The following is a 52,470-nucleotide window of genomic DNA, read 5'->3' as shown; positions in this document are numbered from 1 at the left end:
CTCAGACACGACGAGACCTCCGATCCCGGGTTCCCTAGACAAGAACCGGCATATCAGAGGTCTCGTTCACTCTATAAAGCCACAGCTCACAGCCCTATTTGACAACACCACCAAAACCCTAACTACGCGGCATTGCGGACCGGACTGGTTCCGTTTACGGCGACGACGCGGCGAGGGACCCAGAACCCTGGTGACCACAAGCAGCGACTGCCACCGGCCAGCGCGGCGCAGGCAACAGCGTGAAGTGGAGCCGAACAGTCGCGGGCCGCCGCCTGTAGGAGGTCGCGCGGGTCGCCCCCTCGCTGTAGAGCGCCCGCCGGAGGCCTCGAGGCGCCCACCAAACGCGGCAGGCGGCCGCCAGACCAAACGCGTGCGCAGTGACTCGGACCTGTGCGTGGTCGTGCACGCGGAAACCGCCAGCCGCCAAAGCGCCACGCTCAAACTCGACCGGCGCGTAGTCTTGCCCACGAAAACCGCCAGCCGCCAACCCACCGCGCTCAAGCTCGACCGCCGCGCGCTCTTGCCCACGAAAACCGCCGCCTGCCAGCGCACCGCAGCGCGAGTCGGACCGCCGCTCGATCGTGTCCACGAACACCGCCCGGCAGCCAGCGCTAGCTGGTGGTGCGAGTCGGACGTGGCGGCATTTTGTTAGGGCATTATCGCCCCTTATAAATAGATATAGCATGCGCCACCGACATCACCGCCTGCCGCCCGCCGGCCACCCGCCGCCGCCGACCGCCAGCCGATTGCCGATTGCCGATTGCCGCAGAGCCCTGAACCACCGCGCGGTCGTGCCCGCGAAAACCGGCGGCCGCCAGCGCGAAACGAGTCGCTCAACCGAACTGCGTCCCCCAGCGAGGTCACCAAACCTTAGGCGAAGCCGTAAAAATCGCCTGTAAACCACACCCCAACCGCACCCCACCCCCCACCGCCCCCACCCCACAAAGCATGCGCGCAAATCCCGACTGGACATGACTTCGAGCTTTGATTCTCTTCATCCTGGGAAGGGGCCCTAAAACCCCTTACGCCGGATTCGAGAGGATCAGCCATGGCGAAGATGCGCACGTTCACCGCTGCCGCCGCCGCCGTCGCGGCGCTGGCCTGCACGGCACTCACGCTGGCGGGATGCAGTTCCGGTGGCGGTGGCGGGGGGACGCCGACGAGTGGGCCGATCAAGGTCTGGTACTCCAACAACGCCCAGGAAGTTTCGTGGGGTAAGGCGACCGTCGCGTTGTGGAACAAGGCGCATCCGGACCAGCAGGTCAGTGGTGAGGAGATACCTGCCGGCACCAGCTCCGAGGAGGTCATCACCGCCGCTATCGCCGCCGGGAACGCGCCGTGCCTGGTGTTCAACGGGTCGCCGTCGGCGATCTCGGGGTGGGTGAAGCAGGGCGGCCTGGTTCCGTTGAACGACTTCGCTGACGGCGTTTCGTACATCGAGGGGCGGAGTGGCGCGGCTGTCGCGTCCGAGTACAAGAGCTCTGATGGCAAGTACTACCAGCTGCCGTGGAAGAGCAATCCGGTCATGATCTTCTACAACAAGGACATGTTCAAGGCCGCCGGCCTGGATCCGGACCATCCGGCCCTCGCCACCTACGCCGACTTCGAGGCCGCCGCGCAGAAGCTGGTGAGTTCGAAGGTCGCGCAGTACGCCATCGCGCCGGCGCCGACCAACGAGTTCTTCCAGAACTGGTTCGACTACTACCCGCTCTACATCGCCGAGAGTGGGGGGCAGCCGTTGGTGGCGAACGGCAAGGCCACCTTTGACGACGCCGCGGGGCAGGCCGTCGCCGACTTCTGGGCCGGCGTGTACGCCAAGAGCCAGGCCCCGAAGGAGAAGTACAACGGGGACGCGTTCGCGGACAAGAAGGCGGCGATGGCGATCGTCGGCCCGTGGGCCATCGCGACCTACCAGGGCAAGGTGAACTGGGGCGCGGTGCCGGTGCCGACCTCGGCGGGCATGCCGGCCGACCAGATCCACACCTTCGCCGACTCCAAGACCGTCTCGGTGTTCACCGCGTGCAAGAACCGGCAGACCGCGTGGGACTTCCTGAAGTTCGCCACGGACCAGGACAACGACGGCGCGCTCCTGAGCACCACCGGCCAGATGCCGCTGCGCACCGACCTGCCGAGCGTCTACGCGTCCTACTTCACCGCGCACCCGGAGTACACGCTGTTCGCGCAGCAGGCGAGCCGCACCGTCGAGGTGCCGAACGTCGCCAACGGCGTGACCATGTGGCAGGACTTCCGCAACGGCTACCTGAAGTCCGTGGTCTTCGGCCAGCAGTCGACCAGCCAGTGGCTGCACGACGCGGCCGGCACCGTCGTGTCCGACATCGCCAAGTAGGCCGCGGCAATGTCCCGCGTGAAGCCAGCCGCAGCAATGTCCCGCGTGAAGCCAGCCGCGCCGACCTCCCGCGCGAAGCAAGGCGGCCCGACGTCCCGCGCGAAGCGAGGAGGACCGCGATCGAAGACCCTCATCGGACTGTGGCTGGCCGCACCGTACGGCGTGTACCTGGTCATCGTCTACGCGGTGCCGATCATCCAGGGCATCCGCATATCAGTCCTCGACTACGTCTACGCAGCGCCCGGCGCGTCCGTGCCACAGCCGTTCGTGGGCCTGAAGAACTACCGCGAAGCGCTCTCGGACCCGCTGCTGCGCCGGTCGTTCCTGAACATCGGCGAGTTCCTGGTGATCAACGTCCCGCTGACCGTGATCCTGGGCATGACGCTGGCCGCGGTGCTGGCGAAGCTCACCCGGATGAAGGCCTTCTTCCGCTCGGCCTTCTTCGTGCCCTACGTCACCGCCAGCATCGCCGTCATCGGCGTCTGGTACTTCCTGTTCAGCCAGAGCGGCCTGGTCAACCACGTGCTGGGCTCCGCGGCGCCGAATCCGTCGTGGCTGGTCAACTCGCACCTGGCGATGGTCGTGATCGCGCTGGAGGTGACGTGGAAACAGCTCGGCTTCTACGTCCTGCTCTACCTGGCCGGAGTGTTGTTGATCCCTGATTCGCTCTACGAGGCGGCGAGCATCGACGGCGCCGGAGCGGTGCGGCAGTTCCGAGCGATCACCGTGCCCGCGCTGCGCAACATCACCATCCTGGTGACCACCCTGGCCCTGATCGTCGGCGCCAACCTGTTCACCGAGCCCTATCTGCTCACCGGTGGCGGCGGCCCGAACGGCGCGACCATGTCGCCGGCGCTGCTGATCTACCAGGACGGCGTCGAGCAGGGCAAGCCGGGGGTCGGCGCGGCCATCGGGATTCTGTTGACGTTGTTCGTTCTGCTGGTCGCCGGTCTCGGCGCCGGCGCGCGCCGGCTGGCCCAGGCCCGGGAAGGAGTGTGAGGACCGTGAGTAACGTTCGGCACGGATCGACAGGCAGGGTCCTGCGACGCCTGGCCACCTACGGCTTCGTCACCCTCGGAGCACTGGCCAGCATCTTCCCGCTGTACTACATGGTGGTCGGCTCGTTGCAGCTGCGTGCCGACAGCGCATTCAGTGGCCTGATACCGAAGGCCGGCAACCTCGGCCTGCAGAACTACCGGGACGTCAACCGGGCGATCTCGCTACTGCCGTCGCTGGCGAACTCCGCGATCTTCACACTCGGCACGGTGGTGCTGACCATAGTCATCGGGCTGCCCGCCGGCTACGCGCTGGCGCGGCTGCGCTTCCCGGGCAAGCCGGCGGTCACCGGGATGCTGATCCTGGTGCTGGTGCTGCCGTTCCAGGTGATGATGATCCCGTTGTACATCCTCGTGGTGCGGGACTACGGCCTGGCGGACAACTACCTCGGGATGATCCTGCCGTTCGCGGTCAACGCCACGGCAGTGCTGATCTTCCGCCAGTTCTTCATTTCCCTGCCGGACGAGTTGTTCGACGCCGCGCACATCGACGGCGCCGGCGAGGTGCGCACGCTGCTGCTCGTCGCGGCGCCGCTGACCAAGCCGGCCATCCTCACGGCCTCGGTGATCACGTTCATCGGGCCGTGGAACGAGTTCCTGTGGCCGTTCCTGATCACGAAGAAGCACGCGATGCAGCCGCTGGCGGTGTCGCTCGGCGAGTACGTGTCGACGAACGCGGCCACCGCGACGAACCCCTACGGCGTGATCCTGGCCGGCGCGTGCGTGCTGGCCGTGCCGGTGATCGTGTTGTTCCTGGTGGCGCAGCGGCACTTCACGTCGGCGGCTTTGGGGAGCGGGGTGAAGGAGTAGTGAAGGAGTAGAGACCTGGGCGTTCAATCCGGGCCGGCGGAATCAGTGCCCTGAAGCAGGTGCGCCAGCGCCGTCCGAGACGAAACGTTCAACTTCCGATAGATCCGCGCCAGGTGGGTCTCCACCGTTCGATGGCTCAGGTACAGCTCGTCGGCGATGGCGCGGCTGCGACGACCCGTTGCGACCAGGGCGGCGATCTCGCGCTCGCGTTCCGTCAGCAGGGCCCGGACGTCGTCCGATTGCAGTGGTCCCGGTATCGGGGCACCGCCCTTGCCCGACGACGGCGACGGGCTCGGTATCCCCGGCAGACCGGCCACACCTGTGCCACCCGCGCCGCCCGCGACACCCGCCACGCCGGCCACGCCCGCCACCGCCACCCCGGCCGCGGCCCCGGCCGCCGAAGCCGTCGCCGTCGCGGTGGCGCCGGTCGTGCCGGCCACCTCAGCAACACCGGTCACCACGGCCCCCGCTGGCGCCGCAGGACGCGCCGCGCCGCCGGAGAGCAGGCGCGTCCGGATGTCGGCGACCTCCTCCTCGATGCGCACCGCACCGTGGATGCGCGCGACCTCCTCGGCGGAGTCGAGCCAGCCGCCGGCCACCGTCGGGCCGAGGGCGAGCGCCGCCGAGGCGCTGCCCGCGACCAGGGTCCAGGCGTGCTGGATCGGCCGGTTGGCGCGGCGGAAGCCGAGCGCGGCCTGTTCGAACAGCTTCGCCGCGGTTTCGTGGTCGCCTTCGGCGGCGTGGAGTGCGGCCTGGGCCCGGACTACGTACGAGCGCTGAACCGACAGCCCCGAGGCCTCCGCCGCGTCTTGGGCGTCGCGCGCGGCCTGCCGGGCCAGTTCCGGGCGGCCGGAGCGCAGCGCGGCCGAGGACAGCATCGCCAGCAGCATCGGACGGTAGGCCGGTTGCAGCCTGCGCAGTTCGGGACCGCCGCCGCCTTCCAGCAGCGCGTCCACGCAGCCCGCGGCGTCGCCGTTGACCATCCGGACCAGGGCCAGCTGCATCGCGGCCGAGCCGGACCACCAGCCGTTGCCGGGCCGGGCGATGCGGACGGCGTGCTCGGCGGCGGCGGTCACCGCCGCGGCCTCGGCCCGCGGGCGGGTCCAGACCATCGCGCCGACGCGCAGCGCCTCGCTCATGCTGGCCCCGTCGCCGGCGCCGGTGGTGAGCGCCACGCGGCCGGCTTCCTCCGCACGCTCCTCGGCGCGCTGGAGGTTGCCGGTCTGCTGGTCGATGAAGGCCAGGCCGAGCAGGACGTTGAGCTTCATCTGCTGCGGGCCGCCCTTGCGGGCGATGGTCAGGCAGCGGCGCAGGTGCCGCGCGGCGGCGGTGTAGCCCTCCATGAACATCTCGCCGCAGCCGAGCATGGCCAGCAGTTCGGGGTTGCGGGCGGCGGTGGCGTCGGGCAGGCCGTCGACCAGCCGCGCGCTCTCGACCAGGGCCGGGATCGCGTCGGCGGTCTCGCCGAGGAAGGCGTCGCCGAAGGCGGCCAGGACGCGGACCGCCGCCGCCGCGCGGGCTTCGGGCGCCGACGGTATATCGATCAAATACGTGTCAATGTCATGGGAAGCATCGAACGGTCCCGGTGCCGTGGGGGCGCCGGGAGTGTGCGTGGCCGGACCCGAGCCGTCGGCCGGGAGCCCGGCGGCAGCGGCGTCGGAGGCGGCCTTCACCGCCGCGGCGACCTCGTGCACGACCGGCCGCGCCAGCGCGAACGTGCCGCGGTACAGGTGCAGCACCCCGTACTCGAACGCGAGCTCGGCGGCGCCGGCGGTCAGCGGCCGGGGCAGCGCCTCGATCGCCGCGCTGGCCACCGCCGAGGCCTCGTCGTAGCGGCCGAGCTGCCGCTCGGCGGCGACCCGCATCGCGTACGCGCGCTGCCGCAGCGGCCCGGTGAGCCAGGTGTCGTCGCGCAGCACGTCGTGCGCCAGCGCCCGGGCCTCCTCGAACCGCCCGGCGGCGGACAGCGCGCGGCAGCACTCGAGCATCAGCGCGTCGCGCTCGGCGCTGGGCCGCTCCCCGACCGGGGTCTGCAACGCCAGGCGCAGCCAGCGCACCGCGGTCTCCGGCGCGTCCGGCAGGATCTCGCTCGCGCCGCGGGCCAGCAGTGGGGCTGCTGCCGTGGCGTCGGTGCCGACCAGGTGCTCGGCGTGCCGGGCGAGGTCGACGGCGGAGGCCCCGCGGGACCGGAGCAGGTCCAGCGCGCGCTGATGAGCGGCCAGCAGGGTCGGCAACGGCGCGCGTTCGTGCGCGACGTGGCCGAGCAGCGGATGCCGGAAGGCGAAGCGCGCGCCGGGGGCGATGTGCCGGACCACGTCGGCGCGGACCAGGTCGTCCAGCGCGTCCAGGATGCCGGCGAGCCCGACGCCGGGGGTGAAAGCGGTACAGATGGCGGCGACGTCCTCGGGCCGGAACGGACCGCCGAGCACCGCGGCCGCGCTGACCACCGCGGTCTCCTCGGGGGTCAGCGAATCGAGTTCGGCGGACATCGACGCGCCCTCGCGCAGCAGCGCGCCGGTGTCCTCGCCGGGGCTGTCCGGCCACAGCTCCGGACGCCAGCCGGCGGCGGTGAGCACCCGCAGGTTGCGCGGGTTGCCGTCGGCCGCGGCGCGGATCTGCTCCAGGTAGGCGGGGTCGATCTCCTTGCCGCCGGACCAGGCGGTGAGCAGCTGGTTGACGGCCCCGAGGTCGAGGGCGTCCAGCTCGACCCGGACCACCGTACCGGTGCGGGTGCCGTCGTCGAGCGCCTCCAGCAGCACCGAGCCGGTGCGGCGCGGGCAGTGGCCGATGGCCATCAGCAGCGGGCCGGGCACCGGGGTGCGGATCAGCCGGGCCAGCAGCCGGGTGGAGGCCTCGTCGGCCAGGTGGACGTCGTCGAAGACCACCGCGCCGCCGACGCCGACCGGGTCCGAGGCCCAGTCGGACAGGCTCGCGCGGATGCGGCGGAACGCCTCGTCGTCGTCGGAGTCGGACGTCTCCGGGGCCGGGACGTCGGCCCAGGCGTCCCGGAAGAGCTGGCGCGGGATGGTGTTCCCGCGCAGCGCGGTGGACCGGGCGACGCGGGCGCCGTGCCCGGAGGCGAGCTGGGCCAGCCGGCCGAGCAGCCGGGTCTTGCCCATCCCCGGGTCCCCGGCGATCTCCAGCACGGCGCCCCGGCCCGAGGCCAAGGCCGTGACGGCTTCGGCCATCCGCTGGGCCTGGGCTTCCCGCCCGACCAGAGCCTGCCAGGCTTGTGGCGAACCGATGGCAAGCACGCGCACCTCCCCCAAGGTTGTCGACCCCTGACGCTCCGAGGGAACAACAGAGAAGTTTTTACTTCACACAGGTATGGGTGTGACTGTACCCAGCCCCGGTGACCGAGACCTTTCATTCTGTTTATTTGTCGCTTACGACGCCAGTCGGTTGCCCGTTGCAGGTCGGCCATATAGGTAGGGCAGCGCGGCGGGGTAGGTACCGCGACTCAGCGGCGGTAGGTAGCCCGCTGTGTAAGAGGTAGTAGCGGGTTACGTAGTTTTACCGACGACGCGTCGACTAAGGGTGATGACACTGGGTGCTGCGTCGGCGTCGGCGTGGTCCTCACAGCGGGTCGACGCCGGCGACGACCCCACGCCACCTGTGGTCCGGTCCACCCGCCGGCCCGCTACCGCCCCCGAGCACCATGAGAGGCGAGCCATGGAAGCCACCCGCGTCCGCCCCGAGCTGGAGTCTTCCCGTATCCCCGTCAGCGTCGTGGAGGATCACCCCCTCTACCGCGACGCCCTCACCCGGCTCTTCGAAGAGGCCGGGGACATGGACGTGGACGTGGTCGCCGGAAGCGTGGGCAAGTTCGTCGCCTGCCGGCCGCGCCGCGACGGGATCGTCGTGCTGGACCTGACGCTGCCGGGGGTCAAGGGCTCCGCGGCGGTGCTGCAGATCAACGGCATGGGCAACCGCGTGCTGGTGGTCTCCGGCGAGGCCGCGAAGTCCGACGTGCTCGGCGCGATCTCGGCCGGGGCCCGCGGGTTCCTGTCGAAGGAGTCCGAGGGGACCGAGATCCTGCGCGCGGTGCGTGAGATAGCGGCCGGCAACAGCTACGTCTCGCCGACGCTGGCCTCGATCGTGCTGACCACCGAGCAGAACCGGCAGGCCGGGCCGCGCCTGGAGCTGTCCGGGCAGGAGAAGCAGGTGCTGCGGCTGGTGGCCGCCGGCGAGCGGGATCGGGACATCGCGATGGCGATGGGGATCAGCGTGCGGACCGTGCGCTCCTACCTGGACCGGATCCGCGACAAGATCGGCGCGCGCCGCCGGGCGGACATGACGCGGGCCGCGATCGAGCTCGGCGTGCTGGCCGAGTCGGCGGCGTGCTGAGGGCGGCGCAGGCGGCGGGGCGGTTCGCGGGACGTGCACGGACGGTGGGGACGGTGTCGGCGCGGGCGGCGGAGCGTGCCGGGCGGCCGGGGGCGCTGGGCGCTCCGGGGGTGCCCGGGGTTCCGGCCGGCCGCACCCGGATCCGGGATCTGGCGGCCCGGGACTGGTCGGGCGCGGATGGGGCCGAGTACGTCGTCTTCCTTCCGCTCGCGTTCCAGATCGGGGTACTGCCCGCCGCGGCGCTGGTCTACGTAGGCGGCTTCGGGGCTTCCGGGAGCGTGTCGATCCTGGCGCTGTGCGCGGCGCTGGTGGTCGCCACCGCCGGGCTCGGGTTCGGCGCGCTGCACGGGGTCCCGGTGCGATTGGTGCTGCTCCTGGACGCGCTGCTGGCGGTGGCCGGGAATCTGGCGATGGGCGCGATCTCCACTCCGTCGGTGCGCGCGGTCGAGGTGTCGTGGCAGTACTTCGCGGGCTGCGTCGCGTTGTGGACGCTGGTACGCGGGGTCGCGGCCGGACTGGGCGCGGCCGCGCTGGGGATGGTCGTGCGGCTGGCGATGGTCGCCGATTCCGACGCGGTCCGCTCGCGCGGGATCGCGGTGGTGACCGCCTCGTTCCTCGGCGACGTCGCGGTGCTGCTGGTCGCGGTGCTGGTGTCGGCCGGGGTGCTGGCGGTGCTGGAGCGGGACGCCGAGCGGCTGCGGACCGGGATGCGGCGCTCGCTGCACGACACGGTCCTGCAGACCCTCGAAGCGATCGCACTGACGCTGCCGGGCGACGCGGACAACGCGGCGCGGCGGCTGCGCGAGGTGCGCGCAGTCGCGCACGCCGAGGCGGTCGCGCTGCGCCGGGAGCTGTCCCGGCGCACCGAGGCGCGCAGCACCCCGAGCGTGGTCGAGGGCCTGGTCGAGGGCCTGGTCGGACTGAGCACGGAGCTGGCGCGGGACGGCCTGCGGATGCGCCTGGACGCGGCCGAGGGCGTGGACGGCCCGGACGGCGACGACGGGCTGACCCCGCAGCGCCGGGCCGCACTGCTGGCGGCGGCGCGCGAGGCGCTTCGCAACGTCCTGAAGCACTCCGGGGTCGCCGAGGCGCTGGTCCGGGTCTGGGACGAGCCGGACGGGCTGACCGTGGTGGTGCGCGACTTCGGAGCCGGATTCGACCCGGCGGCGCACCAGCCGGGGTTCGGCCTCAGCGAGTCGATCGCGGCGCGGCTGGCCGAGGTCGGCGGGACCGCGGGGGTCGGGTCGCGGGTGGGCAACGGGACGTCGGTGACGTTGTGGGTGCCTGTCGACGGGGATGAAATAACCTAAAAAACGACAGCTGAGATGAAAATTCCACCCTGGATTATTCATCAGAGCTGATATATGATCGCCCTCATGGGGGAAGTGACACTGCGGCCGGTCGCAAGCCTGACGGCCCTGAAGGCCATCATCGTGGTCTGGGACCTGGCGTTCATCGCGTACCCGATCTGGCTCGCCACGGCCCACTTCAGCGCGGTTCTGGTCGCGGTGTTCGCCGTCGTCAGCCTCGTCGTCATCGCGGCGGGCACGTTCTTCGGCTGGCTCGGCCTGCAGATGCGGGTCGAAGTCGCACCCGACGCGGTACGCGTCTACTACTTCAAGCCCGGGCCGATCGTCATCCCGCGCGACGGGATCGCCGAGGTACGGGTCGGGCCGATGAGCCGGGGCGGCAACTACTCCCCGTACGTGGTCATGATCGACGGCGGGGCCCGTATGGTGCTGCCGCTCACTTCCCGCACCAAGGACCAGGCGCAGCAGCAGGTCGAGCGGCTGCAGGAGGCGCTGGCCGAGGTCGCGCCCGCCGCTCGCTGAGGACGACGCCGCAGTGAGCGTCGTCGAGCACGAGCTGTCGGAACCCTGGGAAGCCGTGCTCTGCGAACCTGCCGGGGGCAGCGAGGTCGGCGGTAGAGGACCGCGCCTCCCCAACTCAACCCATCCGCGGGCTGTACGAACTCAGCGAGCAGACATTCGCCGACCAGGTGGCCAAGGCGGTGATCCCGGTCGAGCTGGCGCCAGCGGCTGCGGATCGCCGAACGGCGGCGCGCCGCGGGCCGTACGGTCCGGCTGATCAGCCACGGCGATGCCGGGCACCGGGTGCTGTTCCCCGGGGAGTCAGGGCATGCGGCCTCGGAGGCGTTCGACTACGGCGGGACCGAGGATGCCGACCGGCGGCTGGGCCGGCTGGCGTGGCCCTCGGTGCTCGCCGCGCTGTGCGGCGCGTGACGCGGGAGGTCCCGCGCCTCTCAGTTCCCCACCACCACGGCCTTCTGCGCGTCGGCCTCGTCCAGGTTCGGGCCGGTGGGCAGCATCGCCAGTGCGTTCTTGGGCAGTGTCGCGGGGGCGGAGTTGCCGTAGCCGAGGGCGGGGCGGGCTTGGTCGTCGGTGAGCTGGTACTTCGTGCCGGCGTCGGTGATGAGGTAGATCGGGGGTGCCGGGGGCGGGGTCTGGGAGTTCGGCGGGGGCGGGTCGGCGTGGGTGGTCGCCAGGGCGGCGGTGCCCGGGGGGAGGTAGACCTCGTCGGCGACGGTGCCGCCCTGCGGGGCGCCGGTCGGGACGGTGCGGGCGCCGGGCGGGAGGGGGAAGGCCGCGCCGAGGGCTATCTGGGACGGGGTGGTGTCGTCGCCGGTGGCGCAGACCACGGTGCCGGCGCCGAGGGCTCCGACCGGGGCCGGGACGCCGGCCGGGTAGCCCTTGGCGTCGTCGCCGGGCGGGCTCGCGGAGACCGCGGTGGCGTCGGAGACCGAGACCGGGCGGGGCGCCTGCGGGCCGTCGGTGTAGGCGGCGGCGTTGGCGTTGTCCGCCACGATCAGCGCCGCCTCGATCTGCGGGATCGGCTCCAGGCCGTCGGCGCGGACCAGGTAGTACAGGGTCTTGCCGGCCACCGCGTTGTCGACGGTGAGGACCTCGCCGACCTTGCGCTTGACGCTGCCGACGTGCGGTCCGGAGGCGCCGACGCCGGGGACCGCCATCAGCGCCAGGTCGCGGCCCGAGGGCACGGCGTTGAGCCAGGCGGCCGCGACCGGGACGATCGACGCGGCCTGATAGCCCAGGGCGGTCATCACGTTGTCGTCGGCGATCCGGTACTTCAGGCCGCCGGTGATCAGGTAGCGGTCGCCCTTCGGGGTCTGCACCAGCAGGCCGCGGCCGTCGGGGAGGGACACCATGGTGCTCAGCGTCGCGGTGCCGTCGCCGGCGTGGGCCAGCAGCAGGGCGGCGACCGGGCCGGTCTCCTTCGGGATGTCCGAGGTGGCCCGCGAGCACGCCACCGGGTCCGCGTCGCCGATCAGGTTGGTCGCGTCCGGGAGCATGTCAGGGGCGTTCGCTATGCCGAGCGTGGCGCCGCGCGGGGCGTTGCGGAGCAGCTTGGACTGCACCGAGACGGTCTTGACGCCGTTGGCCAGCAGGCGCGCCGAGGCCAGGTTCGTCACCGGGTGCAGGATGCCGCTGTTGTCCATGACGTAGCGGCCGCCGCCGTCCTGGTCCAGGATCACCAGCCCGGTGTGCTGCCAGTCCGGGGGCGGGCTGGGCGCCATCATCCCGGACACCCCGAAGCCGGCCGCGGTCAGCATCGTCGCCACGGCGCCCAGGACGGTGCCCATCACCAGCCGCCGGTGCGGCGGGGTCGGGTGGTTCGGGTCGGAGGTGACCAAGGCGGAGACCAGCCGCCGTCGGAGGAACTGGTACGCCTGGATCTGGTCCCGCTCAGTCCACACTGCGCGCCCCGGTATTTCTCGTGATCGGAAAATCGAGCGGCCCGTCGCGACCTTTTCCGCCATTGAAGGATGGCTGGAGCGCTGTACGAACCAGAGCCAGTATACGTATGATAAGCGAGCGCCAAAAGCATATGCGGGGACCGGTTCGCGTCGAATTCTCGACTGCGTGTCCGGTGGGCGTCGACAGGCGTTTAACGTCCGTTTTCCCGCCGGCTCGAAGAAATATGGTGTCCGCGATGAGCAGTCACGCCGCGCCGGCGGCCGAGATCATGGCTTCCGCTCCCCCGATCCCGACCGCCGCCGTCTCCCCCGCGGCCGTGCCCGACCCGGCCGCGGTGCCGCGCGGCGCGGCGGCGCTGGACTGGATCGCCCCGGTCCGCGGCTGGCAGACCGTGGCCTGGGAGGCCGCCGCGCTGGCCGCCGTCGCCGGGTACGGCCACTCCACCGCGACCGAGGCCACGGCTTACGCCGGCGCGGGCGCGCTGGTCGGCCTGACCTCCGTGCGCTTCCGCGGCCGGCATCTGGCGCAGTGGGCCGATACCCAGGGCCGCTACCGCTACCGCCGGGTCAACACGCGCCGCAGGAAGGACGGGCCGGGCACCGGTGCCGCCGAACCGCTGGCCGCCCTGCTGCCCGATCTGGGCCTGGGCGAGTACGTGGACCGCGCGGGCAACCGGGTCGGCCTGGCCGCCACCGACGGCGGCTGGGTCTCCGCGGTACGGCTGCGCACGACCGAGGACCCGCATGTCGGGACCCTGATAGAGGTGCTGAAGGCGGCCTACGCGGGGACCACGATCCCGCTGGCCAGCGCGCAGCTGGTGGTCTGGACGGCGGCGCCGCCCGAGGCCCCGCTCCAGCAGCAGTCCCAGCAGGCGCAACAAGGTCAGAACAGCCAGCAGGGCCAGCTCCACCAGAACGGCCAGAACGGTCAGAACAGCCAGCAGGCACTCTCCCCGGACCTGGTCGAGACCCAGAGCCTGGCGACCATGCCGTCGCCGGACCTCTCCGAGACGCAGAGCCTGACCGCCATGCCGTCGCCGGACCTGTCCGAGACCATGACCCTGCAGGCCATCACCGACACCATGCAGCCGCCGGGACAGCAGCCAGCGAAGCAGTCCGGGAAGCAGCCGGCGCAACAGTCCGGATCAGCGTCATCAGCGCCGGCATCGCAGGGCTCGCAGAGCTCGCAGTCCCCGCAGTCCGGGCAGCAGCAACAGCCGCAGCAACTCGCCCCGATGCGCGTGACCTGGCTCGCCCTGCGCTACCGGCCGCGTCAGGCCCCGGCCGCGGCCCTGGCCCGCGGCGGCGGCGAACTCGGCTCGGCGCGCGCCGTGGCCAGCGCCGCGCTGGGCCTGGTGGCCCGGCTGGACGAGGCCGGCTACGGCGCGGACGCGCTGGACCAGGCCGAGCTCGGCCAGGAGCTGATGGTGGCGCTGCACGGCGCGGACCCGGCCCCGCCGACCGTCCTGGAGACCTGGCGCGACTGGTCGGCCGGCGCCCTGCGGCAGATCTGCTACGAGCCGCACCGCGCGCTGGACCCGGCCGCGCTGCTCGGCCGCTGGACCCCGGGCGCGGCGTTCACCTGCGCCTCGTACACGCTGAGCCGGACCGCGCGCGGCCGGGTGCGCAGCGAGGCCGCGCTGCGGATCGCCGGGGTCGACGCCGAGAGCCTGGAGCCGCCGTTCCCGGCGATCCGGGCCAACGGCCGGCAGCAGGAGTTCGTGCTGCGGACCATGCCGCTGGCGATCCACCACTGAGCCGCTGGCGATCCACCACTGAGAACGAAAACAGTCGGGCCCTGATCAGGACGCTGTCCCGATCAGGGCCCGACTGCCGGCAACTGCCGGAAAACCGGCGGCCGCGCCGCCCGAAAGGCGCGGCCGCCGTGCCCCGTCAATCAGAGCTTTCGTAGCGGCGGATCAGTGCTGCTTGATGTGCCCGAGGTGCTGGTACACCCCGAGCGCGACCCCGGCGATCGGCAGCAGGGCCACCACGCTGAGGAACTCCGCGACGTCCATGAACCGGGTCCAGTACGGCGAGTGCCGCCCCTGCCCGGCGTGCCGGGCGTAGACGAAGCAGCCCAGGCCCGCCAGCGCCAGCACCGAGACCCCGGCCAGCAGCAGCGACTCCTCGTGCCGCACCACCAGCGAGCCGGCCAGCCAGGTCAGCGAGGCCAGGCCGCTGCCGACCAGCAGCACCCGCTGCACGGTGTCGGTGTAGGACCGCGACCGCAGCATCCAGACCACGCTCAGCAGGCTGACGAACACCACCGGCCAGGTCCCCGGGGCCTTCAGCCCCGCGACGGACCCGGCGACCGCGGACAGGCCGAGCGCGGCCAGCAGGCCGGTGAGCATCCGCTGCGCGGTCGTGGTCTGGTTCAGCACGTCCGGGCCGAGCGTCGGCTCCTCGTTCTCGCGGAACGCGGTGATGTCCGAGGGCACCCGCGGCAGCGGCAGCCGCCCCAAGCGCATCGAGAGCATCGGCGCCCCGGCGGCCAGCGCCGTGGACAGCACGGCCAGCACCACGCCGGCGTGCGCCGCGGTGACGTCGGCCAGCCCGACCACCGCGGCCGTGGCGCCGCCGAGCGCGGCCGCGCCGGCCAGGGCGCCGAACCACGCCGAGTAGTGCTTCACGGTGACGATCGCCGCGGCGCCGTAGACGGCCAGGACGGCCAGCCCCAGCGCCGCCGAACCGCCGTGCAACGGCAGCAGCCGGTGCGGCGGGGGCGCGGACAGACCGGCCAGCACCGCGCCGGGCAGGCCCGCGGCCACGCACGCGATCGCGGCCCGCCGGTCGTGCACGACCCGCGCCAGCAGACCGCCGACCGCCAGCAGCACGACCAGCGCGCCGCCGACCGCGGCGGGCGCCGCGACCTTGCCGGAGAGCAGGGCGAACAGCAGCGCCGTGGCGCCGGCCAGCGCCACCGCGCCGCCGGCCACGCCGACCCGGTGCGCGGTGCTCGGCCGCCAGGCCCCGTCGGAGTTCTCCGAGGCGCTGGCGATCGCGTCGATGACGTCGTCGAACAGCAGCGGCGCGCCCTGGCGCTCGCGCGGGACCAGGTAGAGCACGTCGCCGTCGCGCAGCCCGGAGGCCGCGACGGTGAGCTCCGGCGGCAGCGGCGAGCCGCCGAGCCGGGTCAGCACCCAGCCGGTGTGGCCGGGGCCGGTGTGCCGCTGCGCGTCGGAGAGCCGGACCAGCTCCGGGACCAGCTCGGCGAACGTGGCCTGCACCGGCAGCGCGACGTCGACCCGGGCCCGCGGGCTCACCACGGTGGCGCGCCGGGCCCAGGTCATCCGGTTCGGCCCGGCCTCGCCGGCGGGCGCCGACGAGGTCATCGTCAGCGCGCCGCCGGCCGAGTGACTTCCCGCCACGCCGCTCAGCTCCCCGGTGCGGACTGGGCCGCGTCGATCATCGGCTTGAACTTCTGGCTGCCGGCCTCGGCGACCCGCCCCAGGCCGTCGTTGACCGCCTCCTTGACCAGCTGGCCGAGCTCGTAGGCGTCGCTCTCGCGCATCGCCCGCTCGTCGATGTCGACCGAGACGACCTGGCCGTTGCCTCGCACGGTCACCCGGACCTCGTCCTCCCGGCTGGCGCCGACGACCTCCATCACCTCCAGCTCACGCTGAATGCGCTCGATATCCGCCTGCTGGTCGCGAATCCGCTCCATGAGTGCATTCACATTGGTCGAGAAGTCGATGCTTTCCATTGACTTTTACTCCGCCTTCGCCACGGCCTGTTCTGTGAATTGTCAGGAAACGCCGGCCGAGATGTGCTCGTGCACCTGGCTGCCATTCGTCGGGTCCACCAGAGTGACATCCGTCTGCGTTCCGACCGGCATTGTCACGGTGGTGCTGACACCGTCGTACGTGGTGGTGACGGTGATGTCGCCGGCCGGGGTGGCCGGGGTGCTCGGGGTCGTCGGCGTGGTCGGCGTGGTCGGGGTCGTGGGGTGCGCGACCACCGGGGTGTCGGAGTTGGCCGGCGGGTTGACCGCGTTCCAGCCGCTGTTCTGGCCGTTGCCCACCGACTGCTGCGGCGGGTACTGGTACTGGGCGTTGGTCGGGTACTGGCCCTGCGGGAACTGGTTCAGGTTCGGGATCTGCGTGTTCGGGATCTGGGTGTTCGGGAACTGGCCGTTCTGGGTCTGGTTCTGGCCCGGGATCGTCGCACCGTTGCCGACCGGCACCTGCGGCGGGGTGTACGGGACGCCGCCCCCGCTGGGCATGCCGTTCTGCCCGCTGCCGTTCTGCGAGCCGCCGTTCTGGAACTGCGTGCCGATGCCGCTGTTCAGCTTCTGCTGGTACTGGCTCATGGTCTGCGCCAGCGCCGGGTCCTGCCCGCCGCTGTTGGCCACGTTCTGCCCGGTGGTGCTGGCGATCTGCGGCGGGGCCTTGAGCTGGTTGGTGGAGCCGGTGCTGGACGGACCGGACAGGGCCCCCGACGGCGGGACCTGGTTGCCGTGCGAGCCGGAGCTGATCAGCTTCTCGATGTCACCGATGATCTTGATGACCGTGGTGACCTCCTGCATCAGCTGGCCGCCGCCGAGCGCGGAGAGCATGGCCTCGATGCCGTTGATGAAGGCGCGCAGCGCGGCGCTGACCGAGGTGGACAGCGAGACCGCGGCCCAGTAGGTCCACCAGTTCGAGGCCAGCGACTGGACCGCCGGGTTCACCGCGTTGACCACGCTGGTGTACCCGGTCTGGGCGGCCTTGATCAGGGTGCTGGAGGTGGTCAGCAGGTCCGAGGAGACCTGGATGACCTTGACGATCTGCTCGAAGGAGTTCAGGGTGTCCGTGAACTTCTTGACCGCGGTCTGCGAGGCCTGCCCGCCCCAGGCCTTCTCCAGGTTCTGGGTCGCGGTCCGCGCCTGGTTGATCAGCGAGAGGAACTGCTCAGCCTGCTTGAGACGCTGGGCAACGAGCTTCTCGATGCTCTCCGGGGAGCCGGTCGCTATCTGGGCCACGAAGGTGCCGGGGCCGCCGCCCATCGCGGTGGCGTCCATAGCGCTGGAGTTCGGTATCACGAACATGTCGCACCGCCTGCCTGGTAGTCGGGGGTGGAAGTCACAAGGGTCGTCGATGATCGAGCTTCAGGCTAGAACGGCGGCCCGGAGCTGGTGGACGGCAAAAGTACCCACCTGTCCTTAGCCCCCGTGCCCGTACATTGAGCGCGCATCTTGAGAAGACCAAGGATTGCGGGAGTGACCTAGCGGTGATGCCGACGACCCTGACCCCGCCCGCGCGAACCGACCGCCGGGGTGCGGGTTCGCCGAACGGGGAGATCCAGCTGCAGGCTCCGCCGGTCCTGGCCAAGGGCTCGGGCTCGGGACTCAACCAGCTGATGTTCATGCTGCCGATGATGCTCGGGATGGGCGTCATGTCGTTCTCCTCGATGGGCGGCAAGGGCGGTGCGATGACATATGTCTTCGGCGCCCTCTACGGCAGCACCATGATCGGCATGATCCTGATGTCGCTCACCCGCGGCAGCGCCCAGAAGAAGGCACAGATCAACAACGAGCGCCGGGACTACCACCGGTACCTGGCGTCCCTGCGCGGCCAGGTGCGGGACGTGGCGGCCGCGCAGCGCGCGACGCTGACCGTCACCCGCCCGGAGCCGGCCGACCTGTGGCTGCGGGTGGCGCAGGGCCGGGCCTGGGAGCGGCGCCGGACCGACGACGACTTCGGGCACGCCCGGGTCGGCCGCGGCCCGCAGCGCCTGGCGACCCCGCTGCGCGCGCCGCAGACCGCCCCGCTGGAGGATCTGGACCCGGTGTCCTCGGCCTCGCTGCGGCAGTTCATCCGCACCTACATGACGGTGCCGGACCTGCCGGTGGCGCTGTCGCTGCGGGCGTTCGCCTCGGTCTCGGTCAGCGGCGACCGCGACAGCACCGTGCCGCTGGTCCGGGCCCTGATCGCGCAGCTGACCACGTTCCACTCGCCGGAGGACCTCAAGATCGCGCTGTGCCTGGCCGACAACAGCCGCGCCACCTGGGACTGGACCAAGTGGCTGCCGCACGCGCAGGCGCCGGCGGCGAACTCCGACGCGGTCGGCCCGGCCCGGCTGGCCGCCGGCGACCTGGGGACGCTGGCCGAGCTGCTGGGCAGCGACCTGGGGACGCGGCCGTCCTTCGGCTCCGGGCGCGGCGCGGGCACCGAGAACCCGCACCTGCTGGTGATCGTGGACGGCGGCCGGACCTTCGGCGACACCACGCTGGCGCCGCTGTCCGGGCTGCAGGGCGTGACGATCATCGACCTGGCGGGCCCCGAGCCCTCCCCGATCCCCCGGCCGTTCCAGGGCCGGCTGCACGTCGGCGGCGAGCGCATGGGCATGGTCGTCGGCGAGGGCAAGGACCGGCACCTGGAGTTCCTGGGGCACCCGGACGGGCTGGACGCCGCCACCGCCGAGGCGCTGGCGCGCCGGCTGGCCGGGACGTACCAGGGTGCGCCGACCGCCGCGGCCTCTCCGATGTCGGCGAACTTCGGCCTGCCGGAGCTGCTGGGCATCGGCGACCCCGAAGAGCTGGACGTGGCCCGCAGCTGGCTGCCGCGCTCGGCGCGGGACCGGCTGCGGGTGCCGATCGGCCTGGACCCGGAGGGCCGGCCGCTGGAGATGGACCTGAAGGAGGCGGCCGAGGACGGGATGGGGCCGCACGGCCTGGTGATCGGCGCGACCGGCTCCGGCAAGAGCGAGCTGCTGCGCACCCTGGTGGCCGGTCTGGTGGCCACCCACTCCTCCGAGACGCTGAACCTGGCGCTGGTCGACTTCAAGGGCGGCGCGACGTTCGCCGGCATGGCCGGGCTGCCGCACGTGTGCGCGGTCATCACCAACCTGTCCGAGGAGCTGACCCTGGTCGACCGCATGGCCGACGCCATCAACGGCGAGGTGCTGCGGCGCCAGGAGCTGCTGCGGGAGAAGGGCAACTACGCCTCGGTCCGCGACTACGAGCGGGCCCGGGCCAAGGGCGCGGACCTGGAGCCGCTGCCGGCGCTGCTGGTCATCATCGACGAGTTCAGCGAGCTGCTGTCGAACCGGCCGGAGATGATCGACCTGTTCGTGATGATCGGCCGGCTGGGCCGGTCGCTGGCGATCCACCTGCTGCTGGCCTCGCAGCGTCTTGAGGAGGGCCGGCTGCGCGGACTGGACGCGCACCTGTCGTACCGGGTCGGTCTGCGCACGTTCTCGGCGGCCGAGAGCCGCGCGGTGCTCGGCGTCCCGGACGCCTACCACCTGCCGTCGGTCCCGGGGTCGGCGTACCTGAAGACCGACACCGAGACGCTGCTGCGGTTCAAGGCGGCCTACGTCTCCGGGCCCATGCCGGCCCGCCGCCGCGGCTCCTCCGGCAGCGCGCACCGCCGGATCCTGCCGTTCACTCTGGAGCGGGTGGTCGACAACGCGGCCCCGCCGCCGACCGCCGAACCGGACCCGGCCGAGCTGCTGACCCCGGCGGCCGGCGGCGGCGGGCCCAGCATCATGGACGCGATGGTGGCCGCTCTGGTGGGCAAGGGCCCGGCGGCGCACCAGATCTGGCTGCCGCCGCTGGACGAGCCGGTGTCGCTGGACGCCATCTTGACCAACCTGGCCGTCGATCCGGCGCGCGGGCTGTGCCCGGCCGGCTGGGGCGGCCTGGGCCGGCTCACGGTGCCGCTGGCGCTCGTGGACAAGCCGTTCGAGCAGCGCCGGGACCTGCTGTGGGTGGACCTGTCCGGGGCCGCCGGGCACGCGATGATCGTCGGCGGCCCGCAGAGCGGCAAGAGCACGATGGTCCGGACCCTGATCAGCTCGCTGGCGCTGACGCACACGCCGGAGGAGGTCCAGTTCTTCATCCTGGACACCGGCGGCGGCGCGCTGTCCACGGTCAGCGGCCTGCCGCACGTCGGCGGGTACGCCACCCGGCGCGACGGGGAACGCGTGCGCCGCATCGTCGGCGAGCTGACCGCGCTGCTGGCCGAGCGCGAGCAGCTGTTCGCGCAGGCCGCGGTGGACTCGGCGGCGGCGTTCCGGGCCCGGCGCGCGGAACTGGCCGCCCACGCCCTGGACGGCCGGGCCTTCGGCGACGTCTTCCTGGTCATCGACGACTGGACCACGCTGCGCGCGGACTACGAGGCGCTGGAGGAGCCGATCACCGCGATCGCCCAGCGCGGTCTGGGCTTCGGCATCCACGTGATCATCACCAACGGCCGCGCGATGACCGTGCGCCCGGCCATGCGCGACATCATCGGCACCCGGCTGGAGCTGCGCCTGGGCGACCCCGGCGAGTCGCTGATCGACCGCCGGGCGGCGAACAACGTCCCGGCCGGGCGGCCGGGGCGCGGGCTGACGCCGGACAAGCTGCACTTCCTGGCCGCGCTGCCCCGGATCGACGGCGGGACCTCCGCTGAGACCGTCGGCGCCGGCACCGCGGACCTGGTCCAGCGGATCGCCGCGGCCTGGACCGGACCGGCCGCGCCGCAGGTCCGGATGCTCCCGGCGGAGATCGCGCCGGCCGAGGTCAGGGCGCTGCTGCCGACGCCGCGCAAGGGCCGCGCGGTCCCGTTCGGGATCTCCGAGGCCGACCTGCAGCCGGTGTACGCGGACTTCGACGCCGACCCGCACTTCATCGCCTTCGGCGACGTGGAGAGCGGCAAGAGCGGCCTGATGCGCACCATCGCGGCCGGCATCATGGCCGACTACACCCCCGAGCAGGCCGCGATCGCGGTCATCGACTACCGGCGCGGGATGTTGGACGCCGTCACCGGCGAGCACCTGCTCGGCTACGCCGCCGCCGAACCGGCCGCCGTGGACTTGGTCGGCAACCTCGCCGAGGCCATGCGCCGCCGGCTGCCGGGCCCGGAGGTCACCCCCGAGCAGCTGCGCGACCGCAGCTGGTGGAAGGGCCCGCACCTGTTCGTGCTCGTCGACGACTACGAGCTGGTCGCCATCCCGGGCCGCAACCCGCTGCAGCCGCTGCTGGAGTACCTGGCGCAGGCCCGCGACATCGGCCTGCACCTGGTGGTCGCGCGCGGCGCCGGCGGTGCCGGACGCGGTCTGTTCGAGCCGGTGCTGCAGCGGATGCGCGAGCTCGGCTCCCCGGGCCTGGTGATGTCCGGGAGCAAGGACGAGGGGCCGCTGCTGGGCACCACCAAGGCCGGGCCGCAGCCGCCCGGGCGCGGGATCCTGGTGCACCGGCGCTCGGCGCCGGGGCAGGCCCAGGTGGCCTGGACGCCGCCGGCCAAGTAACGGCACTGAGCAGAACTGAACAGAAGGCGAATGAGCGGCGTGGTTCCGGCAGCGGATAAGAGTGCTGACGGTCCCGCCCCCGCCCGTCTCCCACCACCACCCGTTGTGGAGACGCTGCGCGTCACAAGCACATAGCTGCGTGGGTACTTGTGCCGTCGCTGCGACCGGCAGTTGTGCCGTGTGGTGGTAGTGCACAGATTCCCTAACGTATCGGTTATCGGCCGGAGGATGCTCCGGCCACCCCCAACCACGGGTTCCCAGACAGAAGGAGGTGGCCCTCGTGGCCGGTCCCGGTTTCCTGAGTGACGCCGCTGCGATGACGCAGGCGATCCAGGGCTTTTCGGAGTGCGCCGCTAACGCGAAGAAGACCATGTCCGACCTGGAGAACGACCTGACCTCGACCCTGGCCCAGTACCAGGGCAACCAGGCCATCGCGTTCTGGAACCTGCACACCGAGCTGCAGGAGCAGATGACGGTCGCCTCGCGCGAGATCGACGTCATGTCCGACCTGGTGAACAAGAGCTTCCAGACCTACGGCGCCAGCGACCAGACGGTGTCCGACACCCTGCGCCAGGTCGCCAGCAGCGCCGGCAACAGCAACAGCGTGCTGTCCCGCCTCGGCGGCGTCTGAGCTTCCCGCACCACACCGACTTCCTGAAGGGATCAAGGCAATGACCGCAGACCAGATCAGCGTCAACTTCGGCGCCCTGCAGGCCAGCGCGGGCTCGCTGTCCACGAAGGCCGCCGCTCTCACCTCGGCGCTGGAGGAACTGCTCCGCAACCTCCAGCCGATGAAGCAGACCTGGGTCGAGTCCGGCTCCTCCGCCGGTGTCGCGGCCGACCAGGCCGAGACCAAGCTGCGCGCGGCGACGAACGACATCATCGCCACCATCAACCAGTTCTCGGCCAAGGTCACCGAGGCCCACGACCTGCAGTACTCGGCCGAGCAGACCATGACGGGCTACTTCGCCTGACTGGACCGCCGTCGGGCACGGCGCACCCCCCCCCAACCCCGGCGGGACCCCCCTCCCGCCGGCCGTGCCCACGGCACCGGCCGCCTCGGCGGCCGGGTCCGGTTCCACCAGCCCCGACCAATCCACCAGGAGCTGTGAGCGATGTCCGAGCCCTCGCCCGAACAGTCCTTCTCCATCCACCTGAAGTCGCTGACTGATTTCGCCGACGAGTTCACGACGCAGATCCAGAGCCTTCAGGCCCCGATGGACCATCTCGCCACCATGTCCGGGACGCCACCGCAGTACGGCGCCTTCCACGAGGCCTGGTCTCTGGGTGCCGGCGAACAGGCCGCCATCGAGGAGATGTTCAATCTGCTCGGGCAGGTCAAACAGGCGGTCGCGTTCGCCGGCGACGTCACCGGCACGGTGGCCGACAACTACCGGAACGCCGACGAGGACATCGCCTACGGCCTCGGCGGCCCGCCGCAGAACACGTACGGCGGCGGCCCGGTGTCCGGCCCGTGGGGCGGCGGGGACCCGTACGGCGGGCAGAACCAGAACCAGCAGTACCCGCCGTACAGCGACCCGACGCAGAACAACCAGGGCAACCAGGTCATCGCGACCCCGGTGTCCACGCAGACCAATCCCAACTGGGTCCCGAACCAGAACACCAGCGGACCCTTCCCCGGCACGCCGCTGACGGCGGTGCCGGTCGCCGGCGCGTTGCTGGGCGGTGCGCTGCTCGGCGTCGTCGGCAAGTCCAAGGCGAACGCGAACCAGGCGCCGCCGGCCGGCACCACCTCCGGCGGCCAGACGTTCGACGACTCCTTCGACAGCGGCGGCTCCGACTCCTCGCTGTGGACGCCGCCGCCGGCCCCGGGCCAGGAAGCCCCCTGGACCGCCGCCTTCCCCGGCTCTCCGCAAGGAGGTTCGTGACCCATGCCCACGTCTCCGACTTCCGACGGAGTCACCGACTTCTCCCAGTACACGCTGCCGCAGCTGTCGCAGATGCTGTTCGAGAGCGACCCCGCCTCCGGCACCACCCAGGCCCAGACCTGGGACGCCACCGGCAAGATGCTGCACGAGCAGGCCTCGAACCTGGAGGGCCGGCTGCGGCACTTCGACGGCGAGTGGTCCGGTACCGCCTCCGACGAGTACAAGCGGATGGTGACCGACCTGGTCACCGGCCTGCGCAAGGTCGCCGACACCTCGCTGCAGATGCGGGACCTGACCTACGACGCGGTCGACTCGCTGACCGCGGCGCGGGCGGCGATGCCGGCCGCGGTCGACGTGCCGGTGATCCCGCCGACCACGCTGGCGCTGGCCACCACCCCGCTGCCGATCGACGCCACCACCTCGCCGGCCGCGGCCGCGCAGATGCAGGCCGACCAGGCCCGCGCGGTGTCGGCGGTGCAGGCGCAGCAGGCCGCGGTCAGCGCGTCCAACGCCGCGCACGCGCAGGCGGTGGCGGTGATGCGGACCCTGGCCGACAGCTACGTGGTCGCCCAGAACCGCTTCCCCCCGACCCCCGGCGGCGCCACCCCGTCGGTGAACGGCGCCGGCCAGCCCATCGGGCTCGCGCCCAACGCCACCCCGGTGCAGCTGAACAGCAACGGCGTCCCGATCCTGCTGACCGACACCACGACGAACACCCAGAACCAGGTTCCCGGGCAGCCCACGGCTCCGGGCCAGCAGAACCAGGGCTCGCAATCGCTGTTCGGCGACATGTTCACGGTCGGCCTGGCGGCGGCCGCGGCGGCAGCCGGCGGCAAGTTCGCCACCTCCGGCACCGCCGGGCAGAACTGGATGCTCGGCGGGCAGAACAACTCCCAGCTGAACACCCAGCTCAACGGCAACACCCCGATCACCGGGCGCCTGACGCCCGTCGCGAACCCGAACGGCACGAAGGACGACGCCTCCAAGCACGCCGCGGTGGACGCCGCCGGGGTGCTCGGCTCGCGCTACCTGGCCGGCAAGTTCGGCGGCGGCGGCGGGGGCGCCGGCGGCATCGGCTCGATCAAGGGCGTCACCGCGGACCCGTCCGCGGCCAACGCGGCAGCCGACGCGGCGAAGAACCTCACCGCCACGGAAGCCCAGGTGGCCAACGACTTCGGCGGCGGCGTGCTGGGCGCCGGCGGCGCGGCGGCGGCCGCCGCGAGCCGCGGCGGAATGATGCCGATGATGCCGATGAGCGGCATGGCCGGCGGCGGCATGGGCGGCGACGCCAACCGGCGCATCCCGGCGTGGCTGGTCGAGACCGAGGACGTCTGGGGCGCCAGCGCCCCGGTCTCCCCCGGTGTCATCGGCGGCGATCTGTAGCCACGGCCGGTGGCCGCCGCCTGTGCGGCGGCCACCGGCGGTCGGATCCGACCGCCGGCATCCTCATCCCAACCTCGACAGGGAGCGTTCATGACCAGCCAGATCGGGAGCAGCTCGCTCCCGCCGTTCACCGTCTCCACGCCCGGAGTGCAGACGGCGATATCCCAGCTCCAGTCCGTGACCGGGGGCTCGCATTCGGTCGTCGGCGAGATCGAGACCCTGGTCCTGGACATCATGAGCTTCGCCGGCATCGGCTCGGCGGTCGGCAGCGCCAACAACAGCCTGCACAGCCAGCTGACCGGCAGCCTGGGCAAGGTCGTCAGCTTCATCGAGACGCTCACCGGAGCGATCAACACGGTGCTGAAGGACTACAACGCACTGGACCAGAAGACCGCCGACAGCTACAAGAGCCTGTCGCTGAACGGCGGCCAGACCAACGGCCAGGCGCAGCCCGCCGCACAGCACCCTGTCACCCCCGCGGCCACCCCGGCCCACACCCCGACCGTGCCGGCCGCGGCGGCCACGACCGCCGCGGCCGGCACGCACCAGACCCTGCCGAACGGCTTCGTCACGGGCCTGATGCACTCCGAAGGCGCCAGCGGCAACCAGGGCGGCGTCCCCGAGGTCTACGGCTTCCGGCAGAGCAGCCACAACGGCTACGACCAGATCATGGCCGCCCGCAACCAGTACGGCCAGGGCAGCCCCGAGGAGCAGGCGGTGGTCGCGAACCTGCTCAGCCAGCACGCCGACCAGGCCGGCGCCCAGGACTTCACCGACCCCGGCATCCGCGCCGCCATCGCCTCCAGCGCCCACATGCGCGGCATCGGCGGCACCCGCGCGATCCTGAACTCGATGGCCACCGGCGACACCCCGGTGACCTCGGCGAACTCGGTGTCGGCGGACAACATGACGGCCCTGCAGCAGATGACGCCGGACCAGTTCCAGCAGGCGTTCCACGACGCCCGCATCAACTACGACCAGACCGTCTACGGCAACACCCACACCACGGTGCACGGCCAGCGGATGACGTTCTGGGACGCGTACGGCCACGGGCTGACCACGCGGTACGACCGCGAGATGACGCAGTACGAAGGGTATTCGCAGGCTGCGCAGGGCGGCGGGCAGTAAGGGGGCTATCGCCTGGCGCCTTTGCGCGGGCGCACGGCGCGGGTATCGCCGATGTCGCCGACGGTTGTGGCCGGTCCGGGGGTTCGGACCGGCCACAACCGTTTTCTGGTGTGGGGGCACCCGCTCAGCGTGCCGCGACAGCTTCCGGTTCCGGCTCTGCGGCAGCAGCGGCAGCCGACGCCGCACCGGCCCCCGCGCGACGCAGCCTCGGCAGCAGCAGTCCCGCCACCGCCCCGACCACCGCGAGCCCGGCAGCAGTCTCCATCGCCGCGGTGAACCCGTGCGTGAAGCTCGCCACCGTCGCGTAGCTCCCCGAACCCGCGAACACCGCGACCGACACCGCCGTGCCGAACAGCGCCCCGAACTGCCGCAGCATGCTGAAAGCACCCGAGGCCTGCCCGATCTGCTGCGGCTGCACCGAACTGACCACCGCCTTCTGCGTCGGCGGGATCGCCGTGGACACCCCGGCCCCGCTGACGACCAGCGCCGGCACCATCGCCGGGTAGCCGACATGCCGTCCCGCCAGCACGCCGATCGCGGCCAGCCCGAGCGCCTGCAGCGTCAGCCCGCCGGCCACCAGCCGCCGCTCGCCGAACCGGTCCGCCAGCCGCCCGGACAACGGGCCGAACACCAGCAGCGTCGCCGTGAACGGCATCATCCGGACCCCCGCGCCGAACGGGCCGTAGTGCAGGACGGTCTGGTAGTACTGCGCCAGGAAGTACAGCTGCGCGTACATCGAGGCGGTCATCGTGAAGCTCGCGACGTTGCCCGCCGAGAACGCCCGGGCCTTGAAGAAGCCCATCGGGACCATCGGCGCCGGCGAGCGCCGCTCCCACAGGACGAAGCCGACCATCAGCACCACCCCGGCGGCCGTGGCGCCCAGCGTCTCGGCCGACAGCCAGCCCGCGTCGTTGCCCCGCACCAGCGCCCACACCAGGCCCAACACGCCGCCGGTGGTGAGCACGACGCCGACCAGGTCCAGCCGTGCCTGCGGGCCGCGGGACTCGCTCATCTTCAGCAGCACCCCGGCGATGACCAGCACTCCGACCGGGACGTTGACCCAGAACAGCCACTGCCAGGCCAGTCCCTGCGCCACCACGCCGCCGACGAACGGGCCGCCGGCCGTGGCCAGGCCGATGATGCCGGCCGAGACGCCCATCGCGCGGCCCCGCTCCCGGGGCGGGAACGCCGCCCCGAGCTGCGCGATCGCCAGCGGCATGATGACCGCCGCGCCCACGCCCTGCACGGCGCGCGCCGTGATCAGCTCCGCGACGGTCGAGGACAGGCCGCAGGCGGCCGAGGCCGCGGTGAACAGCGCCAGGCCCGCGACGAAGACCCGGCGGCGGCCGAAGCGGTCGCCGAGCGCCGAGGCGGTGAGCATCAGGACGGCGAAGGTGAGGATGTAGGCGCTGACGGTCCACTCCAGCGCTTCGACGGAGGTGTGCAGCGATCTGCGGATGGTGGTCAGCGCGGTGGTGACGATGGTGCCGTCCAGCGCGATCATGAAGGCGGCCAGCGAGGTCAGCGTCAGGACCCAACGCTGCGCGGCCGTCATCGGCGGCTTCCGGTCCGTGCCCACTGGCTTTCGGTCTGTGCCCACTGTGGTACCCATGCCGGTTCTGACCCCCGCCGCGGCCCGGATTGGTCGCGCCGCGAGCGCCCACTTCCGGCGTCGGGCGAAGTCGGTACCGCCGAGGGCACGAACGTGCCAATCTTGAGGCGCCGGGAGAGTGCGACGACCATGGTGACGAACCAAGCGACGGCGGGGAGCGACATGCGGGTCGAGGAGGACTTCGTCCGGCTGGCCGACCCCTTCCGCCCGGAGATCCTGGCGCACTGCTACCGCATGCTGGGCTCCATCCACGACGCCGAGGACCTGGTCCAGGAGACGTACCTGCGGGCCTGGCGCTCCTACGAGGGCTTCGAGGGCCGCGCCTCGCTACGCACCTGGCTGTACCGCATCGCGACCAACGCCTGCCTGACCGCCCTGGAGCACCGCGCGCGCCGTCCCCTGCCGGCCGGCATCGGCGCCCCGCACACCGACCCCGAGGGCGACCTGAGCCCGGTCCCGCCGGAGATCACCTGGCTGCAGCCCTTCCCGGACGCGGTCCTGACGACCGGCACACCCGGCGTCGCCGGCCCCGTCGGCATCTCCGCCGTGGCCGGCGCGGACCCGGCCTCGGTCGTCGCGGCCCGCGCGGGCCTGCGCCTGGCCCTGGTCGCGGCCCTGCAGTACCTCCCGCCCCGGCAGCGCGCGGTGCTGATCCTGCGCGACGTCCTCGGCTGGCGCGCCGCGGAGGTGGCGGCACTGCTGGAGCTCACGGTGACGGCGGTGAACAGCCTGCTCAAGCGGGCCCGCGCCCGCCTGGCGGAAGTGGCGCCGGACGTCGAGGAGGTCGCCGAGCCGACCGAAGCCGAGCAGCGCGCGATCCTGGACCGCTGGGCCCGGGCGTTCGTCGAGGCCGACGTCGACACGCTGATGCAGCTGCTGACCGACGACGCGATCTACGAGATGCCGCCGCAGCCGATGTGGTTCCAGGGCGCGACGATGGTGCGCCGGCTCCTGACCCACCGCCTCGGCATGCACGGCAAACACCGCGAGATGATCCCGATCACCGCCAACAACCAGCCCGCCTTCGCGGTCTACTCCGGCGACGACGACCGCATCCTGGGCGCGGAGTCGATCCAGGTACTGACGATGCGCGGCGACCGGATCGCGCGGGTGTCGACGTTCCGGACACCGGGCCTGGTGGCGGTGGCGGGACTGGCGATGGAGCTGGAGATCGACGACTGATGCTGGACGCCTGATGCTGCTGGTACTGACCGGCTCCAGCGGGGCGGGCAAGACGACGCTCTCGTGCGCGGTGGCCGACCTGCTGCCCGGCGCCGTGGTGCACGAGTTCGACGAGATCGGCGTCCCGGACCCGCCGATCCCCCCGCACTGGCGCAACGAGATGACCGAGCACTGGATCCAGCGCGCACTGGAGTACCAGGAGCGCGGGACCGACCTGGTGCTGTCGGGGAACTCACCACTCGGCGAGATCCTGGCCGCGCCGTCGGCACCGTTGCTGGACGGGATCGCGGTCTGCCTGATCGACGTCGCCGACCGGGAGCGCCGCGAACGCCTCGCCGCGCGCGACGCCGGGCGCTGGGACGAGGCGGCGCTCGACGCGTTCTGTGGCTGGGCGGCGTGGCACCGGGAGCACGCACGGGATCCGCGGTACCGGCCGGACGTGATCGTCGAGGGCAGCTGGCCGGAGATGGCATGGCAGCGGTGGACCGGCTGGGCCTCGGACGATCCGCGCTGGGAGTCGCCGGTGTTCGACACGACCGGCCGGCCGCTCGCGGAGTCTGCGGGGGCGGTCGCGCGGTGGGCGGCTGAGCGGCGGGCGGCGCATCGGGAGGGGCGGCTGGCTTTGGGGCGCGGGTGGGCTGAGCAGGGTTGAGTCAGACCTGATCGCGGTCGGGGCGGCGTTGAGCGCCAACCGTCACCCCGCCAACTGATCCCGCCGCCGCGCCAGATACGCCCGCTCCGCAGTGTTCCCCGCCAGCTCGATCGCGCGGTCGTAAGCCGCGCGCGACTCCCCGCTCCGTCCGACCCGCCGCAGCAGGTCGGCGCGCGCCGCGTGGTAGGCGTGGTAGCCCGCCAGGCGCTCGGCGAGGCGGTCGACCGCGGCCAGGCCGACCTCCGGGCCGTCGACTTCGGCGACCGCGATCGCGCGGTTCAAGGTGACGATCGGCGAGGGGTCCAGGCGGGCCAGCAGGTCGTAGAGTGCCACGACCTGCGACCAGTCGGTGTCGCGGACGTCGCGGGCTGAGGTGTGCACCGCGTTGATCGCCGCCAGAATCTGGTAGCGGCCCGGGGCCTTGCCGGTGGCCAGGCGCTCGCGCACCAGCTGGTGCCCCTCGGCGATGAGCGCCCGGTCCCAGGCGCCGCGGTCCTGCTCGTCCAGCGCGACCAGCTCGCCGTTGCCGGAGACGCGGGCGGTGCGGCGGGCCTCGATGAGCAGCATCAACGCCAGCAGCCCGGCCGCCTCGCCGTCCTGCGGGAGCAGGGTACGGATCAGGCGTGCCAGCCGGATCGCCTCGGCCGTCAGCTCGTGGCGGACCGGGTCGGTGTCCGGGCCGGTCGCCAGGTAGCCCTCGTTGAAGACCAGGAACAGCACCGACAGGACGCCTGACACCCGCGCCGGCAGGTCCTCCTCCGACGGCACCCGGTACGGGATGCGCGCCGCCTTGATCTTCGCCTTCGCGCGGGTGATCCGCTGCCCCATCGCGCTCTCCTGCACCAGGAAGCCGCGCGCGATCTCCGCGACGGTCAGGCCGCCGACCATGCGCAGCGTCAGCGCGACCCGGGTCTCCTCGGCGAGCGCCGGGTGGCAGCAGGTGAAGATCAGGCGGAGCCGTTCGTCGTCGATGGCGCCCAACGGCTCGGGTGAGTCGTCGTACGCGAGTATCTGAACCATCTGAGCCTCCCTCTGCTTGTCGCCCCGCTTGCTCTCGCGGCGGATCCGGTCGATGGCCCTGCGCTGCGCGGTGGTGGTCAGCCAGCCGCCGGGGTTCGGCGGCACGCCCTCGGCCGGCCAGTGCTCGACCGCCGCCGCGAACGCCTCAGCCGCCGCCTCCTCGGCGACGTCGAGGTCGCCGAAGCGCCAGGTCATGGTGGCGACCACCCGCGCCCACTCCTCGTGGTGCGCGCGGGTGACGGCCTCGCTGACGTCGCGGTCAGCGCCGGTTCCGCTCTCGCTCACAGGAACGGCCGCACCTCGACCCGCCGGTTGCACGCCTTCGACCCCTCGGCGGCGAGCTTGAGCGCCACGTCCAGATCCTCCGCCTCGATGATCCAGAACCCGGCCAGGAACTCCTTCGACTCGACATAAGGCCCGTCGCTGAAGATCGGGTCCCCCGCGCCCCGGTTGTCGATCACCGTCGCACTCACCGGCTCGCCGAGCCCGCCGGCGAAGACCCAGTGCCCGTCCGCGATCAGCTTGGCGTTGAACACGTCGATCGCCGCGTCCTCCTCCTCGGTGGCCCGCCCCGGAGCATCGAAGAGCACGGAAACCAGATACTGCATCTCAGACCAACTCCTGTACGTCGTCGGCGCCCCTCACGGGCTGCCGCTCACCCTTACCACGAACGGCCGCGCCCGGATCCGACACGCACCTGGCAGACTGAGCGACCGTGAATCCGGGTGCGATGACAGAAGGCGCCGTGCTCCTGCTCGGCGGACGCAGCGAGATCGGCCTCAAGGTCGCCGAGCGGCTGGCGGCGGGGCGGACCGTGGTCCTGGCCGCGCGGCGCAGCGACGAGCTGGCGGTCGAGGAGGCGCGGCTGGGGTCGGCCGGGGCCCGGGAGATCCACCGGGTCGAGTTCGACGCCGACGCGGTCGCCGCGCATCCGGAGCTGTTGACCAAGATCTTCGCCGACGCCGGGCCGGTCGGCGTCGTGGTCGTGGCCTTCGGCATCCTCGGCGACCAGGAGCTCGCCGAGCGCGATCCGGCGCACGCCGTGCAGGTCGTGCACACCGACTACGTCGCACAGATCAGCGTCCTGACCGTGCTGGCCACCCTGCTGCAGGCCCAGGGCCGGGGCGACCTGGTGGTCTTCTCCTCGGTCGCGGGTCTGCGCGTGCGCCGCGCGAACTACGTCTACGGCTCGGCCAAGGCCGGCCTGGACGGCTTCGCCAGCGGCCTCGGCGACCGGCTGCACGGCACCGGCGTCCATCTCCTGCTGGTCCGCTCCGGCTTCGTCATCGGCCGCATGACCGAGGGCATGAGCCCCGCGCCGCTGTCCAGCACGCCCGACCAAGTCGCCGACGCGGTGGTGAAAGCCCTGCGTAAGCGCCGTATCCGGGTCTGGGTCCCGGGTGCCCTGCGGCCCGCGTACTTCGTCGCGCGGCTCGTTCCGCAGGCGGTCTGGCGGAAGATGCCGAGGTAGCGCACTGAGCTGCCGCTTTACCGATTCATCGCTCAAGTACCCGATGACATCCCCAAACGGACGTTCAGACCGTTCCGAACCCCCGATTCCCCGCAGCCCCCGGAACCGGAGAGAATCGATCACATGTCCGACACCACTGCCCGCGGCCCGTACCGCGTGACCTTCGTCTGCACCGGCAACATCTGCCGCTCCCCCATGGCCGAGCACGTGCTGCGCAGGTACATCGAGGACGAGGGCCTGAAGGCGATCGTCGACAGCTCCGGCACCGGCGGCTGGCACGCCGGGGACGCCGCCGACCGGCGCACGGTCCGCACCCTGCGGCGCCACGGCTTCACCTCCGACCACGCCGCCCGCAAGTTCCAGCGCGGCTGGTTCGACGACTACGACCTCGTCATCGCCCTGGACGCCGACCACCTGCGGGACCTGCGCGCCCTGGCGCGCGACGAGCAGGACCGGGACAAGATCCGACTTTTGCGCTCTTTCGACCCCTCGGCCGGTCCGGACCTGGACGTGCCGGACCCCTACTACGCGGACGACGAAGCCTTCGAGCACGTCCTGGACCTGATCGAGCGCGCGGTCCCGGGAATCCTGGACGAGATCCGGCACGGGCTGAAAAGCGCCGGCTGAAGAACGCCCGCTGATCACAGCCCCCGCGCCACCGGATGCCGCGGCTCGTACAACCCGAGCCGCGTCCCGCTCGGCAGCGGGATCCACGCCCGCACCCCCCACCGCGCCTCGTCCCGCTCCCCCACCGAGTGCACGCCCCGGGCCGCCAGCACGGCCAGCGTCGCGTCCAGGTCGTCGCACATCAGGTAAAGCTCGCTGGCTGGCGGACCCTCGGCCGGGTGCACACCGAGCTCGGCCGGCGGCAGCTGGAAGATGAGCCAGCCGCCGCCGGCGTCCACGTACGGGAAGTCGAGCACGTCCCGCAGGAAGGCCCGGTCGGCCTCCGCGTCGGTGCTGTAGAGGATCGCGTGAGTACCTGTGATCATGCCTCGACGCTAGTCCGCCGTACGACCTCCGGCATCCGTAGGCTGTTGATATGACGAGTGCCGCATCGCAAGAAGCGTTCCTCCACGCGTTCCACGCCGAGCACCCGGCGGTGACCTCGGAATGGCTCGGCCACGCCCGCGACCCGGAGGGCCGGTCCAGCTACGAGCTCCTGCGCGACCGGGTGGCCGGCCGCGAGCGCGTCCTGGACCTCGGCTGCGGCGACGGCTTCCTGCTCGAACTCCTGGCCGGGGAGAGCGGTCGGCGGCTCGCCGGGGTGGACCTTTCCCCGGAGACCCTGGCGCTCGCCCGCGAACGCCCGGCGCTGTCCGGCACCACGCTCGAAGTGGCGCGGGCCCAGGCGCTCCCCTTCCCCGACGGCGGCTTCGACGCCTGCGTCTGCCACATGGCGCTGATGCTGATGGCCGACATCGAGCAGGTCGCGGCGGAGGTGGCCCGGGTCCTGACACCGGGCGGGGTCCTGGCGTTCGTGGTCGGCGACGGCGTGCTGCTCGGCGAGGCCTACGACCGGTTCCGCGCGCTGGCCACCGAGGAGATCGAGCAGGTCCCCGAGGCCGAGCGGATGCCACGGCTGGGCGACCGGAGGACGCGCAGCCGCGACGGGCTCGACGAGATCCTGAGCCCGGCCGGCTTCGCCCCGGCGGTGTTCGAGAAGGTGACCCTCGATCTGGGCGGCCCGTTCGAGCAGGTGTGGGCCGGCATCTCCAGCCTCTACGACTTCGAGCCGCTCGACGAGGCCGCGATGGCGCGTCTTCGCGACGTCTTCCGCGACGCCCTTCGCGAGTCGATCACGCCCGAGGACACCGTCCCCTTCTCCTACAACATCCTCATCGCAACAGCGCAGCGGCTTTGACGCCCGCCGCCGCCAGCGCGTTCGCCACGCCGGTCTCCTTCTTCCCCAGCACCGGATCCGGCTGGAACACGGCCTGCCCCCAGGCCTTGATCCCGGCCAGCACCTCCCGCGCCGAGTCGTGGACCAGCTCGTTCTCGCCGTCCACGGACTCGCCGGTGTCGGGGACCCCGTACCCGTCGATCCCCGCCGCGCGGCACAGCAGCAGCGCGCGCGGCATGTGGAAGTCCTGCGTCACCAGCGTGGCGTGATCGACCCCGAAGATCTTCTTGGCCCGCGCGCACGAGGCCCAGGTGTCGAACCCCGCGAAGTCGCGCACGATCCGCGCCGTCGGCACGCCCCGGGCCACCAGGTAGTCGCGCATCACGGTCGGCTCGTCGTAGCCGGGGTGCGAGTTGTCGCCGGTCACCAGGATCACGGTCACCTTGCCGCGCTGGTACAGATCCAGGGCGACGTCCAGGCGCCGCGCCAGGTACGGCGTCGGCCGGCCGTTGGGAGCACCCGCGCCGAACACGATCGCGACCGGCTCGTAGGGCACCGAGGCCGCGGTGCGCTGATAGGGGGACGCGTAGGCCCGCACGGCGGTCACCGGCGCGAACAGCAGCACCACGGCGAGCACCGCGGCCTGGTACAGCCGGCGCTGGCTCTTTCGGGTCCGGGGCACGCGCTGGGACAGCCACCGGCGCAGCGGAATTCGGGTCACGTGCAGTAGACGCCGGGCCGTGGACCGCGGTTCCGCCGGATCGGCGCCGCGCCGGTCCGGGAAAACCCGGGGGTCACCGGTCTCAGACCGCCTTTATCCGCCGCCGCCGGGCCAGTTCGTCCACGGCCTGCGACGCGTCGTCCTGGTCTCCCGGAGCTGTACCGGTGCCGGCGACACTCGCGCCGGATCCAGCGCCGGATCCCGCGCCAGCACCGCCCGCGACGTCCTCGCCGGCGCCCGGGAACTGCCTCAGCGTCCCCTCGACCTCGCGGCACACCGCGTCCACGGCGATCCCGAACACCCCCTGGCCGCCCTGCACCAGGTCGAAGACCTCGTCCGGGGACGTGCACTCGTAGACGCTCGCGCCGTCGCTCATCAGGGTGACGCCGGCCAGGTCGGCCTCGCCGCGGGCGCGCAGGTAGCCGACCGCGATGCGGATGTTCTGCAGCGAGACCCCGGTGTCCAGCAGGCGCTTGACGATCTTCAGCGCGATGATGTCGCGGAAGCCGTACAGCCGCTGCGACCCGGAGCCCGTGGCGGACCGGATCGAGGGCTCGACCAGGCCGGTGCGGGCCCAGTAGTCCAGCTGGCGGTAGGTGATCCCGGCCGCGGCGCAGGCCGTCGGCCCGCGGTAGCCGGCCGGCGGGGCGTCCGGCCGCCGCGCGGGGGCGGCCGGCAGGTCGCCCGGTCCGACCGCGCGCGGGAACCCGCTCCCGCTCGCAGCGCCCGTCCCGGTCATGTGCTTGGCCTTCCGCTTGAAGAGCCCCAGTGAGGGAACCCACGCCGATCCGTGTTGTCGGGAAAGAAAGATCCCTCGCCCGGATTCCTTGACGTCGATCAGTCTCCGCAAACCCGATTCGCCGGTGCCGATCGGCGCCGCGGCCGTCGGCGGCCGACGTAGGCCGTCCGGGCCACGGTCTCGGCTCGCCCCTCCAGTTACGTCTGCCTCTAGCTGTCTTCGACCGTATGCGCGGCACGGGGCGCCGGTCAACGACATCGCCCGGGAGGCATCGGGCGTGTCTTCGTGAATCGGACTATCCGACCTTCGCGGTGAGCGCGGGAAGCCGGTTCCCCGGCCTCGTGGCGATGCTCAAGGGATCAGGTGGTAGGAGGTCGGGCGCCAGATACTCAGGCGGCCGGACCGTCAGGCGCCGAAGTCCTCGGGCGAGACCTGGTCGAGGAACTCGCGGAAGCGCTCCACTTCCACCTCGTCCTCCTGCTCGTCCGGGATCAGGATGCTGCTCTCGGCGAGCACTTCCTCGGCCCCGTAGATGGTCGCACCGGTCCGCAGCGCCAGCGCGATGGCGTCCGAGGGGCGCGCGCTGACCTGCAGGCCGCCGTCGAAGACCAGCTCGGCGTAGAAGACCATGTCGCGCATCGCGGTGATGCGGACCTCCAGCAGCTGCCGGCCGAAGGCGGCCAGCACGTCCCGGAACAGGTCGTGCGTCAGCGGGCGCGGCGGCGTGACGCCCTGCTGGGCCAGCGCGATGGCCGAGGCCTCGTTGGCCCCGATCCAGATCGGCAGGTACCGCTCGCCGCTGACCTCGCGGAGCAGCACGATCGTCTGGTTGGACGGCATCTCGACGCGGACGCCGACGACGTCGAGTTCGTTCACGGTGTCCACCCTATCGCGCTGCGGGCCCGCCGGGCATGCCGGGGTTGCCGGAAGATTCCCGGGATGCCGGTGCGGACGGCGGCGGCGGGGCGTCGGCCGGGGCCGGCGGAACCAGGGCCGCGGGGGCGGTGGGCTGGGGTTCCGGCTCCGGGACCGGGGGCTGAGCCGGCACCGGCGCCGAGGGAGCGTGGGCTGTCGGCGCGGTGCTGTGCTGAGATTGCGGAACTTGCTGGACCGGCGGGCCGTGCTGGGCTTGTCCCGCCGGAGCGGCACCGCCGGCCAGCTCGGCCCGCAGCAGCGCCGCGTAGAGCTTCACAGCCGCCGCGGCGGCCTCCGCGGTGCGCGAGGCCGCCCGGGAGGCCGCCGCCTGCCGTCCGGAGCCGGTGACGCCGTCGTGGCGCCGCGTCGGCAGGAGCGTGCCCAGCAGCCCGGCGGTGTTCCGCGCGCCGAGCAGCAACGGCCGCAGGTGCCGGGGTTCGAGCCCGTACTCGGTCAGCGCGGCGGCGGCCCGCGCGATGAACACCGCGTCGCCGCCGTAGTCGTCGAGGTTCGGCAGCAGGCCGTAGGCGACCAGGTCGGCGAGCAAGGACTCGGACACGCCCGCGGTCCGGGCCAGTGCCTCGCGCCCCAGATGCAGCTCGCCGACATCGGCCCGGGTGAGCCGGTAGAACTCCGGATCGGCGACGGTGGCCGCACGCGTCCGGGGCAGCGGTGGCAGCGGCGGGGTCAGCGTGGCCGTCGGAGGCAGCGGCGCGTTGTCGTGCTCGGCATCCACTCGACCGGCGCTGTCTCGTCCGGCGCTGTCTCGACCGTCCCGACCGGCTCGACCGGAGCCGTCCTGACCGGCCCGCCCCCGATCGTCCAGCCCCTCGGCGTCCGGATCCGGCACGGAGGCCAGATCGGCCCCCGACGTCAGCGCGGCCACTATGGCGTCGGCGTCCCCCAGCGTCACCCGCGGCCCGTCGGCCGCCAGGTGCTGCCGGATCACCTTCAGCGGCAGGTACTGGTCGCGCTGCGCGGCCAGCACCCAGCGCAGCTTCTCGACGTCCTCCTCGCTGAAGCGGCGGTACCCGGCCGGGGTGCGGCCGGGGCTGATCAGACCGCCGCTCTCGAGGTAGCGGATCTTGGACACGGTCAAGTCCGGGAAGTCGGCGGCCAGCCGGCCGATGACTTCGCCGATGGTGAGCGCCTCGCCGGACACGCCGCTCTCCTCACCTCTCCTGCCGGCCCCCCAGCTTGACCGTCTGCGAAAGCACGGCCGCCGAGCGGCCGCCGGGGTCGGCTCAGCCCGCGTGGAACACCAGGCGGTACTTGCCGACCTGCACCTCGTCGCCGTCCCGCAGGAGCGCCTCCTGGATCAGGTTGCGGTCCACGTAGGTGCCGTTCAGGCTCCCGACGTCGCGCACCAGGAACCCCTGCGCGCTGCGCACGAACTCGGCGTGCCGGCGGGAGACGGTGACGTCGTCCAGGAAGATGTCGCTGTCCGGGCTGCGCCCGACCGTGGTGACGTCGGCGTCCAGCAGGAACCGGCTGCCGGCGTTCGGGCCGCGCCGCACCACCAGCAGCGCCGAGCCGGCCGGGAGCGCGGCCAGCGCCTCGCGGTCGGCCGGGCCCAGGCCGATCCGCTCGGTCTCCTCCCCGCCGCCGCCGACCTCCGCTTCCGCGGCGGCCTCCACGCTGACCAGGGACATCGTCGAGGTCCGCTCCGCCGCCCCCTCGGGCACCAAGGGGTCACCCGGCAGCGGGGACTCGGCCAATGCGGTGCCGCAGTGCGAGCAGAAGCGGCTCCCCGCTTGGTTGGCGTTCCCGCACCTGGTGCAGAACGGCATGTCGTGGGCCTCCCGGAGTATTCACTGTGGCGGTTGTGGCTGCCGCCTGCGTTGGTCGCAACTTATGGGGCGCCTCTTGTCGAGGTCAACCGGAACGCGCCGAGATGACGTGTCTTTCGTGCTCTGACATCCACGCCATCCACCCAGACTACGTCGTATCAGCCTTCGAATCAGCCTGCCCGGCGGGCCCGGCGAGCGGGGTGTGAACACGAAGGTCCGGCAACCGGATCAGGCCGGTCCCGGACCATCGGCGGCGCAGGCCGGCAGGTGCTACTCGGCGATGGTCGCCTCGTAGCCCTTCGAGTCCAGCAGCGCGTCGACCTCGGAGGCGTCGTCGGGCTGGACGTCGAAGATCCACCCCTCGCCGTAGGGGTCGGAGTTCACCAGCTCGGGTGAGGAGTCCAGCTCGGCGTTGACGGCGGTGACGGTGCCGGTCAGCGGCGCGTACAGGTCGCTGACGCTCTTGGTGGACTCCAGCTCGCCGCACGGCTCGCCGGCGGTGATCTTGGCACCCACCTCGGGCAGCTGCACGAAGACGATGTCGCCCAACTGCTCCTGGGCGTAGTCGGTGATCCCGACGCGGACGCTGTCGGCGTCGCCGGAGCGGACCCACTCATGCTCGGCGGTGTACTTCAGCTCTTCGGGGGTCATCGGCTTCCTTGCCGCCCTTTCCTCACACGGTGTCGACGGCGCGGCGGCCGCCACGGGCCGGTGGGCCCGCGCTCATATTCTGGACCATGCCGGGCCCCGGGGCCCACCGGCCCCTTCACGGCTCATCCGGCCTTGGCGTAGTCCGGGTTCGGCAGCGGCACCACGGCGTCGACGAGCACCTGCCCGGGCACGATCGTGGCGTTGGCCCCCGGCGAGGACTTCACGGTCGCCACCACGCCCCCCGGGATCTGCATGGCGGGCCCGAGCGTGTTCGGGTCGCCGATCACCTTGTAGACGTAGGGCTGGGTCAGTTCGTGGCCGTCGAGGGCGATGCCGCCGTCGGCGAGGTCCACGAAGGACGAGGAGACGACCACCCGCACGTCGTCGACCTGCACCACCTCGGCCCCGGCGGCCCGCAGCTCCTCCAGCGCGTTGAGCAAGGTCGCGGACTTCAGCTGGTTCTGCGGGTCGGTGATGGTCAGGGTGATGCCGGAGCCCTTGGCCTTGACCGTGCCGGACAGGATCTGCAGGTCCTTGGCCTTCTGCTGGGCCTGCGCCAACGCCGCCTGCGCCTTGTCCGCGCTGTCCTGGATCGCCGCGTTCTGCGTCTCCAGGTTGCGGAGCTCGGCGTCGAGGCTCTGCCCCCGCGAGGTCACCTCGTCGAGGATGTTGACCAGGTCGTCGCTGCGCGCGCCGCGCAGGATCTCGTCGGAGGTGTTGGTGGCGTGCACCTGGATCGCCAGGGCCGCACCGAGCGCCCCCAGCAGCACGCCGACCACGGCCTGGTTTCGCGACATGCGCGGGGGCCAGAACGCCGCGAGGAGCCGCCGGCGGCCGAGGGAGACGGAGGCCGGCTTCGCGGGCTTGCCGGGCGCCGCGGGGCCGGAGGCGGCTGCCGCGGGACCCGATGCCGCCGCCGCGGCCGCACGCGACTCGGGCGCCGGGCGGCGGTTGGGAGCATGATCCGGAGCGTGCTCGGACGGCGGACGACGCCGGGGGCCGGGCTCGCCCGCGTGCGGGTGCCCGGGGCCGCGACGCGGGTCCTGCCCGGGCCCCGGACGCCGCGGCGGAGGCTGGCCGCCGGGCGCGGGGCGACGGCGAAGCGGCTCGCCCTCGGAGGGCGTACGGCGGCGGACGGGAGGCTCGGGCTCGGCCGGCTGGTCGCCGGAGGTCTTGTCCTCGAGGTCCTCGGGAAGCAGGTCCCGGAGATTCACCGTCTCGGCGAGCTCCGGGCGATCGGGCTCAGCCTCAGCGGCAGCCGGCTTTTCCGGGAACAGCTCTCGGAGATCGACCGTCTCGTCGGGCTTCTCCGCGCCAGGCTCGGGCTCGTCGGAAGCCTCGTCCTCATCGTCACTCGCGGCGGCCGACAGGTCCTCGGCGGAACCCTCGAGACTCACTGTCTCGTCGAGCACCGGCTCAGCAGGCTGCTCCGGCTGGTCAGGCTCGTCGTCGCTCTCGTCGACCGGCTTCTTCACCGTCTCGGAAGACATCGGCCCGGCATGCTTCTTGGGCCGCCGAGGCACACCCTTGACCTCGGGCTCCTCAGGCAGGCTCCGAAGATCCATCGTCTCGGCGAGATCCGCGCCGGATTCCGTCTCAGCCTCAGCCTCAGCCTCGGCCTCAGCGACGGCCTCAGCCTCAGCCTTAGCCTCCGCCTCGCCCTCGTCCCGATCCTCGTCATCGCCAACCGGCGACACCTTGGGCGTGAACGGATCCCGTTCCCCCGCCCCGGCACCGTCCGCCGACTCCTGCGGATCCGGCTCCGGCTCGTTTCCCGGCCGCGTCTGCACCCAGCGCTCCTTCTCAGGCGTGGAAGATGTGCCGGCGGATGGCCGCGGCGTTGGAGAAGATGCGGATGCCGAGCACGACCACCACGCCGGTGGTCAGCTGCGAGCCGACGCCCAGCTGGTCGCCGAGGTACACGATCAGCGCGGCCACCAGCACGTTGGAGACGAAGGAGACCACGAACACCTTGTCGTCGAAGATCCCGTCCAGCAGGGCGCGCACGCCGCCGAACACCGCGTCCAGCGCCGCCACCACCGCGATCGGCAGGTAGGGGGCCAGTCCCGCGGGCACCGTGGGGTGGAAGACCACCCCCGCGATCACGCCGATCACCAGTCCGATCGCCGCGATCACGACGCCCTCCAAGTCATCTCGGTAGTCCCAGTCATCTCGGTCTCAGTCATCCCGGCCTTGACCAGGCCCTGGTCGGCCGGGCGCGGGGTGCGCCCGTAACCTGATACGGAAAACTGCTGGGGCCACCGTACCGAACCCCCGGGGACGCCCGGAGCACCGGCACTCGACGCCCCGCGCGAAGGCCCGCACGAAAGCCCGCTCGGAGCCCGCCTCACAGCGCCCCTCAAGGAGCCGGCACCGCGTCGCTCAGCGTCAGCTGCGTGGCCGCCGGCAGGGCCAGCTTGCTCTTGGTGTTCGTCGTGAAGCCGATCCCGTACTGCGTCTTCAGCTCGAACAGGTACCGGCCGTCCGCCCCGTCCGCGAACTTCGCCGCCATCGACTTCGGGTCCCCGATCGCCTGCAGCGTGTACGGCGGCGACAGCGGCCGGAAGTCCACCATGATCGCCGACCCCGCGGTCCGGATCGCGGACAGCGCCGTGAGCCGCTGGCCGTTGATCGCCACCGCCTCCGCGCCGGCCGCCCACAGCCCGTTCGCGGCGTGCTGCAGGTCCAGGTCCAGCACCCGGCTCTGGTTGGTGCCGTTCTGCCGCGGGTCGGTGCTGGAGGGGTTGTCCGCGCCGGCGGCGTCGTTGAGCACGACCTCCAGCCCCGGCCCGGTGACCGGCGAGGCCCCGGTCGCCACCGACATCGCGGTGAACGCCTTGCCCTGCTCCGGCCCCAGCGCCTCGGCCTGCGCGGCCTGGAGCTGCCCGCGCACCGTGGAGATCATGGACTCGTCGGCGGAGTTCTTCCGCTCCGCGTCCTGCACCCGCGAGATCAGCTGCTGCCGCTCGCGCTCGGCGGCCGGCGCCTGGCGGTGGGTCTGGATCGCGGCGATCACCAGCACCAGCGCGACGGCCGCCACCCCGAGCAGCACGGTCGGCGAGGGCCGCCGGGTCCAGTGGCTGCCGCCGGCGTCCTCACCCTTGGCCTTGCGCCGCGCCGCGGTCTCGGCGTACCCGGGGTCCAGCGTGTCGTTGAGCAGGCTGGTCAGCAGCGACATCGAGGCGTCGCGGCGCGCGGTGTTCCGGGCGTCGGGCGGCGTGGGCATGGAGGCCATCTTGACATGTCCGCGCTACCGGGCGCGCCTCAGCGCCCGACGTCGCGCGTGAGCTGACGGGCCTGCACGAAGTACATCCCGCCGGCCAACAGATACAGCGCGGTCCCCCAGCCGACGAACGCCCAGCCGAAGATGTTCGCGATGTCGGTCAGGTGGTTCGGCTTCTCGCTGATCTGCCCGAGCAGCAGCAGCGGGAAGGCGTAGAGCAGGTTGAACGTCGCGGCCTTGCCCAGGAAGTGCACCGGCAGCGCCACGCCGTAGCCGGCCTTGCGCAGCTTGGGCGAGATCAGAACGAGCATCGCCACGTCCCGGCCGACCAGCAGGATCGGCAGCCACAGCGGAATGATCTGCCTTATGGTCAGCCCGACCAGGGTGGCCAGGATGTACAGCCGGTCGGCCAGCGGGTCGATCATCGCGCCGAACTTGGTCATCTGGTTCCAGCGCCGGGCCAGCTTGCCGTCCAGCCAGTCGGAGAAGCCGGACAGCGCCAGGATCACCAGGGCCCAGACGTCGTACTTCGGGCCGCCGTAGTAGGGCGAGAGGATCAGGCCCAGGAACAGCGGGACGCCGGCCAGCCGGGCCAGGCTGATCAGGTTCGGGATGGTCAGGACCCGGTTGGAGACCGGGAGGCCGTCCTCGCCGCGCGCGACGTCGTCCTCGTCGTCGTCGTAGCCGTCATCGCCGTAGCCGTCGTCGTAGTACGTGGCGGGGCCGTGCCCGCCGCCCTCGCCCTGGCCGTCGTCGTCGTACGCGCCGTCGTCGTACCCGTCGCCCTCGGCGTAGTACCCGTCGTCCTCATACGACCCCTCGGCGAACTCCTCGCCGTAGTCGTTGATGTTGACGGTCGCGTCGGGGTCGTGGTCGGGCGAGCCGTAGCCGGCCTGGTACGCGTCGTGCTCGTAGCCGTACCCGTCGTCGTAGTCGCCCGCCCTGCCTCGGTTCACAAAGAGCAACGATAGGCGATCAGGGGCTGGGCCTGGGACATCGGTACACGTCCGCCAGGGGTTGTGCCAAGAAACGGCAAAGTCTGGTTCAAGAAGTACGCCATGATCGTCAACTCAGCGTGTCCGCGCGGTAGCCTCAGTGATGCAGGACCGGCCGACCCACCGCACCAGCCCGCACGGTGTCGCCGAGTACGAAACCGCTCCACCCGCGCCCTGTCTCCCTCTCCCCCCAGGTGATCCGGCAGCGCGGGTGGAGCGTCCGTATCCCCCTGCGGACAACCGAACACACCCCCCTTTATCCGGACTCCGCACCCCCCGCAATGGAGTCCGATCCGGTTCCGAGCGTGCTGTGTGTGCACCTCAGAGCCCTGTTTCGCGCTGCGCCGCGCCCGGGTCACGCCGGGTGACGGCGTCCTTGGCGTGCCCTGGGCGTATACCCTCAATCGGCTGTTCTCAACATCCGTAAATCTGCGTACACAGATCTACAGCGAAGACCTGCTGTCGTAGTGCCCATTCCGTGAATATGATGGGCTTGAACAAGTCCATTCCACTCGACACGCAACATGAGCGCTGTCACCACGTTGGCGGGAACGTGGCAGTGGGAGTGGCACCAACACGCAAGGGGGGAAGACCCGCTGTGTCAGAACACACATCTGCACACACCGCCGAGCACGAGGACGAGGACGACCAGGAACTGGTCCCCGCCACCGGCGGATCACTCGCCGGCCGCGGCCATCGCCCGGTCCGGTACCGGCCCTCCACGGGCTACCTGCCGTGGCTGCTCACGATGTGCGACCGTGAGCTCGCCCGGCACATGACACGCCTGCTCGCCGAACTCGACCTCACCGAGGCCCAGTACGGCGTCCTGCAGGCACTGGTCCACCTGCGCCGAGCCTCCTCGGCGACGCTGGCCCGCTCGGTCTCGGTGACTCCGCAGGCCATGGTCGGGCTGGTGGCCGCGCTGGAGCGCAAGGGCTACATCACCCGCGAGTTCGGCCGGGGGGCCGGCCGCGTCATCGACGCGGAGGTCACCGCACGCGGCAAGGAGGCCTACGAGGCCGCCAAGCGCCGGGTGCGGGCCCTGGACCGCTCGCTGCGCCGCTCCTACACCGACGAGGAGTTCGACCAGCTGGTCGGGCTGCTCGAGCGGCTGCCCGGGGTGCTCGGCCGGCTCGACGACCAGCGCGGCAGCCGCCGCCGCGTCGACGACTGAGGCGAGACGGCGACGTCCACCGAGCCCGCCTGGTCCTAGCAGGCTCTGAACGGCGCGCAGGCGCACAGCGCAACCGCACCACACCGTGCGAGAACGCCACCTTCTCTTCACCGGCTCTGTCCCACCGGCTCTTTCCCGGTGACGGGCGCCGGGCGCAGTACCGATCCACCACGTGATCCACTCGCGGGCCGACGTTCCCGGAGCGGCGAATCTGATATACCGTCAGATCCATGACTGACGGCATACCGGCCGCTCCGGGAACCGACGCATGGTTCCGCGAAGGTCCGGAGGGCTTCGCCCTGCTGGCCGGCCGCTGCACGACGTGCGGCGCCCTGAGTTTCCCCCCGCGGACCGTCCCCGGCTGCCCCGACCCCGACTGCGCGGGCCTGGAACAGAGCCCTGAGCCGCTGTCGACGCACGGAACTCTGTGGTCGTACACAGACGCCCGTTACGCTCCCCCGCCGCCCTACCCGCGGCCCCCGGATACCGAGTTCTCTCCCTACGCGCTGGCCGCCGTCGAACTGACCGCCGAGCGCATGATCGTGCTCGGACAGGTCTCCCCCGACATCGCCACGGAGTCGCTGCGCGTCGGAATGACCATGGAACTGGTCCCCGGAACCCTCGTTTCCTCTGCAGGAGTTGAGGAAAAGGTCTGGAACTGGCGCCCGATCGGACCATCCGAGGAATCCATCGCCGACTCGGCGGCATACGACGCATACCTCGGGGAGGCGCACGCATGAGCCGCACGGACTCCGTCGCAGTGGCCGGCGTCGGGATGCATCCCTGGGGCGCGTGGGGAAAACCCTTCGTGGAGTACGCCTCGGCCGCGGCGCGCGCCGCCCTGGCCGACGCCGGCCTCGGCTGGCGCGACGTGCAGCTGGTGGTCGGCGGCGAGACGATCCGCAACGGCTACCCGGGCTTCGTCGCGGGCTCGGCGCTGTCCCAGGCGCTGGGCTGGCAGGGCGCACCGGTGGCGAGCTGCTACGCGGCCTGCGCGACCGGGGCGCAGGCGCTGTCCACGGCCCGCGCGCACATCCTGGCCGGCCTGGCCGACGTGGTCCTGGTGGTCGGCGCGGACACCACGCCGAAGGGCTTCTTCGCCCCGGTCGGCGGCGACCGTCCCGACGACCCGGACTGGCTGCGCTTCCGCCTCCTCGGCGCGACGAACCCGGCGTACTTCGGCCTCTACGCGCGCCGCCGGATGGCCCTGCGCGGCTCGACGGAGGACGACTTCGCGGCGGTGAAGGTGAAGAACGCCCGCGCCGGGGCCCTGAACCCGAACGCGCGCTTCCGCGCGGAGGTGGACGCGGAGACCGTGCTGAACTCACCGATGGTGAGCGACCCGCTGCGCCTGTTGCAGATCTGCGCGACGAGCGACGGCGGCGCGTCCGTCGTTCTGACCTCCGAGGACTACGCCAGACGGCTGAACAAGGACGCGGTCCGCATCCGCGCGGTCTCCGCGCCGACCCCGACGTACCCCAGAACCGTCCCGGACTTCCCGTACCTCGCCTCGGACTCGACGGCCACCACGCAGCCGGCGCCCCGCACCTTCCGCGAGTCGCTGGCGCACGCGGCCTACGAGGCCGCCGGCCTCGGACCGCAGGACATGGACCTCGCCGAGGTCTACGACCTGACCACCGCGATGGAACTGGACTGGTACGAGGAGATCGGACTCTGCGACCCCGGCGACGCCGAGAAGCTGCTGCACGACGGCGCGACCTCCCTGGGCGGCCGGGTGCCAGTGAACCCGAGCGGCGGCCTGAGCTCCTTCGGCGAGGCGATCCCGGCGCAGGCCATCGCGCAGGTATGCGAACTGACGTGGCAGCTGCGCGGCGATGCCGGGGCCCGGCAGGTCGCCGGGGCCCGGGTCGGGGTGGCGGTGAACCAGGGGTTGTTCGGGCACGGGTCGGCGATCGTGGTGGGACGGGCTTAGCGGCCGCGTCGCCACCGCCGGCTCGGAGGCGGCGGCGATGCGAAGGCGGCTGTGACTACGACTACGACTACGACTACGACTACGACTACGAGCCAGGCTGTCCCAGCTTGCCGGCGAAGTACCCCTGCACCAGCGCGGCGAACGCGGGCTTGGTCAGGATGTCGGTCAGCATCGCGTGAGAGATCACCGGGGTGAAGGTGACGGCGTCGGGGGCGGGGACCGCGCCGGGACGGATGGAGCCGTCGTTCAGGTCGGCGTAGCAGTGGCCGCCGGGCGCCGAGCAGGGTACGTCGACGTAGCGCGGGTCGTAGTGGCTGGTAAAAGAGATGCGGTAGGCGTCACCGTCGGGGGCTCGTACCGTCACCGCGTAGCCGTGCACGGGGCCGGTGCTGGAAACCTCCGCCACTGAACCATCCTTGAGTCGTACCGGCTCGCACGGGCTGACCCCCAAGCACGGCTGGTGGGTAGTGCTGTCCGCACCCGACCGATAGTCGGCGGAGACGATGATCTTCCCCTGCGGGATCGCGATGTTGAAGCCCGACCAGGTCTGGGAGCCCGCGTCCGCATCCTCTTGTCGGGCCTCGGTCCAGTCCTGAAGGACCTTCGGCTGAGCCTGGCCGTAGAGCGCCGGCGCCGCCGCGTTCTGCACCGAGACCCGTGCCAGGAAACCGCTCGTGATCTGCGTGAAGCTCGGATTCCGCGCCCCGCTGACCGCGAGCCCGGGGAACACCGCCTGCCACAGCGACTCGGCCCGTCGGCAGTCCGCCTGTGCCTTGGCGAGGTCGCCGTCCGCCTCGAAGTTGCTGAAACAGTCCACGATCCGACTGCCGCTGCTCCCCAGCGCTGACGTCGAGGCCTGCGGCGGCGTCGCGCTGCCCGGCTGCCCGGACGGCCCGGTCGCCGGCGCCATCGGCGTCACCGGCACCGTCGCCTCAGCACTCGACCACACCCCCGGCGCCGTCCCCGACCGCCCCACGCCGCCGCCGGCCACCAGCAGCGTCACGCACGCGACCCCGACCAGCGCCGCCGAGGCCCCGGCCCCGGCCAGCGCCGTCCGCCGACGCCGGAACCGCCGGTACCCGGCCATCGCTCCGGGCGCCAGATCGTCCGGCGGCACCGCCAAGCCGTCCTCGTCGAACACCATCCCGAACAGCTCGCGCGCCGTCTCGCCCGACATCTCCTCAGTGCTCTTCATCGCTGCCCGCCCTCCCGCGAGTACTCGAAGTCGGCGAGGGAATCCCCGAGCAGCTCCCGCAGCTTGGCCAGGGCCCGCGACGAATGGCTCTTCACGTTGCCGGTCGAGCATCCGAGCGCGGCGGCCGTGTCCTCGATGCTGAAGTCCGCCCAGAACCGCAGCACCACCACGGCCCGGCCGCGCGGCGGCAGCTCCGTCAGCGCGGCCAGCAGCGCCAGCCGCAGATCGGGCTGGTCCTCCCGGGCGAAAGGCGAGGCCGTCACCGCGACCGAGGCCTGGACCTCGCGCTCCCGGCTCCGCTTGCGCCGGCCGCCGAGGTAGGCGTTGATGAGCGTCTTCTGCGCGTAGGCGTCGATGGAGTCGGCCCGCTTCGCGCGGTGCCATGCCTTGCACAGGTTCAGCAGCGCGGTCTGCGTGAGGTCCTGCGCCTCATGCCAGTCCCCGCACAGCAAGAACGCCGTGCGTTTCAGATGGCTCTGCCGAGCCGCCGCGTACTCGGCGAACTCCTCCAGCCGTGCCTGGTCGGCCATGGGCCCCTCCCGATTCCCGTCGATCGAGACACATGAGTGACCGGGAACCGGAAAGGTTGCGTCGCCTCTTCAGATCAGGCCGCGCGCCGGATGCCGGCGCGCCGCCTCGCGGGATCAGGCCGCAGACCCCTGAGCCTGCTCCACCAACTCCGCCAACTCGGTCAGCGGCAGGCTCCCCGGAGCCCGCCCTTCGGCGGCGAACAGCGCGCTCAGTCGCTGCATCAGTGCGTTGACCGGGGTCGGGACGCCGTGGGTCCGCCCGATCAGCGAGATCTCGCCCGACAGGTAGTCCGTCTCGATCGACCCGGTCCCGCGCGCCAGGCTCTGCCAGCTGGAGCCGCCGCCGCGCGGGACGGCGGCAATCTCGACGAAGTCCATCCGGTCGCCCTGGACGGCCTGACGCTCGGCGGAGCCGACGAACGGGATGCCGGCCGCGTTCAGGACCCGGATCCCCTCCTGCCGGCACACCTCGATCAGCCGCTCGGCCAGGTCGTCGTCGGCGGCCACGTCGCCCACCGCCTCGATGGCGTTGCCCAGGTTGCTCAGCAGCTTGCCGTACTTCCAGCGCATGACGTCGTCGACCACCGGCGCGTCGAACCGGCTCTCGCCGAGGTCGTGGCCGATCTGCTTGATCACGTCGTCGACGCCGTCCGGGTAGCGGCCGACGGTCAGGATGCCCGACTGCGGCGTGCAGTTCGCCGCCACCACGCCGGGCTCCAGGTGCACCGAGGGCAGCCAGACGCAGAGCCCGTACACGTTCTGGAACAGACGCAGCGCCGTGCGCTCGTTCTCCACGCCGTTCTGCGCGCAGACCACGGGCAGCAGCTCCGCCGCGGTCCCGCCGCCGGCGACCGGCGCCTGGGCCCACTGGTTGAGCACGCCGGCGGTGTCCTGCGACTTCACGCAGAGCACCAGCACGTCGTCCCGCCGCAGCTCGCCGAGTTCCTGCGGCCCGGCGACCGCCGGGATCGGCAGCCGCAAATCGCTGTCCGGGGTGAGCAGCCGCAGCCCGTCCCGCTGCAAGGCCTCCAGGTGCGCACCGCGTGCGACCAGGACCACGTCCCGCCCCGACTCGGCCAGCCGGCCGCCGATGGTGCCGCCGACCGCGCCGGCGCCGATGATGATGTAGCGCATCCTTCGGACTCTAGCGGTCGTAACGCCTGTGTGAAGAGTCGAAAGTCTTTTCGTGAACAGCGGATTTTGCGATCTTGTGTCCAAGGCGGCTACTGACAACCCCCTCAATACGTGTTTGACTCCGCTTGTGAGCCAGACCGCCCCGTCTACAGCCGTGCCCGATCCCTATGCGGAGCGGCCCTGGCTGCGGTTCTACGCAGCGGGCGTGCCCACGGACGTGACCGTCCCGGACGTCCCGGTGACCAGGCTTCTGGACGACGCGGCGCGCGATTTCGGCGACCGGACCGCCCTGGTGTTCTTCGGCCGCAAGACCACCTACAAGCAGCTGCGCCGGGACGTCGACCGGCTGGCCGGCGCGCTGCGCGAGCTCGGCGTGGCCAAGGGCGACCGCGTTGCCCTGGTGTTGCCGAACTGCCCGGCCGCGGTCACCGCGTTCTTCGCGATCACCCGCCTCGGCGCCGTGATGGTCGCCTGCAATCCGCTCTACACCGACTCCGAGCTGCGGCACCAGCTCACCGACTCGGGCGCGAAGGTGGCGATCGTCTTCGACGGCGCCTACGCCACTCTGGACGCCGCCCGGCCCGGCACCGCGGTCGAGCACGTCATCTCGGTGTGCCTGGCCGACTTCCTGCCCTCGTTCAAGCGCAAGCTGCTGGACCTGCCGATCGGCGCGGCCCGGGAGAAGCGGGAGCGGCTGATCACGCCGCTGCCGCCGGGGGCGCGCGCCGTGCCGTATTCGGAGTTCCTGGAGACCTCGCCGGGCCCGGTCGACCAGGAGCCGGTCGAGCCGGCACAGGACCTGGCGGTCCTGCAGTACACCGGCGGCACCACCGGCCGGCCGAAGGGCGCCATGCTCACCCACCGGAACCTGGTCGCCAACGCGCACCAGGTGCAGGCGTGGGACCAGAACGCCGTCTCGGGGCGGGAGTCGGTGCTGTGCGTGCTGCCGCTGTTCCACGTCTACGGCCTGATGCTGTGCGTGATCACCGGCGTGCGGCTGGCCGGGACCCTGGTCCTGCTGCCGACGTTCGACCCGGAGCTGGTGCTGGACGCCGTGAAGCACGAGCGGCCCACGGTGTTCCCCGGCGTGCCGCCGATCTACTCCAAGCTGCTGGAGCACGAGAAGATCGGGAAATACGACCTGCGCTCCATCCGGACCTGCATATCCGGCGCCATGCGGCTGCCGGTGGACACCATCGACGCCTTCCAGAAGGCCACCGGCGGCCGCCTGGCCGAGGGCTACGGCATGACCGAGTCCTCCCCGGTCACGCTGGCCAACCCGCTGAACGCCAACTCCCGGCCCGGCACCATCGGGCTGCCGCTGCCGAACACCCACGTGAAGATCGTCGACGAGTTCCGGCAGGACCGCGTGCTGCCGATCGGCGCGGCCGGGGAGCTGGTGGTGTTCGGTCCGCAGCTGTTCCAGGGCTACTGGAACCAGGAGGACGAGACCAAGCTCGCGCTGCGCAACGGCTGGCTGTACACCGGCGACATCGGGGTGATGTCGCCGGACGGCTACGTGACGCTGATCGACCGCAAGCGGGACGTGGTGATCGCCTCCGGGTTCTCGATCTACCCCTCGGAGATCGAGGACGTGCTGCGCGAGCACCCGGCGGTCTACGACGCGGCGGTGATCGGCGTGCCGGACCCCTACCGCGGGGAGACGGTGAAGGCGGTCATCCAGCTCGCCGAGGGGATGTCGGTCACCGCCGAGGAGCTGGACGTCTTCGCGCACCAGCACCTGGCGCCGTACAAGGTGCCCAAGCTGATCGCGTTCCGCGAGGACCTGCCGCGCAACATGATCGGCAAGGTGCTGCGGCGGGTCCTGCGCGAGGAGCACGCGGCCGAGCACCCCGAGCAGGACAAGGAAGCTCCGGGGCAGGATCCCTTCGCCGATTTCAAGCGGTGAAACCGGGCGCGCACGCGGAGCTTCGTATGAGAAGCTTCGCGGCATGCTCGGGACTGTTGATCTGCCGACCTTCGTGCTCGGCGCGCTGCTCATAGTGCTCCTGCCGGGTCCGAACTCGCTGTACGTGCTGACGGTCGGCGCGCGCAAGGGGGTGCGGACCGGCTACCGCGCCGCCTCCGGCGTGTTCCTCGGCGACGCGGTGCTGCTGACGCTGACCGCCGCCGGCGCGGCCTCGATGCTGAAGCGCTCGCCGGCGACGTTCGACGTGGTGAAGTACCTCGGCGCGGCCTACCTGGCCTGGCTCGGGTTCGGGATGGTGCGCTCGGCGGTGAAGGCGCTGCGGGTGCGCCAGCAGGCGGCGGTCGCGGCCGGTGTCGCGGACGCCGAGGGCGCTGCCGCGATGGCCGAGGCGGTGGAGGCCGCCGAGCGGCCGTTCCGGCGCGCGCTGGTCGTCAGCCTGCTGAACCCCAAGGCGATCCTGTTCGACCTGGCGTTCCTGACGCAGTTCGTGAACCCGCACGCGGCGCACCCGACGGAGGCCTTCGCGCTGCTGTCGACGATCGTGATGCTGTTCTCGGCCGGGTATCTGAGTGTGCTGATCTTCACCGGCCACCGGCTGGCCAGCGCGTTCCGCCGGCGCAAGCGGCTGGCGGCGTCGATGACCGGCGGGATCGGCTCGCTGTTCCTGGGCTTCGCGCTGAAGCTGGCCACCGCTTCGCTGGGCGCCGCTTAGCCTGTTCGCCTGCCGTGCCGGGTGCCTCGGGTGCCGCGCGGCCCGCTAAGCCCGCTCGGCCCGCTGGTCAGTCGTCCCGCTCGGTCCTGGTGTGCTCGTCCACCAGGGCCCGCAGCTCTCCGGCGGCCTTGCGCGCCGCCTTCCCACCCGAAGCCTGGATCCCCATCGCCGGCAGCACCTCGCCGCTGTCCAGATCCAGCAGCACCCACGGATCCCCGGGGCGAAGATTCACCCGTACGATCTGCGCCCACTCCAGATGCTGCGTCCGTGCGGTGTTCACGATCGTCAGCCCGCGCTCGTCGGCGACGATCTTCGGGCGCGCCAGCAGGTACAGCCCGGCCGAGATGGCCGGGCCGATCGCCGCGAACGCCACGCGCTCGGGGACCGACCAGGCCGTGGAGCCGGTGTCGGGCAGTATCAGGGCCACGATGACCAGCGTCACGATCAGCGCGGTGGACACCGCCAGCACCGCCACGCGGGTGCGCCGCGGCCGGAAGGTCGCCGGGAGCTGCGGGACCCGATCGGGGACCGGGAGGCTGTACGGGTCCAGAGGTCCGGGGGCCTGGCGGTCATGATCGTGGTTGTCCGTCACCTGCACGCTGGTCCGTTTCTCCCGGGCTCAACGAACCCATGACAACTAAAGCCGACACGCGAGGATATCCGTGACGAGGATTCCCCTCGCACCCAGATCCCACAAGTCGTCCATCATGCGCTGGGCCTCGGCGCGGCGGACCATCGAACGGACCGCGACCCAGCCCTTGTCGTGCAGCGGCGACACGGTCGGCGACTCGATGCCCGGGGTGACCTGGACCGCGCGGTCCACGTTCTCGGCCCGGATGTCGTAGTCCATCAGGACGTACTCGCGCGCGGTGATGACGCCCTTGAGGCGCCGCAGGAACTGCTCCACCGCGGGGCTCTCCTCGGCGCCGACGCGCCGGATCAGCTGCGCCTCGGAGGTGAGGATCGGGTCGCCGAAGACCTCCAGCCCGGCGTGCCGCAGCGTGGTGCCGGTCTCCACGACGTCCGCGACGACGTCGGCCACGCCCAGCGCGATCGACACCTCCACCGCGCCGTCCAGCTTCACCACCTCGGCGGTCACCCCGGCGGCGGCCAGGTACTCGCGCACCACGCCCGGGTACG

48 protein-coding genes (1 of these 48 running past the window's edge) are annotated in these 52,470 nt (G+C 71.9%); 24 read left to right on the top strand and 24 right to left on the bottom strand.

Annotated features, from left to right (window positions below; all coding sequences use genetic code 11):
* Nucleotides 1–1,048 precede the first annotated feature (1,048 nt).
* From ABH920_RS44430 to ABH920_RS44420, 3 genes are read left to right on the top strand one after another with little or no spacing between them, the layout of a single operon-like run.
* Nucleotides 1,049–2,347 (top strand): extracellular solute-binding protein, encoded by a 1,299-nt coding sequence (locus ABH920_RS44430; protein ID WP_370355375.1) that lies wholly within the window; start codon nt 1,049–1,051, stop codon nt 2,345–2,347.
* 36 nt (nt 2,348–2,383) lie between these two features.
* The gene (locus ABH920_RS44425; RefSeq protein ID WP_370355374.1) at nt 2,384–3,346 is read left to right on the top strand and encodes a carbohydrate ABC transporter permease; all 963 of its coding nucleotides are present in this window, start codon (nt 2,384–2,386) and stop codon (nt 3,344–3,346) included.
* 5 nt (nt 3,347–3,351) lie between these two features.
* On the top strand, nt 3,352–4,212 hold the full coding sequence (locus ABH920_RS44420) for a carbohydrate ABC transporter permease (protein WP_370355373.1): 861 nt from the start codon (nt 3,352–3,354) through the stop codon (nt 4,210–4,212).
* 23 nt (nt 4,213–4,235) lie between these two features.
* Here the strand turns inward: ABH920_RS44420 and ABH920_RS44415 are convergent, their stop codons facing one another.
* Entirely contained in the window at nt 4,236–7,466 is a 3,231-nt protein-coding gene (locus tag ABH920_RS44415; RefSeq protein ID WP_370355372.1) for a LuxR C-terminal-related transcriptional regulator, read from the bottom strand.
* A gap of 418 nt (nt 7,467–7,884) precedes the next feature.
* On the opposite strand from ABH920_RS44415, the gene ABH920_RS44410 reads away from it, so the two are divergent.
* The 4 genes from ABH920_RS44410 to ABH920_RS44395 all read left to right on the top strand — a co-directional run bounded on the left by ABH920_RS44410 (nt 7,885) and on the right by ABH920_RS44395 (nt 10,802).
* Nucleotides 7,885–8,559 (top strand): response regulator, encoded by a 675-nt coding sequence (locus ABH920_RS44410; protein WP_370355371.1) that lies wholly within the window; start codon nt 7,885–7,887, stop codon nt 8,557–8,559.
* A gap of 53 nt (nt 8,560–8,612) precedes the next feature.
* Nucleotides 8,613–9,869: a sensor histidine kinase gene (locus ABH920_RS44405; RefSeq protein WP_370355370.1), complete on the top strand. Its 1,257-nt coding sequence runs from the start codon at nt 8,613–8,615 to the stop codon at nt 9,867–9,869.
* Between the two features lie 66 nt (nt 9,870–9,935).
* Nucleotides 9,936–10,391, top strand: a complete 456-nt coding sequence (locus tag ABH920_RS44400) for a hypothetical protein (RefSeq protein WP_370355369.1) — start codon at nt 9,936–9,938, stop codon at nt 10,389–10,391.
* A gap of 282 nt (nt 10,392–10,673) precedes the next feature.
* Nucleotides 10,674–10,802: a hypothetical protein gene (locus ABH920_RS44395; protein ID WP_370355368.1), complete on the top strand. Its 129-nt coding sequence runs from the start codon at nt 10,674–10,676 to the stop codon at nt 10,800–10,802.
* A 20-nt stretch (nt 10,803–10,822) separates the two neighbouring features.
* Here ABH920_RS44395 and eccB read toward each other — a convergent pair whose 3' ends face one another.
* Complete coding sequence (eccB, locus tag ABH920_RS44390; RefSeq protein WP_370355367.1) at nt 10,823–12,292, bottom strand: type VII secretion protein EccB; 1,470 nt, start codon at nt 12,290–12,292, stop codon at nt 10,823–10,825.
* Nucleotides 12,293–12,528: 236 nt separating this feature from the next.
* Between eccB and ABH920_RS44385 the strand changes: the two genes are divergently transcribed.
* Nucleotides 12,529–14,049, top strand: a complete 1,521-nt coding sequence (locus tag ABH920_RS44385) for a type VII secretion protein EccE (protein ID WP_370355366.1) — start codon at nt 12,529–12,531, stop codon at nt 14,047–14,049.
* Nucleotides 14,050–14,211: 162 nt separating this feature from the next.
* On the opposite strand, the gene eccD is transcribed toward ABH920_RS44385, so the two are convergent.
* The 3 genes from eccD to ABH920_RS44370 are packed head-to-tail and all read right to left on the bottom strand — an operon-like array spanning nt 14,212 to nt 17,321.
* On the bottom strand, nt 14,212–15,663 hold the full coding sequence (eccD, locus tag ABH920_RS44380) for a type VII secretion integral membrane protein EccD (RefSeq protein ID WP_370355365.1): 1,452 nt from the start codon (nt 15,661–15,663) through the stop codon (nt 14,212–14,214).
* A gap of 5 nt (nt 15,664–15,668) precedes the next feature.
* Nucleotides 15,669–15,998, bottom strand: a complete 330-nt coding sequence (locus tag ABH920_RS44375) for a YbaB/EbfC family nucleoid-associated protein (protein ID WP_370355364.1) — start codon at nt 15,996–15,998, stop codon at nt 15,669–15,671.
* A 42-nt stretch (nt 15,999–16,040) separates the two neighbouring features.
* Entirely contained in the window at nt 16,041–17,321 is a 1,281-nt protein-coding gene (locus ABH920_RS44370; RefSeq protein WP_370355363.1) for a hypothetical protein, read from the bottom strand.
* Between the two features lie 185 nt (nt 17,322–17,506).
* On the opposite strand from ABH920_RS44370, the gene eccCa reads away from it, so the two are divergent.
* The 6 genes from eccCa (at nt 17,507) to ABH920_RS44340 (ending at nt 25,908) form a co-directional block, all read left to right on the top strand.
* A complete protein-coding gene (gene eccCa, locus ABH920_RS44365; RefSeq protein ID WP_370355362.1) occupies nt 17,507–21,508 on the top strand; it encodes a type VII secretion protein EccCa in 4,002 nt (1,333 codons plus the stop codon).
* A 280-nt stretch (nt 21,509–21,788) separates the two neighbouring features.
* On the top strand, nt 21,789–22,139 hold the full coding sequence (locus ABH920_RS44360) for a WXG100 family type VII secretion target (RefSeq protein ID WP_370355361.1): 351 nt from the start codon (nt 21,789–21,791) through the stop codon (nt 22,137–22,139).
* A 40-nt stretch (nt 22,140–22,179) separates the two neighbouring features.
* On the top strand, nt 22,180–22,482 hold the full coding sequence (locus tag ABH920_RS44355) for a WXG100 family type VII secretion target (protein WP_370355360.1): 303 nt from the start codon (nt 22,180–22,182) through the stop codon (nt 22,480–22,482).
* A gap of 141 nt (nt 22,483–22,623) precedes the next feature.
* Nucleotides 22,624–23,397, top strand: coding sequence for a hypothetical protein (locus ABH920_RS44350; protein ID WP_370355359.1), 774 nt, complete (start codon nt 22,624–22,626; stop codon nt 23,395–23,397).
* A 3-nt stretch (nt 23,398–23,400) separates the two neighbouring features.
* On the top strand, nt 23,401–24,780 hold the full coding sequence (locus tag ABH920_RS44345) for a hypothetical protein (protein WP_370355358.1): 1,380 nt from the start codon (nt 23,401–23,403) through the stop codon (nt 24,778–24,780).
* Between the two features lie 90 nt (nt 24,781–24,870).
* A complete protein-coding gene (locus tag ABH920_RS44340) occupies nt 24,871–25,908 on the top strand; it encodes a hypothetical protein (protein ID WP_370355357.1) in 1,038 nt (345 codons plus the stop codon).
* Nucleotides 25,909–26,032: 124 nt separating this feature from the next.
* Here ABH920_RS44340 and ABH920_RS44335 read toward each other — a convergent pair whose 3' ends face one another.
* Nucleotides 26,033–27,463 carry an MFS transporter gene (locus ABH920_RS44335; RefSeq protein ID WP_370355356.1) on the bottom strand — a complete coding sequence of 477 codons (1,431 nt, stop codon included), beginning with the start codon at nt 27,461–27,463 and terminating at the stop codon, nt 26,033–26,035.
* A 186-nt stretch (nt 27,464–27,649) separates the two neighbouring features.
* Between ABH920_RS44335 and ABH920_RS44330 the strand changes: the two genes are divergently transcribed.
* Both ABH920_RS44330 and ABH920_RS44325 read left to right on the top strand, forming a co-directional pair.
* The gene (locus ABH920_RS44330) at nt 27,650–28,702 is read left to right on the top strand and encodes a sigma-70 family RNA polymerase sigma factor (protein WP_370355355.1); all 1,053 of its coding nucleotides are present in this window, start codon (nt 27,650–27,652) and stop codon (nt 28,700–28,702) included.
* Nucleotides 28,703–28,715: 13 nt separating this feature from the next.
* The gene (locus ABH920_RS44325) at nt 28,716–29,354 is read left to right on the top strand and encodes a hypothetical protein (protein WP_370355354.1); all 639 of its coding nucleotides are present in this window, start codon (nt 28,716–28,718) and stop codon (nt 29,352–29,354) included.
* Nucleotides 29,355–29,396: 42 nt separating this feature from the next.
* On the opposite strand, the gene ABH920_RS44320 is transcribed toward ABH920_RS44325, so the two are convergent.
* On the bottom strand, nt 29,397–30,659 hold the full coding sequence (locus tag ABH920_RS44320) for an RNA polymerase sigma factor (protein WP_370355353.1): 1,263 nt from the start codon (nt 30,657–30,659) through the stop codon (nt 29,397–29,399).
* Nucleotides 30,656–30,982, bottom strand: coding sequence for a YciI family protein (locus tag ABH920_RS44315; protein WP_370355352.1), 327 nt, complete (start codon nt 30,980–30,982; stop codon nt 30,656–30,658). Before ABH920_RS44315 ends, ABH920_RS44320 begins: the two co-directional genes overlap by 4 nt.
* A gap of 122 nt (nt 30,983–31,104) precedes the next feature.
* Between ABH920_RS44315 and ABH920_RS44310 the strand changes: the two genes are divergently transcribed.
* Nucleotides 31,105–31,845 carry an SDR family NAD(P)-dependent oxidoreductase gene (locus tag ABH920_RS44310; protein ID WP_370355351.1) on the top strand — a complete coding sequence of 247 codons (741 nt, stop codon included), beginning with the start codon at nt 31,105–31,107 and terminating at the stop codon, nt 31,843–31,845.
* Between the two features lie 123 nt (nt 31,846–31,968).
* On the top strand, nt 31,969–32,472 hold the full coding sequence (locus tag ABH920_RS44305; RefSeq protein ID WP_370355350.1) for a low molecular weight protein-tyrosine-phosphatase: 504 nt from the start codon (nt 31,969–31,971) through the stop codon (nt 32,470–32,472).
* Nucleotides 32,473–32,486: 14 nt separating this feature from the next.
* On the opposite strand, the gene ABH920_RS44300 is transcribed toward ABH920_RS44305, so the two are convergent.
* On the bottom strand, nt 32,487–32,837 hold the full coding sequence (locus tag ABH920_RS44300) for a VOC family protein (protein WP_370355349.1): 351 nt from the start codon (nt 32,835–32,837) through the stop codon (nt 32,487–32,489).
* A 50-nt stretch (nt 32,838–32,887) separates the two neighbouring features.
* Between ABH920_RS44300 and ABH920_RS44295 the strand changes: the two genes are divergently transcribed.
* Nucleotides 32,888–33,709, top strand: coding sequence for a class I SAM-dependent methyltransferase (locus ABH920_RS44295; RefSeq protein WP_370355348.1), 822 nt, complete (start codon nt 32,888–32,890; stop codon nt 33,707–33,709).
* Here the strand turns inward: ABH920_RS44295 and ABH920_RS44290 are convergent.
* From ABH920_RS44290 to ABH920_RS44245, 10 genes are all read right to left on the bottom strand, one after another.
* The gene (locus tag ABH920_RS44290) at nt 33,684–34,409 is read right to left on the bottom strand and encodes a vancomycin high temperature exclusion protein (protein ID WP_370355347.1); all 726 of its coding nucleotides are present in this window, start codon (nt 34,407–34,409) and stop codon (nt 33,684–33,686) included. The genes ABH920_RS44295 and ABH920_RS44290 overlap by 26 nt on opposite strands.
* Nucleotides 34,410–34,491: 82 nt before the next feature.
* The gene (locus tag ABH920_RS44285) at nt 34,492–35,148 is read right to left on the bottom strand and encodes a MerR family transcriptional regulator (RefSeq protein ID WP_370355346.1); all 657 of its coding nucleotides are present in this window, start codon (nt 35,146–35,148) and stop codon (nt 34,492–34,494) included.
* Nucleotides 35,149–35,553: 405 nt separating this feature from the next.
* Nucleotides 35,554–36,024 carry a bifunctional nuclease family protein gene (locus ABH920_RS44280; protein WP_012787332.1) on the bottom strand — a complete coding sequence of 157 codons (471 nt, stop codon included), beginning with the start codon at nt 36,022–36,024 and terminating at the stop codon, nt 35,554–35,556.
* 10 nt (nt 36,025–36,034) lie between these two features.
* Entirely contained in the window at nt 36,035–37,225 is a 1,191-nt protein-coding gene (locus tag ABH920_RS44275) for a MerR family transcriptional regulator (protein ID WP_370355345.1), read from the bottom strand.
* An 82-nt stretch (nt 37,226–37,307) separates the two neighbouring features.
* The gene (locus tag ABH920_RS44270) at nt 37,308–37,853 is read right to left on the bottom strand and encodes an FHA domain-containing protein (protein ID WP_194920579.1); all 546 of its coding nucleotides are present in this window, start codon (nt 37,851–37,853) and stop codon (nt 37,308–37,310) included.
* 270 nt (nt 37,854–38,123) lie between these two features.
* Entirely contained in the window at nt 38,124–38,504 is a 381-nt protein-coding gene (gene gcvH / locus ABH920_RS44265; protein ID WP_194920580.1) for a glycine cleavage system protein GcvH, read from the bottom strand.
* Between the two features lie 122 nt (nt 38,505–38,626).
* Nucleotides 38,627–40,294: a DUF881 domain-containing protein gene (locus tag ABH920_RS44260; protein WP_370355344.1), complete on the bottom strand. Its 1,668-nt coding sequence runs from the start codon at nt 40,292–40,294 to the stop codon at nt 38,627–38,629.
* A 13-nt stretch (nt 40,295–40,307) separates the two neighbouring features.
* Nucleotides 40,308–40,640, bottom strand: a complete 333-nt coding sequence (locus tag ABH920_RS44255; protein WP_194920582.1) for a small basic family protein — start codon at nt 40,638–40,640, stop codon at nt 40,308–40,310.
* Nucleotides 40,641–40,863: 223 nt separating this feature from the next.
* Nucleotides 40,864–41,730 carry a DUF881 domain-containing protein gene (locus ABH920_RS44250; protein WP_370355343.1) on the bottom strand — a complete coding sequence of 289 codons (867 nt, stop codon included), beginning with the start codon at nt 41,728–41,730 and terminating at the stop codon, nt 40,864–40,866.
* 38 nt (nt 41,731–41,768) lie between these two features.
* Entirely contained in the window at nt 41,769–42,347 is a 579-nt protein-coding gene (locus ABH920_RS44245) for a CDP-alcohol phosphatidyltransferase family protein (protein WP_370355377.1), read from the bottom strand.
* Between the two features lie 973 nt (nt 42,348–43,320).
* Between ABH920_RS44245 and ABH920_RS44240 the strand changes: the two genes are divergently transcribed.
* The 3 genes from ABH920_RS44240 (at nt 43,321) to ABH920_RS44230 (ending at nt 45,829) form a co-directional block, all read left to right on the top strand.
* Nucleotides 43,321–43,896 (top strand): MarR family winged helix-turn-helix transcriptional regulator, encoded by a 576-nt coding sequence (locus ABH920_RS44240; RefSeq protein WP_194920589.1) that lies wholly within the window; start codon nt 43,321–43,323, stop codon nt 43,894–43,896.
* A gap of 230 nt (nt 43,897–44,126) precedes the next feature.
* The gene (locus ABH920_RS44235; RefSeq protein ID WP_370355342.1) at nt 44,127–44,636 is read left to right on the top strand and encodes a Zn-ribbon domain-containing OB-fold protein; all 510 of its coding nucleotides are present in this window, start codon (nt 44,127–44,129) and stop codon (nt 44,634–44,636) included.
* Nucleotides 44,633–45,829 (top strand): lipid-transfer protein, encoded by a 1,197-nt coding sequence (locus tag ABH920_RS44230; RefSeq protein WP_370355341.1) that lies wholly within the window; start codon nt 44,633–44,635, stop codon nt 45,827–45,829. The genes ABH920_RS44235 and ABH920_RS44230 overlap by 4 nt, the downstream gene beginning before the upstream one ends.
* Nucleotides 45,830–45,914: 85 nt before the next feature.
* Here the strand turns inward: ABH920_RS44230 and ABH920_RS44225 are convergent, their stop codons facing one another.
* The 3 genes from ABH920_RS44225 to ABH920_RS44215 all read right to left on the bottom strand — a co-directional run bounded on the left by ABH920_RS44225 (nt 45,915) and on the right by ABH920_RS44215 (nt 48,688).
* Nucleotides 45,915–47,024 carry a hypothetical protein gene (locus ABH920_RS44225; protein ID WP_370355340.1) on the bottom strand — a complete coding sequence of 370 codons (1,110 nt, stop codon included), beginning with the start codon at nt 47,022–47,024 and terminating at the stop codon, nt 45,915–45,917.
* Complete coding sequence (locus ABH920_RS44220; protein ID WP_370355339.1) at nt 47,021–47,554, bottom strand: SigE family RNA polymerase sigma factor; 534 nt, start codon at nt 47,552–47,554, stop codon at nt 47,021–47,023. Before ABH920_RS44220 ends, ABH920_RS44225 begins: the two co-directional genes overlap by 4 nt.
* Nucleotides 47,555–47,668: 114 nt before the next feature.
* Nucleotides 47,669–48,688 carry a ketopantoate reductase family protein gene (locus ABH920_RS44215; RefSeq protein ID WP_370355338.1) on the bottom strand — a complete coding sequence of 340 codons (1,020 nt, stop codon included), beginning with the start codon at nt 48,686–48,688 and terminating at the stop codon, nt 47,669–47,671.
* Between the two features lie 127 nt (nt 48,689–48,815).
* Here ABH920_RS44215 and ABH920_RS44210 point away from each other — a divergent pair, with 127 nt between their 5' ends.
* The gene (locus ABH920_RS44210; RefSeq protein ID WP_370355337.1) at nt 48,816–50,597 is read left to right on the top strand and encodes an AMP-binding protein; all 1,782 of its coding nucleotides are present in this window, start codon (nt 48,816–48,818) and stop codon (nt 50,595–50,597) included.
* A 43-nt stretch (nt 50,598–50,640) separates the two neighbouring features.
* Nucleotides 50,641–51,330: a leucine efflux protein LeuE gene (leuE, locus tag ABH920_RS44205; protein WP_370355336.1), complete on the top strand. Its 690-nt coding sequence runs from the start codon at nt 50,641–50,643 to the stop codon at nt 51,328–51,330.
* Nucleotides 51,331–51,397: 67 nt separating this feature from the next.
* Here the strand turns inward: leuE and ABH920_RS44200 are convergent, their stop codons facing one another.
* Both ABH920_RS44200 and hisG read right to left on the bottom strand, forming a co-directional pair.
* Nucleotides 51,398–51,922 (bottom strand): PH domain-containing protein, encoded by a 525-nt coding sequence (locus ABH920_RS44200; protein ID WP_370355335.1) that lies wholly within the window; start codon nt 51,920–51,922, stop codon nt 51,398–51,400.
* Nucleotides 51,923–51,967: 45 nt separating this feature from the next.
* Nucleotides 51,968–52,470: the 3' portion of an ATP phosphoribosyltransferase gene (gene hisG / locus ABH920_RS44195; protein ID WP_370355334.1), read on the bottom strand. Its footprint extends 361 nt past the window's final position; only the last 503 of its 864 coding nucleotides appear in the window; its start codon lies off the right edge, out of view; its stop codon occupies nt 51,968–51,970.

This window comes from Catenulispora sp. EB89 (genome assembly GCF_041261445.1).
Lineage (GTDB): Bacteria > Actinomycetota > Actinomycetes > Streptomycetales > Catenulisporaceae > Catenulispora.
Note: the sequence above shows the minus strand (reverse complement) of the source record. Positions and strands in the feature narration are given on the sequence as shown.

Coding starts and splice junctions, on each gene's coding strand:
- ABH920_RS44285 (WP_370355346.1), bottom strand. CDS start 35,148: ATGACCGGGACGGGCGCTGCGAGCGGGAGCGGGTTCCCGCGCGCGGTC.
- ABH920_RS44295 (WP_370355348.1), top strand. CDS start 32,888: ATGACGAGTGCCGCATCGCAAGAAGCGTTCCTCCACGCGTTCCACGCC.
- ABH920_RS44230 (WP_370355341.1), top strand. CDS start 44,633: ATGAGCCGCACGGACTCCGTCGCAGTGGCCGGCGTCGGGATGCATCCC.
- leuE (WP_370355336.1), top strand. CDS start 50,641: ATGCTCGGGACTGTTGATCTGCCGACCTTCGTGCTCGGCGCGCTGCTC.
- ABH920_RS44215 (WP_370355338.1), bottom strand. CDS start 48,688: ATGCGCTACATCATCATCGGCGCCGGCGCGGTCGGCGGCACCATCGGC.
- ABH920_RS44335 (WP_370355356.1), bottom strand. CDS start 27,463: ATGACGGCCGCGCAGCGTTGGGTCCTGACGCTGACCTCGCTGGCCGCC.
- gcvH (WP_194920580.1), bottom strand. CDS start 38,504: ATGACCCCCGAAGAGCTGAAGTACACCGCCGAGCATGAGTGGGTCCGC.
- ABH920_RS44425 (WP_370355374.1), top strand. CDS start 2,384: ATGTCCCGCGTGAAGCCAGCCGCGCCGACCTCCCGCGCGAAGCAAGGC.
- eccCa (WP_370355362.1), top strand. CDS start 17,507: ATGCCGACGACCCTGACCCCGCCCGCGCGAACCGACCGCCGGGGTGCG.
- ABH920_RS44250 (WP_370355343.1), bottom strand. CDS start 41,730: ATGCCCACGCCGCCCGACGCCCGGAACACCGCGCGCCGCGACGCCTCG.
- ABH920_RS44235 (WP_370355342.1), top strand. CDS start 44,127: ATGACTGACGGCATACCGGCCGCTCCGGGAACCGACGCATGGTTCCGC.
- ABH920_RS44345 (WP_370355358.1), top strand. CDS start 23,401: ATGCCCACGTCTCCGACTTCCGACGGAGTCACCGACTTCTCCCAGTAC.
- ABH920_RS44375 (WP_370355364.1), bottom strand. CDS start 15,998: ATGGAAAGCATCGACTTCTCGACCAATGTGAATGCACTCATGGAGCGG.
- ABH920_RS44310 (WP_370355351.1), top strand. CDS start 31,105: ATGACAGAAGGCGCCGTGCTCCTGCTCGGCGGACGCAGCGAGATCGGC.
- ABH920_RS44270 (WP_194920579.1), bottom strand. CDS start 37,853: ATGCCGTTCTGCACCAGGTGCGGGAACGCCAACCAAGCGGGGAGCCGC.
- ABH920_RS44350 (WP_370355359.1), top strand. CDS start 22,624: ATGTCCGAGCCCTCGCCCGAACAGTCCTTCTCCATCCACCTGAAGTCG.
- ABH920_RS44300 (WP_370355349.1), bottom strand. CDS start 32,837: ATGATCACAGGTACTCACGCGATCCTCTACAGCACCGACGCGGAGGCC.
- ABH920_RS44225 (WP_370355340.1), bottom strand. CDS start 47,024: ATGAAGAGCACTGAGGAGATGTCGGGCGAGACGGCGCGCGAGCTGTTC.
- ABH920_RS44325 (WP_370355354.1), top strand. CDS start 28,716: ATGCTGCTGGTACTGACCGGCTCCAGCGGGGCGGGCAAGACGACGCTC.
- ABH920_RS44410 (WP_370355371.1), top strand. CDS start 7,885: ATGGAAGCCACCCGCGTCCGCCCCGAGCTGGAGTCTTCCCGTATCCCC.
- ABH920_RS44355 (WP_370355360.1), top strand. CDS start 22,180: ATGACCGCAGACCAGATCAGCGTCAACTTCGGCGCCCTGCAGGCCAGC.
- ABH920_RS44400 (WP_370355369.1), top strand. CDS start 9,936: ATGGGGGAAGTGACACTGCGGCCGGTCGCAAGCCTGACGGCCCTGAAG.
- ABH920_RS44220 (WP_370355339.1), bottom strand. CDS start 47,554: ATGGCCGACCAGGCACGGCTGGAGGAGTTCGCCGAGTACGCGGCGGCT.
- ABH920_RS44340 (WP_370355357.1), top strand. CDS start 24,871: ATGACCAGCCAGATCGGGAGCAGCTCGCTCCCGCCGTTCACCGTCTCC.
- ABH920_RS44305 (WP_370355350.1), top strand. CDS start 31,969: ATGTCCGACACCACTGCCCGCGGCCCGTACCGCGTGACCTTCGTCTGC.
- ABH920_RS44430 (WP_370355375.1), top strand. CDS start 1,049: ATGGCGAAGATGCGCACGTTCACCGCTGCCGCCGCCGCCGTCGCGGCG.
- ABH920_RS44330 (WP_370355355.1), top strand. CDS start 27,650: ATGGTGACGAACCAAGCGACGGCGGGGAGCGACATGCGGGTCGAGGAG.
- ABH920_RS44385 (WP_370355366.1), top strand. CDS start 12,529: ATGAGCAGTCACGCCGCGCCGGCGGCCGAGATCATGGCTTCCGCTCCC.
- ABH920_RS44370 (WP_370355363.1), bottom strand. CDS start 17,321: ATGTTCGTGATACCGAACTCCAGCGCTATGGACGCCACCGCGATGGGC.
- ABH920_RS44315 (WP_370355352.1), bottom strand. CDS start 30,982: ATGCAGTATCTGGTTTCCGTGCTCTTCGATGCTCCGGGGCGGGCCACC.